Annotated in this window: 50 protein-coding genes and 3 pseudogenes (2 of these 53 cut by a window edge); 25 read left to right on the forward strand and 28 right to left on the reverse strand. The window is 63.2% G+C overall.

Annotated features, from left to right (window positions below):
- From GPJ75_RS13755 to GPJ75_RS13765, 3 genes are all read right to left on the reverse strand, one after another.
- Nucleotides 1–462 carry the beginning of a TRAP transporter large permease gene (locus GPJ75_RS13755; protein WP_163268903.1) on the reverse strand. Its footprint begins 855 nt before the window's first position, so only the first 462 of its 1317 coding nucleotides appear in the window; it begins with the start codon at nucleotides 460–462; its stop codon lies off the left edge, out of view.
- Entirely contained in the window at nucleotides 459–1037 is a 579-nt protein-coding gene (locus tag GPJ75_RS13760; RefSeq protein ID WP_163268904.1) for a TRAP transporter small permease subunit, read from the reverse strand. Before GPJ75_RS13760 ends, GPJ75_RS13755 begins: the two co-directional genes overlap by 4 nt.
- Nucleotides 1038–1114: 77 nt before the next feature.
- Nucleotides 1115–2119, reverse strand: coding sequence for a TRAP transporter substrate-binding protein (locus tag GPJ75_RS13765; protein WP_163268905.1), 1005 nt, complete (start codon nucleotides 2117–2119; stop codon nucleotides 1115–1117).
- A 135-nt stretch (nucleotides 2120–2254) separates the two neighbouring features.
- On the opposite strand from GPJ75_RS13765, the gene GPJ75_RS13770 reads away from it, so the two are divergent.
- Nucleotides 2255–2935, forward strand: coding sequence for a GntR family transcriptional regulator (locus tag GPJ75_RS13770; protein WP_163268906.1), 681 nt, complete (start codon nucleotides 2255–2257; stop codon nucleotides 2933–2935).
- A 63-nt stretch (nucleotides 2936–2998) separates the two neighbouring features.
- Here the strand turns inward: GPJ75_RS13770 and GPJ75_RS13775 are convergent, their stop codons facing one another.
- Together GPJ75_RS13775 and GPJ75_RS13780 are read right to left on the reverse strand one after the other, a co-directional pair.
- Nucleotides 2999–4459, reverse strand: a complete 1461-nt coding sequence (locus GPJ75_RS13775) for a RimK family protein (RefSeq protein WP_163268907.1) — start codon at nucleotides 4457–4459, stop codon at nucleotides 2999–3001.
- A gap of 20 nt (nucleotides 4460–4479) precedes the next feature.
- Nucleotides 4480–4938 carry a GNAT family N-acetyltransferase gene (locus GPJ75_RS13780; protein ID WP_163268908.1) on the reverse strand — a complete coding sequence of 153 codons (459 nt, stop codon included), beginning with the start codon at nucleotides 4936–4938 and terminating at the stop codon, nucleotides 4480–4482.
- 332 nt (nucleotides 4939–5270) lie between these two features.
- Between GPJ75_RS13780 and GPJ75_RS13785 the strand changes: the two genes are divergently transcribed.
- Complete coding sequence (locus GPJ75_RS13785; protein WP_163268909.1) at nucleotides 5271–6101, forward strand: alpha/beta fold hydrolase; 831 nt, start codon at nucleotides 5271–5273, stop codon at nucleotides 6099–6101.
- 103 nt (nucleotides 6102–6204) lie between these two features.
- Here GPJ75_RS13785 and GPJ75_RS13790 read toward each other — a convergent pair whose 3' ends face one another.
- Nucleotides 6205–7842 (reverse strand): right-handed parallel beta-helix repeat-containing protein, encoded by a 1638-nt coding sequence (locus GPJ75_RS13790; RefSeq protein WP_163268910.1) that lies wholly within the window; start codon nucleotides 7840–7842, stop codon nucleotides 6205–6207.
- A gap of 642 nt (nucleotides 7843–8484) precedes the next feature.
- On the opposite strand from GPJ75_RS13790, the pseudogene GPJ75_RS13795 reads away from it, so the two are divergent.
- A pseudogene (locus GPJ75_RS13795) lies at nucleotides 8485–8601 on the forward strand (BA14K family protein); the annotation flags it as partial.
- Nucleotides 8602–8732: 131 nt separating this feature from the next.
- Here the strand turns inward: GPJ75_RS13795 and GPJ75_RS27660 are convergent.
- Nucleotides 8733–9701, reverse strand: a pseudogene (locus GPJ75_RS27660) (LacI family DNA-binding transcriptional regulator).
- Between the two features lie 54 nt (nucleotides 9702–9755).
- On the opposite strand from GPJ75_RS27660, the gene GPJ75_RS13805 reads away from it, so the two are divergent.
- From GPJ75_RS13805 to GPJ75_RS13820, 4 genes are all read left to right on the forward strand, one after another.
- Nucleotides 9756–9899, forward strand: a complete 144-nt coding sequence (locus GPJ75_RS13805) for a hypothetical protein (protein WP_205602534.1) — start codon at nucleotides 9756–9758, stop codon at nucleotides 9897–9899.
- Nucleotides 9900–10150: 251 nt separating this feature from the next.
- A complete protein-coding gene (locus GPJ75_RS13810) occupies nucleotides 10151–10357 on the forward strand; it encodes a hypothetical protein (protein ID WP_163268736.1) in 207 nt (68 codons plus the stop codon).
- 369 nt (nucleotides 10358–10726) lie between these two features.
- A complete protein-coding gene (gene nirK / locus GPJ75_RS13815) occupies nucleotides 10727–11830 on the forward strand; it encodes a copper-containing nitrite reductase (RefSeq protein ID WP_163268911.1) in 1104 nt (367 codons plus the stop codon).
- Nucleotides 11831–11940: 110 nt separating this feature from the next.
- Nucleotides 11941–12204, forward strand: a complete 264-nt coding sequence (locus GPJ75_RS13820; protein WP_163268912.1) for a DUF6455 family protein — start codon at nucleotides 11941–11943, stop codon at nucleotides 12202–12204.
- Here the strand turns inward: GPJ75_RS13820 and GPJ75_RS13825 are convergent.
- Both GPJ75_RS13825 and GPJ75_RS13830 read right to left on the reverse strand, forming a co-directional pair.
- Nucleotides 12201–13373, reverse strand: a complete 1173-nt coding sequence (locus tag GPJ75_RS13825) for an NnrS family protein (protein ID WP_163268913.1) — start codon at nucleotides 13371–13373, stop codon at nucleotides 12201–12203. The genes GPJ75_RS13820 and GPJ75_RS13825 overlap by 4 nt on opposite strands.
- Nucleotides 13374–13459: 86 nt before the next feature.
- Nucleotides 13460–13900 (reverse strand): pseudoazurin, encoded by a 441-nt coding sequence (locus tag GPJ75_RS13830; RefSeq protein WP_163268914.1) that lies wholly within the window; start codon nucleotides 13898–13900, stop codon nucleotides 13460–13462.
- Between the two features lie 120 nt (nucleotides 13901–14020).
- Between GPJ75_RS13830 and GPJ75_RS13835 the strand changes: the two genes are divergently transcribed.
- Complete coding sequence (locus GPJ75_RS13835) at nucleotides 14021–14722, forward strand: Crp/Fnr family transcriptional regulator (protein WP_163268915.1); 702 nt, start codon at nucleotides 14021–14023, stop codon at nucleotides 14720–14722.
- Nucleotides 14723–14732: 10 nt separating this feature from the next.
- On the opposite strand, the gene GPJ75_RS13840 is transcribed toward GPJ75_RS13835, so the two are convergent.
- Complete coding sequence (locus GPJ75_RS13840; protein WP_246249052.1) at nucleotides 14733–14942, reverse strand: DUF1858 domain-containing protein; 210 nt, start codon at nucleotides 14940–14942, stop codon at nucleotides 14733–14735.
- A gap of 114 nt (nucleotides 14943–15056) precedes the next feature.
- Nucleotides 15057–16028 carry a GlxA family transcriptional regulator gene (locus GPJ75_RS13845; protein ID WP_163268917.1) on the reverse strand — a complete coding sequence of 324 codons (972 nt, stop codon included), beginning with the start codon at nucleotides 16026–16028 and terminating at the stop codon, nucleotides 15057–15059.
- 128 nt (nucleotides 16029–16156) lie between these two features.
- On the opposite strand from GPJ75_RS13845, the gene GPJ75_RS13850 reads away from it, so the two are divergent.
- The gene (locus tag GPJ75_RS13850; protein ID WP_163268918.1) at nucleotides 16157–17305 is read left to right on the forward strand and encodes a DJ-1/PfpI family protein; all 1149 of its coding nucleotides are present in this window, start codon (nucleotides 16157–16159) and stop codon (nucleotides 17303–17305) included.
- A 153-nt stretch (nucleotides 17306–17458) separates the two neighbouring features.
- On the opposite strand, the gene GPJ75_RS13855 is transcribed toward GPJ75_RS13850, so the two are convergent.
- Nucleotides 17459–18346 carry a winged helix-turn-helix transcriptional regulator gene (locus GPJ75_RS13855; protein WP_246249053.1) on the reverse strand — a complete coding sequence of 296 codons (888 nt, stop codon included), beginning with the start codon at nucleotides 18344–18346 and terminating at the stop codon, nucleotides 17459–17461.
- Here GPJ75_RS13855 and GPJ75_RS13860 point away from each other — a divergent pair.
- Nucleotides 18345–19154, forward strand: a complete 810-nt coding sequence (locus GPJ75_RS13860) for a class I SAM-dependent methyltransferase (protein WP_163268919.1) — start codon at nucleotides 18345–18347, stop codon at nucleotides 19152–19154. The genes GPJ75_RS13855 and GPJ75_RS13860 overlap by 2 nt on opposite strands.
- A 234-nt stretch (nucleotides 19155–19388) precedes the next feature.
- Here the strand turns inward: GPJ75_RS13860 and GPJ75_RS13865 are convergent, their stop codons facing one another.
- The 4 genes from GPJ75_RS13865 to GPJ75_RS13880 all read right to left on the reverse strand — a co-directional run bounded on the left by GPJ75_RS13865 (nucleotide 19389) and on the right by GPJ75_RS13880 (nucleotide 23423).
- Nucleotides 19389–20198, reverse strand: coding sequence for a methyltransferase domain-containing protein (locus GPJ75_RS13865; RefSeq protein ID WP_163268920.1), 810 nt, complete (start codon nucleotides 20196–20198; stop codon nucleotides 19389–19391).
- Between the two features lie 16 nt (nucleotides 20199–20214).
- Nucleotides 20215–20898, reverse strand: a complete 684-nt coding sequence (locus GPJ75_RS13870) for a hypothetical protein (protein WP_163268921.1) — start codon at nucleotides 20896–20898, stop codon at nucleotides 20215–20217.
- A gap of 201 nt (nucleotides 20899–21099) precedes the next feature.
- Complete coding sequence (locus tag GPJ75_RS27590; RefSeq protein ID WP_163268922.1) at nucleotides 21100–22749, reverse strand: helix-turn-helix transcriptional regulator; 1650 nt, start codon at nucleotides 22747–22749, stop codon at nucleotides 21100–21102.
- Nucleotides 22750–23081: 332 nt separating this feature from the next.
- Nucleotides 23082–23423: an SDR family oxidoreductase gene (locus GPJ75_RS13880; protein WP_163268923.1), complete on the reverse strand. Its 342-nt coding sequence runs from the start codon at nucleotides 23421–23423 to the stop codon at nucleotides 23082–23084.
- A gap of 87 nt (nucleotides 23424–23510) precedes the next feature.
- Here GPJ75_RS13880 and GPJ75_RS13885 point away from each other — a divergent pair, with 87 nt between their 5' ends.
- From GPJ75_RS13885 to GPJ75_RS13905, 5 genes are all read left to right on the forward strand, one after another.
- Entirely contained in the window at nucleotides 23511–26153 is a 2643-nt protein-coding gene (locus tag GPJ75_RS13885; protein WP_163268924.1) for a cation-translocating P-type ATPase, read from the forward strand.
- A gap of 258 nt (nucleotides 26154–26411) precedes the next feature.
- Nucleotides 26412–26948, forward strand: coding sequence for an Hsp20/alpha crystallin family protein (locus GPJ75_RS13890; protein WP_163268925.1), 537 nt, complete (start codon nucleotides 26412–26414; stop codon nucleotides 26946–26948).
- A gap of 209 nt (nucleotides 26949–27157) precedes the next feature.
- A complete protein-coding gene (locus GPJ75_RS13895) occupies nucleotides 27158–27598 on the forward strand; it encodes a pyridoxamine 5'-phosphate oxidase family protein (protein ID WP_163268926.1) in 441 nt (146 codons plus the stop codon).
- 314 nt (nucleotides 27599–27912) lie between these two features.
- Entirely contained in the window at nucleotides 27913–28614 is a 702-nt protein-coding gene (locus GPJ75_RS13900; RefSeq protein WP_163268927.1) for a CBS domain-containing protein, read from the forward strand.
- Nucleotides 28615–28621: 7 nt separating this feature from the next.
- Nucleotides 28622–29548, forward strand: coding sequence for a 1-phosphofructokinase family hexose kinase (locus GPJ75_RS13905; protein ID WP_163268928.1), 927 nt, complete (start codon nucleotides 28622–28624; stop codon nucleotides 29546–29548).
- A 63-nt stretch (nucleotides 29549–29611) separates the two neighbouring features.
- Here GPJ75_RS13905 and glk read toward each other — a convergent pair whose 3' ends face one another.
- From glk to GPJ75_RS13930, 5 genes are all read right to left on the reverse strand, one after another.
- On the reverse strand, nucleotides 29612–30583 hold the full coding sequence (gene glk / locus GPJ75_RS13910; RefSeq protein ID WP_163268929.1) for a glucokinase: 972 nt from the start codon (nucleotides 30581–30583) through the stop codon (nucleotides 29612–29614).
- A gap of 185 nt (nucleotides 30584–30768) precedes the next feature.
- On the reverse strand, nucleotides 30769–31896 hold the full coding sequence (locus GPJ75_RS13915; protein WP_163268930.1) for an ABC transporter ATP-binding protein: 1128 nt from the start codon (nucleotides 31894–31896) through the stop codon (nucleotides 30769–30771).
- 4 nt (nucleotides 31897–31900) lie between these two features.
- Entirely contained in the window at nucleotides 31901–32794 is an 894-nt protein-coding gene (locus GPJ75_RS13920; RefSeq protein WP_163268931.1) for a carbohydrate ABC transporter permease, read from the reverse strand.
- Nucleotides 32791–33666, reverse strand: a complete 876-nt coding sequence (locus GPJ75_RS13925; RefSeq protein ID WP_163268974.1) for a carbohydrate ABC transporter permease — start codon at nucleotides 33664–33666, stop codon at nucleotides 32791–32793. Before GPJ75_RS13925 ends, GPJ75_RS13920 begins: the two co-directional genes overlap by 4 nt.
- Nucleotides 33667–33758: 92 nt before the next feature.
- Complete coding sequence (locus GPJ75_RS13930; protein WP_163268932.1) at nucleotides 33759–35012, reverse strand: ABC transporter substrate-binding protein; 1254 nt, start codon at nucleotides 35010–35012, stop codon at nucleotides 33759–33761.
- Between the two features lie 315 nt (nucleotides 35013–35327).
- On the opposite strand from GPJ75_RS13930, the gene GPJ75_RS13935 reads away from it, so the two are divergent.
- From GPJ75_RS13935 to GPJ75_RS13950, 4 genes are all read left to right on the forward strand, one after another.
- A complete protein-coding gene (locus GPJ75_RS13935; protein WP_163268933.1) occupies nucleotides 35328–38006 on the forward strand; it encodes a bifunctional acetate--CoA ligase family protein/GNAT family N-acetyltransferase in 2679 nt (892 codons plus the stop codon).
- Between the two features lie 124 nt (nucleotides 38007–38130).
- Complete coding sequence (locus GPJ75_RS13940; protein ID WP_163268934.1) at nucleotides 38131–38520, forward strand: phasin family protein; 390 nt, start codon at nucleotides 38131–38133, stop codon at nucleotides 38518–38520.
- A gap of 89 nt (nucleotides 38521–38609) precedes the next feature.
- On the forward strand, nucleotides 38610–39053 hold the full coding sequence (trxC, locus tag GPJ75_RS13945) for a thioredoxin TrxC (RefSeq protein WP_163268935.1): 444 nt from the start codon (nucleotides 38610–38612) through the stop codon (nucleotides 39051–39053).
- Nucleotides 39054–39061: 8 nt separating this feature from the next.
- Nucleotides 39062–40306 carry an MgtC/SapB family protein gene (locus GPJ75_RS13950; protein WP_163268936.1) on the forward strand — a complete coding sequence of 415 codons (1245 nt, stop codon included), beginning with the start codon at nucleotides 39062–39064 and terminating at the stop codon, nucleotides 40304–40306.
- Nucleotides 40307–40309: 3 nt separating this feature from the next.
- Here the strand turns inward: GPJ75_RS13950 and GPJ75_RS13955 are convergent, their stop codons facing one another.
- Genes GPJ75_RS13955 through GPJ75_RS13970 form a run of 4 tightly spaced genes read right to left on the reverse strand, consistent with a single transcriptional unit; the run spans nucleotide 40310 to nucleotide 46102 of the window.
- A complete protein-coding gene (locus GPJ75_RS13955; protein ID WP_163268937.1) occupies nucleotides 40310–43582 on the reverse strand; it encodes an efflux RND transporter permease subunit in 3273 nt (1090 codons plus the stop codon).
- Nucleotides 43579–44568, reverse strand: coding sequence for an efflux RND transporter periplasmic adaptor subunit (locus GPJ75_RS13960; protein ID WP_163268938.1), 990 nt, complete (start codon nucleotides 44566–44568; stop codon nucleotides 43579–43581). Before GPJ75_RS13960 ends, GPJ75_RS13955 begins: the two co-directional genes overlap by 4 nt.
- An 11-nt stretch (nucleotides 44569–44579) precedes the next feature.
- Nucleotides 44580–44783, reverse strand: a complete 204-nt coding sequence (locus GPJ75_RS13965) for a YgaP family membrane protein (RefSeq protein WP_163268939.1) — start codon at nucleotides 44781–44783, stop codon at nucleotides 44580–44582.
- 26 nt (nucleotides 44784–44809) lie between these two features.
- On the reverse strand, nucleotides 44810–46102 hold the full coding sequence (locus GPJ75_RS13970; RefSeq protein ID WP_163268940.1) for an NAD(P)/FAD-dependent oxidoreductase: 1293 nt from the start codon (nucleotides 46100–46102) through the stop codon (nucleotides 44810–44812).
- Nucleotides 46103–46327: 225 nt separating this feature from the next.
- Here GPJ75_RS13970 and GPJ75_RS13975 point away from each other — a divergent pair, with 225 nt between their 5' ends.
- Both GPJ75_RS13975 and ppsA read left to right on the forward strand, forming a co-directional pair.
- Nucleotides 46328–46612: an ArsR/SmtB family transcription factor gene (locus GPJ75_RS13975; RefSeq protein ID WP_246249054.1), complete on the forward strand. Its 285-nt coding sequence runs from the start codon at nucleotides 46328–46330 to the stop codon at nucleotides 46610–46612.
- 228 nt (nucleotides 46613–46840) lie between these two features.
- The gene (ppsA, locus tag GPJ75_RS13980; RefSeq protein ID WP_163268975.1) at nucleotides 46841–49237 is read left to right on the forward strand and encodes a phosphoenolpyruvate synthase; all 2397 of its coding nucleotides are present in this window, start codon (nucleotides 46841–46843) and stop codon (nucleotides 49235–49237) included.
- A 113-nt stretch (nucleotides 49238–49350) separates the two neighbouring features.
- Here ppsA and GPJ75_RS27595 read toward each other — a convergent pair.
- Together GPJ75_RS27595 and GPJ75_RS13990 are read right to left on the reverse strand one after the other, a co-directional pair.
- Nucleotides 49351–49470, reverse strand: a pseudogene (locus GPJ75_RS27595) (DUF2267 domain-containing protein); the annotation flags it as partial.
- Between the two features lie 15 nt (nucleotides 49471–49485).
- Nucleotides 49486–50505 carry a 2-hydroxyacid dehydrogenase gene (locus tag GPJ75_RS13990; RefSeq protein WP_163268943.1) on the reverse strand — a complete coding sequence of 340 codons (1020 nt, stop codon included), beginning with the start codon at nucleotides 50503–50505 and terminating at the stop codon, nucleotides 49486–49488.
- A 161-nt stretch (nucleotides 50506–50666) separates the two neighbouring features.
- Between GPJ75_RS13990 and GPJ75_RS13995 the strand changes: the two genes are divergently transcribed.
- From GPJ75_RS13995 to GPJ75_RS14010, 4 genes are all read left to right on the forward strand, one after another.
- On the forward strand, nucleotides 50667–51131 hold the full coding sequence (locus tag GPJ75_RS13995) for a host attachment protein (protein ID WP_163268944.1): 465 nt from the start codon (nucleotides 50667–50669) through the stop codon (nucleotides 51129–51131).
- A gap of 181 nt (nucleotides 51132–51312) precedes the next feature.
- Entirely contained in the window at nucleotides 51313–52020 is a 708-nt protein-coding gene (locus GPJ75_RS14000; RefSeq protein WP_163268945.1) for an ABC transporter ATP-binding protein, read from the forward strand.
- Between the two features lie 4 nt (nucleotides 52021–52024).
- On the forward strand, nucleotides 52025–54388 hold the full coding sequence (locus GPJ75_RS14005; protein ID WP_163268946.1) for an ABC transporter permease: 2364 nt from the start codon (nucleotides 52025–52027) through the stop codon (nucleotides 54386–54388).
- Between the two features lie 4 nt (nucleotides 54389–54392).
- On the forward strand, nucleotides 54393–55589 hold the full coding sequence (locus tag GPJ75_RS14010) for an efflux RND transporter periplasmic adaptor subunit (protein WP_163268947.1): 1197 nt from the start codon (nucleotides 54393–54395) through the stop codon (nucleotides 55587–55589).
- A gap of 120 nt (nucleotides 55590–55709) precedes the next feature.
- Here the strand turns inward: GPJ75_RS14010 and GPJ75_RS14015 are convergent, their stop codons facing one another.
- Nucleotides 55710–56006: the final stretch of a universal stress protein gene (locus GPJ75_RS14015; RefSeq protein ID WP_163268948.1), read on the reverse strand. 540 nt of this gene lie beyond the right edge of the window; 297 of the gene's 837 nt are visible here — the last part of the coding sequence; its start codon lies beyond the right edge, outside the window; the stop codon is at nucleotides 55710–55712.

A 56006-nucleotide genomic window follows, 5' to 3' on the forward strand; every position in this document is an offset into this window, starting at 1 on the left:
GAGGATGCCAAGGGTACCGCCCGCGGCGATGGAGCCCGTTGCGACCGAGGTCGGATAGCCACGCCGCAGCATTTCGGGAATGCCCATCTTACCGATGGCGGCACAGGTGGCCGGCGACGAGCCTGTCATGCCCGAGAAGATGCCGCAGGCGCCGATATTGGAAAGGACCAGTCCGCCAGGCACGCGGTTCAGCCAGCGGTCGAGCGATGTGTAGAGATCGGCGCCCGCCGGCGACGATGCAACCGCAGCGCCCATAAGGACGAACATCGGTATCGCCACATAGGCAAGATTGGCGATGCCCGAAAACATCGTATCGCCAAGGATGTAAAAGATGCCGACACCGCTCTGCAGGAATAGGGCGAGGAAGGCGGCAAGTCCAAGTGCAAAGGCGATCGGCATGCCGGTGCCCAAAAGCACGAACAGGGCGGCGATGATTGTCAAGCCGGCGAAAGTCGGGCTCATCGTGTGTCTCCTCTCGCGACAGGCTCCGTGCTCACCAGACTTTCGGTACCCACCCCGACATGAGTGGTCCGAGGATCGACCGGCTCCTTCAGGCGACCCGAAAGCTGCGCCGCGATTTTCGCGACATATTGCAGGCAGAGCATGGCAAAGCTCAGCGGCAATGCCGACAGCGGTATCCAGAGCGGCGGCCCCCAGACGCTGGAATGACGCCAATTGCCGGCCCAGGCGTCGTGGAACTGGATCCAAGTCGCCGCGAGCATGATGACGCAGAAGGAAAGACCGAGCAGACTTGCAAGAAGGCGCAGCCGCCGGCGAACTCCGTCGCTGACGATCAGTTCGACAACATCGACGCCGACGTGGCCGCCTCTAAGCAACACGTATGGCGCACCGAGAAACATCGCCCCGGTGGCCGCGAAGACAACAAAGTCGTTTTGCCAGATCGTCGGCAACCGAAAGACATAACGCATCAAGATCATCTGGCAGACGACCACCATGGCCGAGATCATCAGTCCCGTCGCCAGCACTGCAAAAGCACGCGACAAGTGGCCGACGACCCGGATATAGACCTGCACCATTCGAGAATACCTTGTTGCGGGAGGAAGCCAGCCGGCGGTGCACGTTCCCATGCATGCCGCCGACCCCCCACCGATCCCTACTCTACAGCCAAGGCCTTCTCGATCAGTTTGTCGCCGCCCGGCACTTTCTCGGCGAAGTTCTTGTAGGCAGACCCCTTGGCCACCTCGAGCCAAGCATCGTAATCCGCCTTCGACATTTCGACCACTTCGACACCGGCATTCTCGTAGGTCTCGACCATCATCGTGTCGCCGTTCCTAATTTCTTCGTTGAAGAATGCCTCGGCCTTCTCGCCCGCGTCCAGGATAGCCTGCTGCTGCTCCGGTGTCAGCTTTTCGAACACGCTCTTGGACATCAGCACCGGCTCGTACATGAACCACAGGGCGTTGTCGCCCGGCGCCGTCAGGCACTTCACCTGCTCGAACAACCGATAGGATACGAAACTCGCCGAAGACGTGTTGGTGGCGTCGAGAACGTTGGTCTGCATGCCAGTATAGATTTCAGACGACGGCATCGAGGTGATCGACGCACCGGCAGCCGCAAGCATTTCCTCGAACGCTGGACCTGCCGCACGGATAACCTGCCCCTTCACGGTGTCCGGCGAGGTGATGCAGTTCTTCTTGGATGCGAAGGCGCCCGACAGCCACGCATCCGAAATCACGATGGCGCCCGCATCCTCGATGATCTGCTTGATGTCCTTCATGAAGTCGGAATCGTTCAGGCGCATGGCGCGGTCGAAATTGCCGACAAGGCCAGGCATCAGCGTCGCCGAAAATTCCGGATGCCGGCCCGATGCGTAGTCGAGTGGAAAGGATGTCAGGTCGAGCAGTCCACGGGTGATGGCGTTCCACTGGTCATTCGGCTTGTAAAGGGATGCGCCGGGGAAGACCTGTATCTCGAGACCGACATCGGCGGCAGCCACCTCGCGGGCGATCAGCTGCACCATCTCATCTCGTATGTCGCCCTTCCCACCCGGGAACTGGTGCGACGCCTTCAAAACTGTTTGCGCGCCAGCGGCGCCGGCGGCAACACAGCCAACAGCGATACAGGTCGCCAATTTCAGCATGCTTACGAGTTTCTGCATTTTGTCCTCCCTGGTATTGCGGCCCTCCCGCCGCATGAGCATTGCAGCTTGCCGATCTTGTGCTCAATGTCAATTTTTTTGTATACAAAAGAGATCATCATGTATTTTGGCGGGATCTTTCCTTTCGAGGACCAAATGGCTGGGAACACATTTCACAAACTGCGCGACGAAATCGAAAACGGCATCGTGACCGGGACTTTCGAGCCTGGAGAACGCCTCGATGAGGTACAACTCGCCGCCCGTTTCGGCGTGTCGCGCACGCCGATCCGCGAGGCGCTGATGCAGCTCAGCGCCATCGGCCTGGTCGAGATCAGGCCACGGCGTGGTGCGATTGTTGTCGATCCTGGCCCCGACAGGATTTTTGAAATGTTCGAGGTGATGGCCGAGCTTGAGAGCATGGCGGGCGCACTGGCAGCCCGTCGTCATACCGAGGAGGACAAGGCCGCTATCCTGGAGAGCCATTCGCGCTGTGAGCACTCGGCAGAACGCGAGGACACCGATTCCTACTACTATGACAACGAGGTGTTCCACTACGCGATCTACGCGGCCAGCCACAATGGCTTCCTCGCCGAGCAGTGTGTGGCCCTTCACAGACGCCTGCGCCCCTACCGGCGCCTGCAACTGCGCGTACGCAACCGCATGAAGGTCTCCTTCAGCGAGCATGCGGCTATCGTCGAAGCGATCCTGGCCGGCGACGCCGAGGCCGCGCGGTCCCGCCTGCGCGACCATGTCGCCGTGCAAGGCGACCGCTTCAGCGATCTGGTCTCAAACCTCAGCAGACGCGAGGCGACAGGCGCGGGCGGTCAGCGCCGATGAAAGGCCTCGGCATGGCGGCGATCGCCGACCCGTTCAGCGCCAAGCTCGCCGGCAGCGCGCCGGCTATCGTCCCGCCCGCTCCAGGCGGTCGATGAACCACTGCGTAAGGCGGATCCAGACCTCATCCTTCTCGCCGGTATCCTCGCAGCCATGGTCGAGATTCGGGTTGTCGTTCACCTCGATGACGTAGATGCCGTCGGCGGTCTCCTTCAGGTCGACACCATAGAGGCCGTCACCGATGCAACTTGCCGCCTTGACAGCGGTGTCGACGACGATCGCCGGTGCGTCCCGCAGGCTGACGGTACGGATACCGCCTTGGTCGGGCCGACCGCGACGATCGTGATTGACGATCTGCCAGTGCTTCTTCGCCATCAGATAGTGGACGGCGAAGAGTGGCTGGCCGCCGAGCACGCCGATACGCCAGTCGAAATCGGTGGGGACGAACTTCTGGGCGATCAGCAGGTCGGACTTTGCGAGCCATTGTGTAGCGAGCTCGGTTAGCTCGGCAAGGTTCGACGCCTTCTTCACACCCCGGGAGAAGGATCCGTCGGGAATCTTCAGGACCAGCGGGAAGCCAAGCGTCTGGGCCGCAACCTGCAGATCGCCTGGCCCGGCGATCATCACCGTCGGCGGCACCGGCACCTTGGTGGCCGACATCAATTCATGGAGATAGACCTTGTTGGTGCAGCGTATCATCGACAACGGGTCGTCGATCACCGGCATGCCTTCCTGCTGCGCACGGCGCGCGAAGCGATAGGTATGGTTGGAGATCGATGTGGTTTCGCGGATGAAGAGCGCATCGTAATTGGCTAATCTTGCAAGGTCCTTCCTCGAAATCGGCTCGACCTCGACACCCATCTTCTCAGCAATCCGCGACCAGTGCTTCAGCGAGGCGACCGAGGACGGCGGCAACTCTTCCTGCGGATCGATGAGAGTGGCGAAAGTGTAGCGTGCCGGCGTGCGCGCCTTGCTATCGCGCCATTCGCGGGCAGTGTATCTGCCCAGACAGGTGATGAAGTATGCCTTTTGATCGGCATCCATGCGGCCAAGCGGAAGAAAGCCAATCTTCTTGATGGAGTTCTGCTGGCCGTCATTGATGATCACTTCGAGGGCTGGCGCGCGGAACCAGTCGAAAAGGAGCCGCGCGAAGCGATCCCAAGCCTTGGAGGGGCCGATGCCGAAGAAGACCGTCACCGTACTTGGAAGCGTGCCGCCCAGCTCCTTGCGGCATTTGTTGAGCGCCTGCTCGAGCTCCGGCAACGCCGCTTCGTAGAGCTTGCGCTCCGACAGGTCGATCATCGTCTCAACGGTCGGGATCACCCGATGGCCGCGCGAACTCGCCAGCAGCGAAGCATAGTAGCCGCGGCTCTGATAAGCGTAGCTGTTGGACAGGTTGATGATCTTCGGCCGCTGGTTCCGAAAAAGAGTGGGATGGGAAAGATAGTCCCGGTTGGTAATGATCTTGTGAGGGGTTGCGACCTGATCAAGGTCGCTTTGTCTGCCGGTGAGAATGACCCAGCTCATAGTGCAGCCCCTGTCTCCTCTTATGTCGCACTTTCAAGGCGCTTTTCCATTCTGATCGCGGCCGCGCCATCGCCGTAATAGCCAGGCTTGCGGCCGAAATGATGATAGCCCCCCCTTTCATAGAGTCCGATGGCGCGAAGATTGTCCTCGCGGACCTCGAGGCGGAGGAAAAGACGGGCCTGCCCGCGCGCGGCCTTCTCGGCGGCGGCAAGCAGCGCCCGGCCGACGCCGGAACCGGCATAACATGGCGCCACGGCTAAGGAATAGAGACGTGCGATGCGGCTGCTCTTACGAAAAAGGACAAGGCAATATCCTGCAAGTGTGCCGCCACAATCGGCAACGATCATCTGCGCAGTTTCCCGCCTTATGCAGCCTAGCAAGGAGCGGCGGGAAAGGCGGTCATGCGTGAAGGCGCTCCGTTCAATCGCGTCGAGCTGATCGATATCGGAGGCACAGGCTAAGCGTAGTATTGGGGCCATTTCGGCTGCTTACCTCGGGCCAGAAGGCCGACCCCCCCTCGGCGGCGAGGGATGCTTGCGAGTCGCCTTCTGCCGCGCAAGCCGAATTGCGCTAACGCTCCTGAATTTAGGCCGAATTGTGGCGGCCAGCGCGAGCCCGAGTCGGTCCTTGGCGTTTCGTCAGAATTGGAGCCGCCAGCCAGGCTTGAAGACCACATGTATAATCGCGACCACGGGCCAAGCAGCCAACGCTCGTAGCTACACACGGGTCGGAAGTGGGCTTCGAAGGAACTATGTGGTGGTTATTGGGCTACAGCACCCGCATGAAATATCCCTAGGAAGGAGGATGTTCGATGTCGTGGAAACTGGATGAAACCGCGGAAACATCCGCAGGCACCGTAGCGGCCGGCCGATGTGGTAGCGGGCCAGCGCTCGTACTTGCCCATGGCTGGCCATGGTCTTCGTTTTCATGGCATCGAATGATCCCCGATCTTGCCAGGCGGTTTCATGTTCATTGGTACGATATGCCCGGATATGGGCAATCCGACAAACGCGCGGAGCAGCGCACCTCACTTGATGTGCAAGGTAATGTCTTCGCCGAGATGCTTGCACATTGGGGTCTCGAGCGACCCATGGTCCTCGCCCATGATATGGGTGGGGCGACGACGCTAAGGACGCATTTGCTGCATGGTTGCGACTTCGACCGGTATGTCCTGATGAACGTCGTCGCGATGCGCCCATGGGGATCGGAGTTCTTCGATCACGTCGGTCGCCACGTGGATGCCTTTCTGGGCCTACCGCCGCATATCCACCAGGCGGTCGTAGAGGCTTACATCAAGGGGGCGATCGTCAACGAGATCGATCCCGGAGACTTCGCGAAGCTTGTCGAGCCGTGGCTCTCCCAGGAGGGCCGGACAAGCTTTTATCGGCAATTCGCGCAAGCCGACGAAAAATACACCGCTGAAGTCGAGCCGGTATTCGGCGATATTCGGTGTCCGGTAAAGATAATCTGGGGTGAGGACGATCCATGGATCCCGCTGGAGCGCGGCAAAGCACTTCATGCGCTGATCCCCCAGGCATCGTTCGAAACACTGCCCGGCGTCGGCCACCTGCCCCAACTCGAAGCTCCGCGTCTCGTCTCGGAGCGGCTGAACGCAATTCTATCACGCGATGGCGAAGGCTGATCCTCCACCAGTTGCGAGAGCATGAGCCTGTCTGAAACGATGGAGGAGGCAGGCCTGCCGGCGAGGAACTGCTTCGTCGGATCAAAGGCCGCCCCAACGCCAGCTAGTTTGCGGTCCATCGCCACTCCGGCCCATTGATATCCAGGACATCGGGTTCCTCGACGACACTTCCTTCGTCGCCGCTGGCCGCCTTGAACGCATCGAAATCATCCTCCGACCTGCCATCGTTATAGAAATTCCGGTCAACCCAGAACCAGCGCGTGCGGTCACTGCCGCCGGAGGTGGAGTAGTGGTTATGCCCGATCGTCACGGAGCTCGGCTTGGCTGGAGAGAACCTGGTGATCACATAGCCTTTCGGGCCGGCAAGTAGGATGTTGCCCTCAAAGCGGATATCGCTCGCGTGGTGGCCGATCTGGAGTTCGCCCGAATGGATGCCTGGCACGTCCCGGCTGTTGTTCCGGAAAAGCGTATTGTGCACGATCGTGCACTTGTTCGCCCCGCCGGATTGGGCCTCGTCGTAGCCACCCACAAGGATGCCGGCGTCGCGGTTGAAGCGCACGAGGTTGTTGCGAACAATCACATTGCTGGTGTTCTTCCCGGGATGCTCGCTCAAGAGCCAGATGCCGCCGTCGTTGGCCTCGACCCTGTTGCGCTCGATGGTGATGTGGCGGCCGCCATCGACGTAGATGCCGACCGCAGCCGCCACCATGGTCAGCGCCTGATTTTCCGCGCTTGAGAGATTGTAGACGGCGTTCTCGGCGATCCAGCCCCGGCGCGCGCGATCATATTCAGCGCCGTCGATATAATAGCCGGTCGCGTCGATGCCGATGAAATTGCTGTCGCGTACGATATTGTTCGTGACCTGCCAGCCCTCGGCGTTGCCGCCGATGGTCAGCGCCTCGCTTCGGCCGGTCTTGAGGTTAAAAAGTTCGTTCCCGTCGACTATGATGTTGCGGAGGGGAAGCTCCGTTTGCCCGTAAACGGCAATGCCCAGCCCATTGGCATTACCCCTCGCGGGGATGTTGTTGGCTTCGATCTGATGGATCACATTGTCTCGTATCTCGATACGCTCGCCCGCTCCCTGTACGAGAACGCCGACCACGATGAATTCGCTGTTCGATTTGTAGTTGCGGATCTCGAAATCCTTCACGCGGACATAGCTGACGTCGGCAAGGGTAATCAGGCCGCGCATTCCAAAGGGCTGCCGAACTAGTCCGGTGCCGTCGATGATCGCGCTCTCTCCCGGTGCCTCCGCGAGTGTGATGTAGCCGCCTTTGGCTGAGCCCGAGCGCGTTATCGTTACCGCCTCGTTGTAGACGCCTCCATGCACCAGGATCGTGTCTCCCGGCTCAGCCTGGTCGACCGCGTGCTGGATGGTGCGCCATGGGGCGTCGGACGTTCCCTGGTCAGTGTCAGAACCGATGGTCGCCACGTGGTGGGTGTCGCCGGACCGGACGAAGGCCTCGTTGCAGACAGCCCAGCTTTCCGTGTCTCCAAAATCGTTTGCCGAAGCTGCCGTGACCGTGACGTTCACGGCCCTGTCCACATTTGCCGGCGCTATATAACGTCCCTGATCATCGATGATCCCGATCGCCGGCGCTCCGCCAGGGACTCCATCCACCATCCAGACAACGCCCGCACTGCCCGCGCCTGTCGCATGAAACTGATGGGCTTCATTGGACTTCAGGAACAGGCACTCCGATGCAAGCGCTGCAGGCGCCAGGAAAAGCAGCATCGCCATTGGAAGTATGCGCCGTGCCGCACGAACTGCGATTTGGAGCCCCGCATTCCTCGCACAAGATTCAGGATCACAAGCGGGCATGGGCGCTCCTTCACGCGGGTCGACAGCCAATTCCTTCATTCGCATCACACCTTCGTCCGTCTACCGCAAACCACGTTGATTGCATGGCTACCACCAGTTCATTCGCGGGGACAGGCTGCTTTGGCGCATGTGGTATGGTGGTTGACAGACACCTGCCGGATTCCATCGGCTCAGCAACCGGCAACGTCGGCAGATGAACCCGTGTCTGCCGTTCAGGTGGAAGAAGGCAACGGCTGCCCGGGAGCTTCTTTCTTTGGCCATCTTTATCGCAACCTATGCCGTGCCTGAGGCGTTGCAAATGATGTAAGGAAGATGACCATGAAGTTGCTTGGCGTGATGACGGCGTTGTCCGTAGCGACGACCGGACTTACAGGGATGGCTGCGGCTGATCCTTGGAAGGATGAAAGCGGCCATGGGCGTTGGAGCCGCTACGAGCACAGCGAGAAGTATTGGAAACCGCGTCGCCACTATCGCGAGCGGAGCGGCTCCCGCATCTACTTCGAAGTCCGCCCCGCCTACCGTTCTGCTCCCGCCTATCGTCCCGCTCCTGAATATCGCTCGGCAGGAGATGCTCACGTGGCGTGGTGCTACAGCCGCTATCGCTCCTACCGGGAGTGGGACAACAGCTTCCAGCCGTACAATGGCCCTCGCAGGCCGTGCTACTCGCCCTACAACTGAACTGGCATGGTGCGTCCTGCCGAAGGCGGCGCCGGTGTAGGCTTGAAGCGGGCACGCAGCACCTCGATCTTGGTCGGACGGCGGTATGCGATGTCACTGTGCGGCCAGCCCGCAGCGCAGTTGGATCAGCATCAAGCGGTTTCCATCGCATGCAGGCGACATGGGATGATCTCACTTCTCGAAGGACCCGAAAATCTCTCCTCCAATCGATCGATGAGCATGTGGCTTGCTCTTGCCGCGAGCACTGATGGCGCTACACCCACGCGTGTGAGACGCGGACGCACGTATTCCATCTGTGGGTGATCCCCGAAGACGGCAACCGCGATGTCGTCCGGCACTTTCAGGCCGCGATCATGCAATGCGGCAAATCCGCCTAATGCCATGAAATAATTTGAGAAAAATATAGCGCTTGGCAGGTTTGAACCGTGCCGGTCAAGCAACCAGCCCACCGCCTCGATGCCGGAGGGCGAGAGGTACGTGCCTTCGTAGCGGAGTTCGGGAACCATCGGCGCACCGTGATCGGCCAGCCCTTTCTCGAAACCGTCTGCCCGGGCCATGGCCTCCGCAAAAAAAGATGGGCCGGTGACGTGGGCCACGCGTCTGTGTCCCTAGCGGGCAAAGTGCTGCCCCATCAGGTAGCCGCCGCCAAAGTCGTCGGTCTTGACGCTGTCGACAGCGTGGTTCGGCAGATGGCCGATGAAGACGGCCGGAATGTCGAGCTGAAACAGAGCATCATGCATGCCGTGCAGAGCAAAATCCCCGACGATCAGGCCGTCAACGCGCTTGATGCGAAGCTGCCGCAAATATTCCTTGCTGTGCTCTTGGGAGTGACTGCCCGGCACGTCTACGTTGAAGATCAGCGTGTCGCGCCCGACCGCCTCGAGCTCGTACTGAGCGGTCTTGACCAATTCGGGATAGAATGGGTTCCGGATGTCCGGGATCAGCATGGCGACGAGGTTAGTCCAGCCCGTACGCAGGCTCTTTGCTTGCGGGTTCGGCACGTAGCCCAGCTCTTCGACCGCCTTCAGTACCCTTTCGCGCAGATGGACGGAGACGCGGTCCGCATGGTTGAGAACATGCGAGACCGTCGTCCGCGACACCCCCGCCCGCTGTGGATCCTCAAGGAGCTAGTCAAAGGCCTGCCGGCGATCGAGATGTTCGGTACCTCGAAATTCGTTCCGGTCAACGAGACCTATTGGACGAACTATCCTTCAGCCAACAACTACTATGAAGGCCCATGGTGGTGGTGGACGAACTTCAAATTTATCGCTGCCCGGCTTGAGCCGCAGGCCGAATAGCTTTCGATGGAACTTGGGGGGCACAAAACGGCGCCCTCCCCGCAGTCAGGCCATTGCGCGACGGAGCGGCAGTCCGTGTTCCACTCGCTAGCGGCCTCCTCGCCTCTCGGGGAACACGGCTAAGGGCAAGCGTCAGACCCAGAACGAGCATGGCCAACTGGATACACATATTGGCCAAACTGACGACATCAGCTAGTCACCGTTCCCGCCTATGATGCGGGAATTCGACATCCGTTGTTGGAGGCGACGCAATGGCACATGGGAGCGAACCCACGCTCGACGAGCTCTTAAGTGAGCCAATCATCCGCAAGGTCATGGCGGTCGACGGCTACACCCCTGACGATATCCGCACCCTGATGCGCCGTGCCGGTGCGCGGGAACCGTTCGTGAAAATCCCAAAGCCGTCCAACAGCGTGTCCGCTCCGCAACGGCGTCCTGCGATGCCGATCTCGACCTAACAAACCAGTCCGCAGTCAACAAGCCCCGTTCGACAACCCGCGGGCACTGGAATCCAACCGTCGGGGCAATGTCCCTTTGACGCTCTCCGCGACGACGAAGTGCCGGTTCTTCATGGCGTATTGAGCGTGGCCAGCGTGCAGGCATGGCCTTCAATGATGGCCGCTAATCCAAGCCCGTTTGCCGACCCCTGAACTTGATCCAGCGCAAATCGCGCCGAACGCGATACTTGGCGGCTTACGAAAAGTACTTTCTAGAAGTTTCCCCATGCCGAACGAAAGCAAGCGTATTTGCGCCAGAGCAAAGAATTCCCACGGCGACACGCATATCGTTCCTTCATCGATAACCGAACACGAGAAGGAAGACGAAAGATGTTCACGCGTCGCGAAGCACTGCTGGGCGTGGCTGCGACCGCCATGCTGAGCGCCCTGCCCCTGATGGCCGCGCCTGCGCTGGCTGACGCAGCAGATGCCCTTCCGCGCGAGAAGGTGGTACTGGTGCCTCCCCCCTTCGTGCACCCGCATGAACAGGTGGCGATCGGTGGACCGAAGATCGTCGAGTTCACCATGACGATCCAGGAAAAGGAGATCATGATCGACGACGAGGGCACCACATTCCAGGCCATGACCTTCGACGGCTCTGTGCCCGGACCGATGATGGTGGTGCACGAGGGCGACTATGTCGAGCTGACACTCGTCAACCCAGAGACGAACGGGCTGGCGCACAACATCGACTTTCATGCCGCCACGGGCGCCATGGGCGGCGGCGAGCTGACGCTCATCAACCCGGGCGAACAGGCGACACTCCGCTTCAAGGCGACGCGCACAGGCGTCTTCGTCTACCATTGCGCGCCCGGCGGCCCAATGACCCCCTGGCACGTGGTCTCCGGCATGAGCGGCACCATCATGGTGCTGCCGCGTGAGGGGCTCACGAACGAGAAGGGCGAACCGGTCCGCTACGACCGCATCTACTACATCGGCGAGAACGACTTCTACGTCCCGCGCAACGAGGACGGCACCTTCAAGACGTACGAATCCGCCGGCGATGCCTACGCCGACACCATAGAGGTCATGCGCGGCCTCGTGCCCACCCACGTGGTCTTCAACGGCGCCAAGGGCGCGCTCACCGGCGAAAATGCACTCACGGCAAAGGTCGGCGAGACGGTGATGTTCGTCCACGCGCAGGCAAATCGCGATAGCCGGCCCCACCTGATCGGCGGTCATGGCGACCATGTGTGGGAAGAAGGCAAGTTCGCCAACGCCCCCGCCAGGGATCTGGAGACCTGGTTCATCCGCGGCGGCTCGGCGGGTGCTGCGACCTATACATTCCTGCAGCCCGGCCTCTATGCCTACGTCAACCACAACCTCATCGAGGCGATTGAGTTGGGCGCCGCGGCACACATCATGGTCGAGGGCGAGTGGGACGACGACCTGATGAAGCAGGTCGATGCACCGCGGCCGATCATGACCAACTGAGCAACGAGCCGGCAATCAGTGACGGCCCGGCGCAAGACGCCGGGCCGCTCTTGTCCACCGAAGGGGCAGCACTGGAAGTCAGAGAACCGCACGGCATGGGAGAGAGAGCGATGGGAAATCTAGCGGACCGGATCGGCGCGAAGGCGCGCAACATGAGTGAGATGTTTGAGCAGTGTGGTGTGGCACCGACGGCGCTGGCGATGGACAGGCTGGGTTTTACCCTCGCCGCCGCTGCCCGCAGTTGCATGCTCTGCCCGGCGGAAAAGGAATGCCGGTTGTGGCTCGACCTGCAGGGGAGCGCGGGGCGGGCGGACCCGCCCTCCTTTTGCCCGAATGCCGGCCGTATCCATCGGGCACGGGAACTGGCACTCTAAATACGCGGCCGCAGCAGCGCACCGCCGTAGATGACGGCAAAGCCCAGGAAGGCAAGAGCCCAGGCGGACCCTGCCGCATGGATCCACACCATCTGCGGATCGAACGCAGCCAGGATCCGCAGCAGCGCTGCGATGAAGACAGCGGCGAATATGAACACCGCGCCACCGCCCGCCTCGACCGCGCGTCCCGTATGGCCCAGCGTCGCCCGCACCATCACCGACAGCGTCATTGCGCCTATGGCACCACCGCCCAACGCATGCATGCCGGCCCCGACCGGGACCGTGTCCGGCGCGAGGATCGCCAACGAAAGCAGCAAGAGACCAAGTGGAATGAACGCATAGGCGAGGTGGAGCACCAGGACAAGCGGATCGCGTACAGTGCGATCGCCCGCCCAGCGTGCTAGGCGCAACGCCTGCAGGGTCGCCGCAGCCGCCAGAAGCACCGCCGACAGGACAAGCTCCGGCGCGAGAGTCCAGCTAGCCAGCGCGAGGACGGAAACAGCAATCGAAACCGCATCATACCGGCCAAAGGGAGCCGGCAGCCGGCCTGGATTCTCCCGCACCAGCCACTTACGCGTGAAGGAGGGAATGATGCGGCCGCCGATAAGCATGATAAGCGCGATAGCCGCGGCGATCCCCAAGCGCCGACTAAGATCGGAAACGCCCTGAACATGCGCCTCGACATGAAAGAGCACGTTCGCCGATAGAAGCACCGCAAGCGGCACAAGCACCTTGAGGTTGCGCCAGTTCTGGCCGGCGACGATCTCGCGGGCGACCGCAAGGGCTACCGCCGCCAGAAAGGCGGAATCGACAAGCGCTGTGAGCCACCAGCCGAGTGAAGCCGACAAGAAGACCGCGAAACGGCCGGCAAGCCACAGGGCGACGAGCCCGAGGAGCGGCCCTCCCTGCACCGGCAGCCGGCCTGTCCAGTTGGGCACTGCCGTCAACAGGAAGCCGGCGATAATTGCCGAAAGGTAGCCGAACAGCATTTCGTGCACGTGCCAGTCCACCGGCAGGAAGAGTGTGCCCATTTCGAGCGCGCCGGCATAAAGCAGCACCCATATGAGAATGGAAAGGCCCGCATAGAGCGAGCCCAGGAGGAAGAATGGCCTGAAGCCGTAGGAAAGCACGGCGGGCCCATCGAGATCCCGAAGCCGGGGAATTGCCATCGTCTGCCCCATTGAAAAATGCGGCCGGGCAGCATCGTCTCGCACCCCCGGCCGCCGTCACGCCACCGCGAAGATGGCTCTGGAGTCTAGTTCGAAGCGACGACCTGACCGAACAGCTCAGCAAAGACCTTACCCGCCTTGCCGGGATGCTTCACCATTTCAGCCTCCGCGGTGTTGACGGGTTCACCGACCGTGATCAACGCCACCATGCCCATGCCATAGTGCGGGGCGCATTTGACGCCGTAGACGCCTTCGGTTTCCAGCGTCACGGTGAATTCCTCGTTGATCTTGCCCTTGAAGCCGTCAGCGTTCTCGGGGACCATGCCCTTGATCGTCTCGGCGTTATGCCCCTTGTCGACCGCGACAAAGCGCACGGTATCACCTGGCGCAGCGCGAACAATGTCGGGCACGAAGACCATGACGCCCTTCTCGCCCTTGTTGTGCATCTCGATAACATGCTCTTCGGCGATGGCAGCCCCGGCCGTGGCAAGGAGGACACAGGTGGCAGCCAGGATCATCTTTTTCATTTTGGTTCCTTTCTTGTCAAAATGAGTGTTGCATCTTGCCTATCGCCGATCGCAGGCGGAAAACTTGCGCTCGCGCAAAGTGAGATTGGAAAAATCGAGAACCGATCGCAGGAGGTTGATTTGCCGAAGCTGGACGCGTCGCTGATCGCCGGTCTGCCGCCGTTCGAGGGCCTGCAGCGGGATGAACTGGAAGAAGTGCTTGCCCCGGCCCGGTCGATCCGGTTCGCAGCCGGTACCGCGATCTTCGATCAGGAGGCCGAAGCGGAGTCTTTTTTCGTACTGCTCGACGGATATGTGCGTGTCGTGCGCACGACGCCGGAGGGGCAGCAGGTAATCGTGCGCTACATCTCCGAAGGCGAGATCTTCGGCATCGCGGCGGCCCTTGGTCGCACAACCTATCCAGCGACCGCCGTTGCGGCGATGGATTGCGTGGCGCTGGCCTGGCCGAGCGCACTCTGGCCGGAGCTTTCCTCGCGTTTTCCCTCGCTCGGTGCCAACACGTACAAGACCGTGGGCAGCCGGCTCCAGGACGCGCACACGCGCGTCGTCGAGATGTCGACCGAGCAGGTGGAGCAACGCGTGGCGCATGCGCTGTTGCGCTTGGTGAAGCAGACCGGTCGCAAGACTGAGGAGGGAATCGAAATCGACTTCCCCATCACCCGCCAGGATATCGCCGAGATGACGGGAGCGACGCTGCACACCGTCAGCCGTCTGCTGAGCGCCTGGGAGGAACAGAACATCGTGAAGAGCAGGCGCAAACATGTGACCGTGTGCAACCCCCACAGCCTGATGCTCAAGGCGGAAAGCCGCGACAAGACATAACTGCCGGTCCTCAAGCGCTGGCGATGACCGTCTGCAGCTCTTTCATGAAGGCATCCTCATCCACACCGTGCTCGCGGCAGGCGTCGGTAACGGCGTGGAACGCCGTAATCGGGCAACCCACGCAGAGCATGCGATGACGCAGGAAGACAGCCACGGCGGCCGGCCACACAGCCATGATCTCCTCGAGCGACATATCTGGATTAAGGCGCGGCTTGCGCACGTCTCGGCCTCCTTGCAACATAGGAACAAATATCGCGCCCACCGCGCGGCAGGTCGTTGTGCTTGCGCAAAGAAGTAGGCGCTGCGGGCGGTTCTGAGGCGGAACGGACCGCGCTTACAGCTCGGCGTGCATTTCGCGAAACAGCCTCGGTGCGACGCCAAAGCGGCGCTCGAAGGCTTCCGTGAGGCGCGCTGTCGGGAAAAGGCCGACCTGTGCCGCGACCGACTTCAGCGAGAGCCCCCGCGATAGAAGCATTCGCGCGGCATCGAGCCGGGCAATCTCTACGAAGCGGGCCGGCGTCTTGCCGGTAGCCGCCACAAACTTGCGATGAAAGGTGCGTTCGGTAAGGCCGGCGCGAGCGGCCAGCGAGGGCACGTCCAGTGGTGCGTCGAGGTTTGATTGTATCCAGCCAATCAGTTCGGCGAACGGACTGTCACCCTTCACCTGCGCCTGCAGGACCGGGCTGAACTGGGACTGATAGCCGGGACGCCGGGCATAAAGGACCAGCCGTTTCGCGACCTCCCCGGCGATCGTCGCATCGAGATCGTGCGCAATCATCGCCAGCGCCATGTCGATGCCGGTGGTCACCCCGGCGGACGTCCATAGCCGCCCGTCGACCACATAAAGGGCGTCTGGATCGACCCTAACCTTTGGAAAGGCTTTCGAGAGTGGTTTGCAGGAATCCCAGTGCGTCGCGATGCGGCGGCCATCGAGCAGCCCGAGTGCGGCCAGGAAGAAGCCGCCGGTGCAGACAGAGCCGAATCGTTCGGCCTTCCCAGCCAGTTGCGGGACAGCTGCCCGCAGGGCCGGATCGCCAAGCGCCAGCAGAAGTGGTTCCCGTTCCGCCCCCACAACCAGCACCGTCTGGGCCTCACCCGGCTGAAGCTCAATGACCGGACGCGTTTCCACCCCAACGCCGCTGCTGCTCTTAATGACGCCGCCCTGGGCCGATGAGAGATCAACCTTGTAAAAGGCAGGCCTTCCTTGCTGTTTCAAGGCACGATTGGCGCCGTTGAAGACCGATGCAGGCCCGGAAACGTCAAGCAGCTCGAAACCCGGATAGACGATGAAGGCGACATGATGCATTGGCAGAAATTACAACGATTTTGTCATTTCTGCCAGATACTCCCGCTGCTAAGGCTACGACCGTTCGCTGAAAGCGCCCACCAGCCGCTTCAAGGCATCTCCGTTTCACCTTCTGGAGCAATGCAGCCATGTTGAAATCCTATCTGATCTGGGGAGGTGTCGCTCTCCTCTTCATCTGCCTGGCAGGGTTTACCGGCTGGGTAATTGGCCTGCCCTCCGCGACGGCGGCGGCAGAGGCGCCGATTGTGCCGCAGGGAGAAACGGAGGCCATGATCGCTTCGCTCAAGCCAGCAAGGCGCGCGCGTCCACTGATCGCTGTCATCGGCATCAACGATGCCACGGAGACAACTGACTACCTCGTACCGACCGGCATCCTGCGACGTGCCGACGTGGCCGACGTGGTGATGCTCGCGACCGGATCGGGACCGGTGCAGCTCTATCCCGCGCTCAAGGTTCAACCTGACGCGACCATCGCGGAGTTCGATGCCAGGCATCCTGAGGGAGCCGACTACGTGATCGTGCCGGCCATGAGCCGCGACGACGACCCGGCAGCACTCATCTGGCTCAGAAGCCAGGCGGAAAAGGGCGCGAGGATCATCGGCATCTGCGCCGGAGCGAAGGTCGTCGGCGCCGCCGGGCTGCTCGACGGCAAGCGCGCGACCACCCACTGGTATTACCTGCATGACATGCTTGAGGGTAGCCCGACGATCAACTACATCGCGGACCGGCGCATGGTCTCAGACGCGGGCGTGGTGACGACGACCGGCATCACCGCGTCCATACCGATGATGCTGACGCTGATCGAGGCGATCGCCGGCCGGGCAAAGGCGGTGTCGGCCGCCCGAAACATCGGCCTCGAAGAATGGGATGCGCGACATGCGAGCGGCGCGTTCAAGCTCACCCGTCCGTTCGCGACGACAGTGCTTGCCAACCGGATGGCCTTCTGGAAGCGGGAGAAGCTCGGAATTTGGCTCGAACCGGGCATGGACGAGGTCTCGCTTGCCCTGGTGGCCGACGCCTGGTCGCGGACCTACCGGTCGAGTGCGACGACCGTTGCCGCCTCGCCGGACGCGGTGGAGACCCGCAACGGGGTGCGCGTCATCCCCGACCAGTCGGGCATGGACTGGCCCGAAGCCCGTCGCGTCTCGCACTTTCCCAACCAGCGGCCGGCCGATGCGCTCGACCAGGCGCTCGAGGCGATCACGGCGCGCTACGGAGACCGCACCGCCAACGTGGTCGCCATGCAGCTCGAATATCCGCGGCGGGTGGCGTGGTGACTGCCGGGCTGGATGGTCTGATTAAGCCGGATCTTCGCCTGTATGCTCCGTTCGAAGCAGAATCGGCACGACGCCAGAAGATGACCTCAGTTGCTGGACCGGACGGCGGCGCCATAAAGATGAGGTCGACCGCATGTACGCCCGCTCCGGTGCTTATATCTTCGGCAGGCGGACGTGTGACATCATCAATGGTTGGGGCGAATCGCACCCGGACGTTCTGCCAGTGCGCGGGTTCGGTTCACCTGCAAATCCTTCTCTCTGCGCGAACGGGCTGAGGAGCAACCACGAGGAGAATGCCCGCCGCAGGTCAGGGGCGCCTAAGAGTTCCAGAGTGCCGGCATTGATCGCGGCCGAGAGTCGCAGCTTGCCGATCCAAATCCACACCATCGTCTGCAGATCGGTGACAACGTAAAGGTCGACCTCGAAACCGGGATCCTTCGGGCACAGATCGACATTGGTCGCCTCGTTGACGAGCCACCAGAACTGCTTCGCCCGGGGCTGATCGGCAAACTCGAACTGAATGGTGATACGCGTTCCCCCGAAAACTGACGGATCAACGCGTCGACGGATCGCCCACATCAGCGCGGTAACATCCGGCTTGCGCGTGTCGATGTGGCCCAACACCCAGCGCTCACCCCACCGGCTCAACCGGTTGACAATCGGCGCAAGTTCCTGGCCAGCCTCTGTCAGATAGTAGAGATGACCGGAGCCGGAGGGCTCTCGTCGGACCAGACCTTCGCGCTCCAGCCGCTGCAGCCGCCGCGACAAGAGCGATGGCGACATCAACGGCACTCCGCGGCGGATCTCGTTGAACCGGGTTGCGCCGGAGAGGAGTTCCCGAATCACGAGGAACGTCCAGCGCTCGGCGAGTATCTCCGTGGCCTTGGCCAAGGGGCAGAGCTGACCGTAGTCCATGACGGCCTCCATGTCGGACAGATCATAGCAAAAAAACCGAATGCTGATCGATTCAATTTCTAGACTGGAGATATCTGCCGCCTCGCGCATGCTCTTCGAAGTGATCTTGAAAAGGGAGGATGCCATGACAGATTTTGTCCATCGTGAAGACAAGTGGAGCGCCGGTGATGCCTACGAGCCCTATGTCGGTCGCTGGAGCCGGCTTGTTGCAGCCGAATTCCTGGACTGGCTCGCCTTCCCCGCAGGTGCGCGCTGGCTCGATGTCGGCTGCGGGACCGGGGCGCTCAGCGAGACGATCCTCAATCGCGCAGCGCCGCATCAGGTCCTCGGGATTGACCCATCGGAGGCATTCCTTGATTTCGCCAGGAGCCGCCTGAGCGAGCCGCGCATCGCGTTCAAAATCGCAGACGCGCAGGCCCTCCCCGTCGAGGATGAGGCCTTCGATGTCGCCGTCGCCGGCCTCGTTCTCAACTTCGTCGCCGATCCGGCTAGGGCGCTCTTGGAAATGCGGCGGGTCGTGCGGCCGGGCGGAAGCCTCGCAGTCTACGTCTGGGACTATGCTGGCGAGATGCAACTGATGCGGCGCTTCTGGGAAGCCGCCGTGACGCTGGATCCCGCCGCGCGCGAACTCGACGAAGGGCGCAGGTTCCCGATCTGCAAGCCTGAGCCGCTACGTGCGCTGTTCGCCGAGGCTGGCCTTGACGACATCCAAGACCGCGCGATCGACGTGCCGACCGTATTCCGCGATTTCGACGACTACTGGTCGCCGTTCCTTGGCGGCCAGGGGCCGGCGCCTGGATATTGCGTTTCGCTCTCCGAGACCAAACGCCAATCGCTCCAGGAAAAGCTTCGCGCGGAGCTGCCGGCAGGACCTGACGGTAGCATCCGCCTCACGGCGCGGGCCTTTGCTGTTCGCGGCGTTCGGCCCGCATGAATTGCGTAATTGCGGGGGCGGCATCGAGTAATGATCGCGTTGCCGCCCTCGTCGGTCCCTCGCGGGGTATCTGGTCGACTGACCGCTTTGCACGCCGGAGACCAATATTGACGAGGTTTCTCGGGATGGCCGAGCCGTCATCGCCTGCCCGTTCACGGGCCATGCGATCGAGCGCCTGGCGAATGACTCCGCACTCACCTTCGCTCAACGCAAGGCTGCAAGCATCTCACACGTCTATTTCCGCGCGGCCGCCGTCGTCATGCCCACCTGAAGCGACATGGAGCCGTCCGCCATAAACTCTTGCCACTGCACGCAGATGTCCCGCTCAAGCACATCGCGCTTTGCTTGGCCGGCTTGAGCGACCGCTTCGGCGAGCGGCGTGCTGTGGATGTATTGCCACAGGAAATCGGCCGGCGCCGGGAGACGAAGGGTCCTGGGCTTTGCCTGAACATCGACTTCCCGGAAGCCGGCGTTACGCATGAGTTCGGTGAGTTCGTCGATATCGTGCATCGAGAACACGAGATCGCCGAACGACGCGGCTTCCGGGCCCAGGTGACGGGCCAATGCATCCGTCATGATCGCGAACATGGGCGGCTTGGGACCAGGCACGGTGACAAAGGCTCGTCCGCCCGTATCCAGAACCCGCCGCATCTCGCGCAGCGCGGCCAGCTTGTTTGGGACAAACTGCAGTCCCATCTGGCACAGCACGACATCGAACGCGTCGTCCGGAAGCGGCATCGACTCGGCGCTCGCCTCGTGCCAGTCGATCGGGATATTCGGCGGGGTCTGAGAACGGGCCACCGCCAGCATTCCGGGGTTCACGTCCAGGCCGGCAACCGTGCCGCCGGCACCGACGCGCTCCGCCGCGAGCCGCGTCACGACGCCGGTGCCGCACGCGACATCGAGCACACGCTCGCCCGGCTGAAGCCCTGCAACGCCGATCAGATCGTCGGCCACTGGCGCACCGATGGAAGGGACAAAAAAGCGCTGATAGTTCTCGGCAGGGGTTGCACCGTAGGACTTTCCGTAAACTTGCTGTGTCATCGATACCTCCTTTTCCTTAGGCGGCGGACGGTGTGTCCCGCCGGATGCCCGCCCGACCCACCTCGGCCCGCGCCAGTGACAGGCCGAACCAGACGAGCCACAGGCACATCACGATCGACCCCACAACCCAGATCGGAGCGCCGAAGGGCAGCCCAAGCCACATCGCCAGCGCCCAACCGGCAAATGAGGCGAGGCTGGCGATGGCGCCGATCGACGAAGCCCAAAAGGGCGTGGCGCCGCTGTCCGCGCGTGCCTCGTCGGCTGCGATCACGGCGAACGCCAAGGCCATCGCCGCGAAGCCGTTGGCGCTGCCTTCCGCGAACAACCGCCAAGTTTCGAAGACCGCCCGGTTCTCTCTCACCGCGGCGTGGTAAATCATGGTGGCTTCGGCTACAGCCGTGGTCACTGTCCAGAGCGCGCCGACCGGCAGCAGCCCCCACGCGGACAGCGTCCACCATTCCCGAGTGAGCCGCGAGCCGGCGGTCAACGCGATCAAGCCCGCGATGGCGAAGAAGGACAGGGCAGCAGCGGCAGCCCAGTGCACGACAGTCCACCGCAGGCTTCCATCAGCGATGTTCTGCATCTGCACGCTGCTGTCCGGAGCGATCGGACCGTGAAAGACGAGCGCGACCGCCAGTATGATCGCTGCCAGCGCGAGCCAAGAGCCCGCAACCCGCATCCCCGTATCGGCATGTGACATCGCTTCCTCCTTTCATTGTGGCCGGATGTTCGCAGCGCGATCACCCAGTCAGCCCTGCGGTCCGCGGTGAGCTGCACTGAGGCGCCGCACAACTATGGCTGACGGTGTAAGTTTAGGGCGGAAGGGAGGGCGGCGCTTCGGGCGAACCACCCATCAGCGCCGATAATGGCATGGGTGATTCCACCCATGCCAGAGGCACGCTCAGATCAGGCGGTGCTCGTAGGCCCAGGCGGTGGCGGCGGCGCGAGTGGGGACGTCAAGCTTACTGAAAATATTGCTGACGTGCCTGTCCACTGTCTTTCCGCTCAACTGCAGTTCGTTGGCGATTTCCTTGTTGGTCTTACCAGTAGCGATCAGGCGGAGGACTTGCAGTTCGCGGGCGGAGAGGCCGCAGGCTTCGTCCGACCGTATACCAAGCAGGGTATCGACACGAGAAACGTCCGGCGTGGCACCAAGCTGCTGGAACACTGTTCGGGCTGCCTGCAACTCCAGTGCCGCACCATCTTTGTCACCAAGGGCGCGGCACGCCAGGCCCATCATGACGCGTGCCCGCGCTGCCTCGTACGGTGCATCGACTTGCTGCCAACCCTCGATTGCCTGGCGCAGCCAAATCACCGCGGCCTGCGCTTTGCCTTCCGCCAGTTCCACCGCTCCCCGTGCGTGGGCAGCAAGCGCGCGCAGCAATTCGGTTCCATAGCCTTTCGCAGCATCCTCCAGTTCACGGCAGGCACGCCGTGCTTCTTCGATGTCGTCAGCCGCCAGCATGATCTCTACATGAGCGGGCAGCAGTCGCATGCGCCTCAGATGGTCGGTCGTCGCACCCATGACGCGCCGGATTGCAGCCGCAGCCGCATCAATATGCCTGTTGGCCAATCGCAACAGGGCAAGGCCCGGCTGCGGTTCGAAGCCGTATTGGCTCGCACTTCGATACGCTTGCTCGGCTGCGTCAAAGTCTCCGCGAAGACGGTGTGTTTCCGCCAACTGGTACCACGCCCCAGCCGCATCTTTCCGATTGTTCGACTGCGTCAAACGCTCCACGGCCTGCTGCGCCTCGTCAATCGCGTCCTGCCATGCGCCGCTGAGCCGTTTGATCTCGGCGCGATGCATCAGGCAGGTGCCGCTGAAACTGATCAGTTGGGGTTGTTCGGCGCACCATCGCCCCAGAGCGGAAGTCCATTCGCGTGCGCGGCCCAGAGCGTGGACTTGCTGACACGCTTCGATCACGCTGCAGTAGATCAAGCCGGTGAGGAGCGGCGACAATTCGCCAGCCGTGACCGAAACCATCGCCTCGTCGAGGAGCGCGAAGCCTTCGGTGGTCCGCCGCTGCCGCAACAGAACACGGCCCTGCAAGTGCCGTGCGCAGGCCACGAGATCGGCGTCCGCAAAGTGCTCGCCGATCTCGACCGCGCCTCTGGCCGCAGCATAGGCCGCCTCAAGATTACCCGCGGCAAGATGCTGTTCGACATTGGGCAGCATCAGGTAGCCCTGTTCGGCGCAATCCTGTGGCTCGCGTTCGAGCAGCCGGTGCGCCCGTCCGAACCAGCCGGCGGCCGGAGCCATCTCCCCACGAAAGACAAGCCGCAGGCCCAGCCAGAACGCGCAGCGGGCTGCGCGATGGCACTCGCCCGCGTCGAGATATGCATGATGGGTTTGCTCCAGCACCCGCAGGTACTCCTCGTCGCGCCCGGTCAAATAGGCCGACATCGCCAGCCGCTCGAGATCGTCCATTGCGAGCGGAGCCGCTTCGCCGGCACGCGAAAAGAACCGATAGGCATCTTCCCACGCCCTTTCCTCGTAGGCCTCGCGACCGAGCATAAGATAGTTGAATTGCTGCCGATCTGACCTGCCCATCCACCCTGGTCCCGGAGACGAACGGAAATCCCAGCCATCAATGGCTGCTTTGGAGCCAGAATACAGTATAGCATGCTCGAACATGAATGAGCGGAATGCACTACTTAAAGCGCTCTGAATGGGAACACCCACCCGCGAACTTCGGTTCTCTCAGATCTGACCTCACGGGATGTGGAGGGCCCAAAGGTGAGAAAGACGCCCGCTCCGGCAAAGCCCTGGGCCGGCCGGCCGGCCAGCCCGTTCCGCGAGCCATCCCTCATGTCCGCGATAGAATTGACGGAAGACGATGGAGCCGCGTTCTGACGGACCTTTCGTGACCCGAGGAAGGGCGGTTAGATGAGCCTCTGGCCGCCGTCGATGTGAATGGTCTCGCCGGTCCTGAAGTCACTTTCCATAGCGTAGATGTAGGCAGGGGCGAGGTCGGCGGGTGTCGCGATCTTTCCTGCCGGCAAGCGAGTGGCCATGCTCTCAAAGAAGCCGGACTTGGCTTCTCCGACGAGCTCATCGAACATTGGCGTGTCGACCCATCCGGGTGACACGACGTTTACACGCGTTGGAGCCAGTTCCAGCGACAGGGCGCTGGCCAGATAGCTGAATGAGCCGGCGATCGCGGACACGACCGAACCTCCGGGAACCGGCGGGCGATCCTTGTTGATCCCCGAAGTGAAGGTCATGGAACCTCTGTGATATCCATCGCCGCCGAACCACGCGGTTGCGCCAGGTCAAGGCTGTGGGGTGATAGCGGCGGTATTCCAGCCACCATGGATGCCAGCACCTCCCCGCACGCGCAACATGACGGCCTGAGCGAAGCCGAGGCGGCTGCCCGGCTCGCCCGCTTCGGCCCCAACACGCTTCCCCAGCCGCAGTCCCCGTCGCTCCTCGTCATATTCCTGCGGCAGTTCCTGAGCCCGCTGATCTATATCCTGCTGGCGGCGGCCCTCGTCTCGCTTGCTCTGAGCGAGGCAAGCGATGCGCTGTTCATCGGCGCCGTTCTCCTCGTCAACGGCATCATAGGCGCGACCCAGGAATATTCGGCCGGCCGTGCCGCAGCCGCTCTGCGCCGGTTCGAGGTGCCGCATGCGCGTGTCTTGCGCGAAGGAATCGTACGCCACATCGATGCGCGTGAGCTGGTACCGGGTGACGTCGTCTTCCTGGAGGCAGGGGAGCGGATTTCGGCTGATGTCGACCTTTTCGAGGCCATCGACCTGAAAGCGGACGAGTCGCTTCTGACGGGCGAATCGGCGACAGTGGCGAAAAGCACGACAGCAACGGACCCTCGCGCGGCACGCGCCTTTGCCGGAACCTTTGTCACGCGCGGGCGCGGGCGCGGCATCGTGATCGCGACCGGGCATGCGACCGAACTCGGCCTGATAGCCGCCGAGATAACCAGGCGGCCGATGACGCAGCCGCCGCTGATGATCCGTCTCGAACATTTCTCGCGCATGATCGCCGTAACCGTCGGCATATCGGTGATGTTGCTGATAGCCGTCGGGCTTCTGCGCGACATGCCCTTCTACACCCTGTTCCTGACGGCGGTGGGCTTGGCCGTAGCAGCCATCCCTGAAGGGTTGCCAGTCGCCATCTCCGTGGCGCTCGCCATCGGCATGCGGCGCATGGCGGCCTCCCATGTCATCGTGCGCAACATGCCCGCGGTGGAATCGCTCGGCTCCTGCACCATGATCGCCACCGACAAGACCGGTACACTAACGCTCAACGAACTCACCGTCACCGATGTCTGCCTTCCGGAGGGCTCAAGATTCATATTCGAAACGGGCGACGACCTCGAGGCCTGCGCAGTTCGCAACGCTCATCCAGTCGGCATCGACGCGCAGGCGCGTGTCGCAGCCCTCTTGAAGGCGGCGAGCCTGCCCAACGAGGCGCGGCTGTTGAAAGAAGAAAGCGGCTGGAGGGGCCTCGGCGACACGGTCGACGTGGCGCTGCTGGCCGCCGCCCGCAAGGCCGGCATCCGGCACGAGGATATCCAGGAGACCTACCCTCTGGTCGCGCGCATCCCGTATGAGCCCGACATTCGCTACGCGGCCTCCTTCCACCGCCGAGGCGGCGGCGTGCGCATTTTCGTCAAAGGTGCGCCGGAAACGCTGATCGCCATGGCCGCACGCATGGATGCCGGCGGCAAGCCGGTGCCGATCGACCACGCGACCTTGCTTGACCAGAAGGAAGAGATGGCGGCCCGCGGCCTGCGGGTACTTGCTTTTGCGGAGGGCACGATCGCAGCGGATGAGGACGGCAGATATGATCACAGCAACCTGATTGACCTGGTTTTCCTCGGCATGGCCGGCATGCAGGACCCGATCCGCCCGGAGGTGCCACAGGCGATCGCCGACTGCCGCGCCGCCGGCGTCGAGGTGGCGATGGTGACGGGTGACGACCCACGCACCGCCGCGGCAATCGCCGCGCAGGCGGGACTACGGTTCGACAAGACGCAGGTGGTGACGGGCGAGGATGTGCGCCGGGCGGAGGAGAAAGGCGAGGAAGAACTCGACCGCCTGACCCACCAGGCGCGCATCTATGCCCGCGTCGACCCGGCGCAAAAGCTTGCAATCGTCATGTCGCTGGCGCGCAGTGGCCATTTCGTGGCGGTGACCGGCGACGGCGTGAACGACGCCCCTGCCCTCACCCACGCTCATGTCGGCGTGGCCATGGGGCGCAAAGGCACCGATGTCGCCCGCGAAAGCGCCGACATCGTGCTTACCGACGACAACTTCGCCTCGATCGTCGCCGGCATCCGCGAAGGACGCGTTGCCTATGCCAATATCCGCAAGGTCGTCTTCATGCTGGTCTCGACCGGGGCGGCGGAGGTGGCGCTGTTTCTGCTGACCATTCCCTTCGGTCTGCCCATGCCGCTCTTGCCGGTGCATCTTCTGTGGCTCAACTTGGTCACCAACGGCATCCAGGACGTGGCGCTGGCGGCGGAGGGCGCGGAAGGCGACGAGCTCGCCTATCCCCCGCGCAGGCCCGGCGAGCCGATCTTCGACCGCGTCATGATCCGCCGCATCCTGCATTCGACCGCCGTGATGGGGCTCGGCGGCTTCGTGTTCTTCTGGTGGCTGCTGGAGACTGGCATGGATATCGACGCCGCGCGCAACCTGCTCCTGCTTCTCTTCGTGCTCTTCGAGAACTTCCAGACCTTCAACAGCCGATCCGAACACCACTCCATCTTCCGCAGGGGCTTTCTCGCGAACCGCTTCTTGATCCTCGGTGTGGTCGCCGCGCAGGCCCTGCATATCGCCGCGATGCACATGCCAGGCCTCGGTGATATGTTGCATCTCACCCCCGTCACGCTGACCGAATGGGCTTGGCTGCTTCTGGCCGCCTCCTCATTGCTTGCGGTGATGGAAATCGAGAAGTGGTGGGACAAACGCCGCCGCAAGCAGGTCCCGTAGCCTACCGCCGCTGCTCGGCGGCCCAAGAGTCGCGCTCCTTGATCCGCGTCAATGATGCCGACGGTGCAAAGAGCTTTGATTAGAGCCTCTTCGAGTGGAGCCGGCACTGCAAAGCTTCACTGTGAAAACCGGACAAGCGACAAACCGGCCGGTCACAATGCTCGAGGAGCAACCCGCATTCCCCGCTGCCCAGATATCGAGTGGGCCTGAGATGCGAGGAACCGGGCTGTATGACACCAACACAGAGGAGATGAAATCATGGCCGAGACCGCCACCAAACTGCCGATCAAGAACGAGAAGAAGTCCGCGCCGACTTCCGAGGCGCATTGGTCGCCTTTTGAGGCCCTTCATCGCGAGATCGACCATCTGTTCGACAATTTCCATCCCTCCGGCTGGCGGCGTTCGCCACGGCCTTCCCTATTCGATCTGGAGATCGAATGGCCGCGCCCGGTTACATGGGGGGTCGCGCCGGCGATGGATCTGGTCGAGAAGGACGGCGCCTATGAAATCAGCGCCGAACTGCCGGGTCTTGACGAGAAGAACATCGAGATCAAGCTGTCCAACGGCACATTGACGATCAAGGGCGAAAAGACGGAGGAGAAGGAAGAGCGCGAGAAGGAATACTACCTTTCGGAGCGCCGCTTCGGTTCCTTCCATCGCAGCTTCGGCGTTCCGAAAGGTGTCGACGCTGACAAGATCGACGCAAAATTCGCCAAGGGCGTCCTGACGGTGACCCTGCCGAAGTCGGCGGAAGCGAAGAAGAGCGAGAAAAAGATCAGCGTGAAAGCCGCGTGAGCGGCCCTGACGCGTCATAGACCGGATTCGAGGCAGGTGGCGAACGACCTGCCTCAGCGGCCTATATAGACCGGTCCAGACAAGCACCGGCAATACAATCGCAAGGTAGGAGCGGCGATGCTCCACGACCGACATGAAGCTGGTCGAGATCCAACGCTTCACCAAACGACGAGGCAGCCGTGCCCTGTCAGGGACAACGGGAAGCATCGATGATCATTCGCAATCTGACTGAGGCCGAATGCGCCGAGGCACTCACCGAAAACCGGCTCGGTCGCCTCGCCTGCGCCAGGGACGGGCAGCCTTATGTGGTGCCGGTCTACTACGCCTATGCGGACCGACATCTTTATGCGTTTTCGCTGCCAGGCAGGAAGATTGACTTCATGCGGGTCAATCCACTGGTCTCGGTGCTGGTCGAGTCGGCGCAGCAGGGCGGCTGGCGCAGCGTCGTTGTCGACGGGCGCTATGAAGAACTGCCCGACGAGATCGGCCACAAGCGCGAGCGCGACCATGCGTGGGCACTCTTGAGCAGACACGCTGACTGGTGGGAACCGGGCTCCCTCAAACCCATCCTGCCGGTCTCCATCCATGCGGAGGAGATATTCTTCCGCATTGCCATCGATCGGATGTCGGGACGGGAGGCGAAGGCGTAGCCGAGCGGCCCACCGGGCGACGAATTGACCGTCGATCGGTTTATTCGCACCGGCCATGAATGACGTCCGGTCGGAGCTGAGCCACATGATCAGCTCCGGCGTGCCCACGCGACCGATGGCATGTAGCGGGTCCATCATTTCGTGCGTGATCTTCGCGCGCTGGGCCGCACGGTCGTTGACCCGTGCCAATCCCGCCCTCGGTGATAGGGCGCATGCGACGCTGTGCCCGGCCGCCTGTTGAGGCAGATCAAGGCGGCACGGAACGAATCCGCCATTCATGTGATTGAAATCAAGGAAAGACTGGGAGCGGCACCATGAAGGCCAAGGACATTATGACGACGCACATCGTAACGATAAGCCCGCAACACAGCGTTCGGCATGCTGCCCAGATCATGCTCGACAATGGCATCAGCGGCCTGCCGGTGACCGACGATGAGGGCCATCTCGCAGGCATCATCACCGAAGGAGACCTGTTATGCCGGGCCGAGATCGGTGCCGACCATTTCCTTCTCCCCGATAATTCGCCCCCAGACGCGCACCAGCAGGCATATAGTTATGCCAAGAACCACAGCTGGAAGGTCGCCGATGTGATGACGGTGGACGTGGTCAGTATCGAAGAGGACACGCCCATAGGCCGCGTCGCGGCACTGATGGCCGAGCATCATGTAAAGCGGCTGCCGGTCATGAAAGACGGGGCTCTGGCAGGCATCGTCAGCCGCGCTGATCTCCTGCGCGCCATAGCGGTGGCGAAGCTCGAGGCGCCGGTGACAGGTGACGAAGCGATCCGCCGCAGCGTTCTTGCCCGGCTGGGCGAGGTGAACGAGCTCAACGGCGTCAGGCTGGGCGTGATCGTCTCGGACGGTATCGTGCACCTATGGGGTGACGTTGATTCCGAGGCCGCTCGCCGGGCGGCGAATGTGGTTGCGGAAGGCATCCGTGGTGTCGCCGGTGTTGTTGATCATCTGGGCGTCATCGCCACTGTCGACCGGCATGAGAACCTTGAAAGCCACGGGTAACGGACGCATGAGTCCCATCCTGACCATCGCCCTCAACCCCGCTATCGACCTGTCGAGCGAAGCGGAGGCGATCCATCACACGCGCAAGGTCCGCACGATCAACGAGCGATATGATCCCGGTGGCGGCGGGATCAATGTCGCCCGCGTGATCGACACGCTCGGCGGGGAGGCTGAGGCGCTCTTTGCCGCCGGAGGCGAGACGGGTGCAATGCTCGACCGGCTCTTGAAGCAGGAAGGCATCCGGCGCCGCCATGTTCCGATCGCCGGCCAGACGCGCATCAGCTTCATGGTCAGAGAGAAAAGCACCGGCCTCGAATACCGCTTCGTTCCGAAAGGGCCGGAAGTCAAGGGCGAGGAGCTCCGGCCCTGTCTTGACGCGGTCGCCGCGCACGAGGCTGGCTACGTTGTGGCCAGCGGCAGCCTGCCGGCCGGCGCGCCGGCGGACATTTACGTCAAAATGGCTGAGTTCACGCGCGGGCGCGGAGCAAGATTTGTTCTCGACAGTTCCGGCCACGGGCTGCGTGAGACACTGGAACGATCGCGTGTCTTTCTGGTGAAGCCGAGCATCGGAGAGCTTGAGCAACTGGTCGGCGGGAAGCTGGACGAGGACGGCGTGTGCCGCGCCGCCACCCGGCTTGTCGAACGCGGCGCGGCCGAGCTGGTGGCGGTGACAATGGGTATCGAGGGCGCCGTCCTGGCCAGCGCCGATGGCATCTTACGGTTGCCCGCCATCCATGTGCGCGAACGCTCGGCGGTCGGCGCTGGTGACAGTTTCCTGGCGGCGATGACCTTGGCTCTTTCCCGCGGCGGGGCAACGGAAGATGCGTTCCGCTACGGTATCGCCGCCGGGGCGGCGGCGGTCATGACACCCGGAACGGAACTGTGCCGGCGCGAAGATGTGGAAAGACTCTACCACTGCCTGAAGGGGCCGTAGCGGAATTGCAGCGAAACCCAGGGCACTCCCAGACCCACGCGATCCCCCATAGCACCGTGCCGGTCAGGCTGCCGGCATCACGTTTGACAGTGCCACAGCCGCGCCGCGCAGGCCCGCGTCCTGAGTCTTGATGACGTGAACCGGCAGCTTTTCCAGGAAGGAAGCCAGTCTCCCCTTGGAGGCGAACGCGGCACAGAACGCGTCTGTTGCGAGGAGATCCAGGACCCGTGGCGCGATACCGCCGCCCAGATACACGCCACCGCGAGCGCCATAAAGAAGGGCAACGTCACCGGCGAAGCGACCGAGCCACTTCACGAAATGTCCGAGCACTTCCCCGGCGAGCGGGTCCTCCCCTGCCAGTCCGAGTTCCACGATCTCGGCCACCGGCAACGGCCCGACATTCTGTCCTCGCGTGCATCCTAACGCTTCGTAGAGCCGGGCAAGTCCTGGACCCGAGATAAGCTGCTCGGCCGAAACATGCCCCCCACCCTCCCTGATCCGGGCGACGATTTCCAGCTCATCGGCATTTTCCACAGGAAACGACACATGTCCGCCCTCGGTAGGAACGGCGACCCAGCCGGACGGAGCCGGGACGAGCCCTGCAACGCCCAGCCCGGTCCCCGGTCCGAGTACGACCTTGGCTCCGCCTTCGGACGGCTTGCCTCCTCTGATCTCCTGCAGATCGTGTGTTGTCAAATAAGGCAAGGAAAGTGCCAGCGCCTCGAAGTCGTTGACGACGTGAAGATATTCCGCTCCGGTTACAGCCTTCAGTTCGGCTCGTGTGAAGGACCAAGGCAGGTTTGTAAGGCGCAATTCCTCACCCGCCACGGGGCCGGCGATCGCGATGCCCGCCATCAAAGGGCGGTGTGGAATGGAAGCCAAATAGGCCTTGACCGCGTCCTGCAGCGACGCGAACATATTGCAGCGGAATATGACGAAATGATCGATCGTCAGTTCATCAATGTCCGTGATGGCGAAACGAGCGTGGGTGCCGCCGATATCACCGACAAGGGCCTGGCGCGGATTTGCTTTCATTCTTTGCTCCCATATGAGCATCACCGCCCGAACGGCGCGTCAACTACTGCCGGCGGACGTCCTCCGCCTTCGAACATCTTTCAAGCATCTCGATGATCGATACCTTGATCTGCATCATATCGACGGTAACGGGTCCCTCATCATTGATCGCCGGCGCTGCCTGAATGGTGACACAGGCAAAACGGTCAAATTTTAAGGACCGTTGGATGAAGCCGTTTTCCTGTTTCCGGGTCGAACAGCTTCGCGCCGTCCATGTTGACCTCGAAGCGGTATCTGGTGTCGACGGGCGCCTTGTCCTCGGGATGAACGCGGGCAATTGCCTCGATGCCGCCCAGTGTGAAGACGAGCAGCGTATCCGGCCCGGTCGGCTCGACGACATCGATCATTCGCTCGAAGCCAAAGGTCGCCCTGCCAGGCCTCTGAGTGCCTTCGCGGCCGATCGTTTCCGGCCTCAGCCCCAGATAGAGCTCGCGGTCGAGATACGCTCTGGCGGAGCCCGCGAGCGCCACGGGTACTGGGAACTGGATGGTGCCTTCCTCATCCGTCACTTCCAGCCGAAGCCCGCTCTTTTCGACCACCCTCACCTTGAAAAGGTTCATCGACGGCGAGCCGATGAAGCTCGCGACGAAGAGATCGACGGGCTCCTCGTAGATCGCCTCTGGCGGGGCGAACTGGCGGATGGTGCCGTTGTCCATGACCGCGATCCGCGAAGCGAGCGACATGGCCTCGATCTGGTCGTGGGTAACGTAGATCACGGTCTTGCCGAGACGCTGGTGCAGCTTCTTGATCTCGGTGCGCATCTCCACGCGCAGCTTGGCGTCGAGATTGGAGAGCGGCTCGTCGAACAGGAAGACGTCCGGATTGCGCACCAGCGCGCGGCCCATGGCGACGCGCTGCCGCTGGCCGCCGGAGAGTTGGCCGGGCTTGCGGGTAAGCAGCGTCTCGATGTGCAGAAGCTCGGAAACCTCGGCCAGCGCCTTCTCGCGCGCCTCCTTCGGCACGTGGCGGGTGACCATGCCGAAGGTGATGTTGTCCTCGACCGACTTGGTCGGATAGAGCGCGTAGGACTGGAAGACCATTGCTATGTCGCGGTCCTTCGGCGCCACGTCGTTGACCTTGCGCTTGCCGATGAAGATGTCGCCGGTGGAAAGCGTCTCAAGGCCGGAGACGAGGTTGAGCAAAGTGGACTTGCCGCAGCCCGAGGGGCCCACCAGCACTACGAACTCGCCCTCCTCGATGTCGAGGTCGATGCCCTTGATCACCTCGTTGGCGCCAAAGCGCTTGCGCACTTTCCTCAACCGGATGTCGGACATTCAATCAACCTTTCACGGCACCGGCGGAAAGACCGCGGATGAAATACTTGCCGGCGAACACATAAACGATGAGGGTAGGAATGGCGGCGATGATGGCCGCCGACATATCGACATTGTATTCCTTAACGCCCGTCGAGGAGGCGACTAGGTTGTTGAGCGCAACGGTCACCGGGTTGGAGTCGCCCACGGTAAACGCGATGCCGAACAGGAAGTCGTTCCAGATCTGCGTGAACTGCCAGATGACGGTCACCACGATCGCCGGCGGCGACATCGGCAGGACGATGCGGAAAAAGATGCCGAAGAAGCCGGCGCCGTCCACCTTGGCCGCCTGCACGATGCCGTCTGACACGCTGATGAAGAAATTGCGGAAGAAGAGCGTGGTGAAGGCGAGCCCGTAGACGGTATGTACCAACACGAGGCCGGGCACTGTGCCGGCGAGGCCCATGGCACCCAGCGTGCGCGCCATGGGGAGCAGTACCACCTGGAAGGGGATGAAGGCCCCGAACAGCATCAGGCCGAAGATGATGGCGGCGCCGCGGAAACGCCATTTGGTCAGCGCATAGCCGTTGATGGCGCCGAGCATGGTCGACAGCACCACGGCCGGGATGACCATGGCGATAGAATTCCACACATAGGGCTTCAGCCCCTCGCATCGCACGCCGACGCAGGCCGAGTTCCAAGCGCGCAGGGTAGGCTCGAAGGTGATGTCTCTCGGAAGACTGAGAAGCGTGCCGGTGCGGATCTCCTCGAGCGGCTTGAGCGCCGTGACGACCATGACGATCAGCGGCATGAGATAGTAGAGTACGAACAGCCCGAGCACGGCGAAGAGGATGAGGCGCAGGGCGGTGGACGCCGCGTTCTTCGGCCGGACGATGCCGTGGACCTGACGCTCTCTCATTTCCGGCCTGCCCTGAGTTCGGAGTAGAGATAGGGTACGACCACCGCCATGACGGTGATCAGCATCATGACCGCGCTCGCCGCCGCCAGCCCCAGCTCGCTGCGCTGGAAGGCGTAGGAATACATGAAGGTGGCCGGCACGTCGGTAGCGATGCCCGGGCCGCCTGCCGTCAAAGCCACCACGAGGTCGTAGCTCTTGATGGCGAGGTGCATGAGCGTGATGAAGGCCGACAGAAAGACGGGCCGCAGCATCGGCAAGACGATGCCGACATAGGTGCGAATGGGCCCTGCCCCGTCAATGGCGGCCGCCTTGATGATCTCGTCGTCGATGGACCTCAGCCCAGCCAGGAACAGCGCCATCACGTAGCCGGAAGACTGCCAGACGCCGGCAATGACGATAGTGTAGATCGCCATGTCGCGATCGACCAGCCAGTCGAACTGGAAGCTCTCCCAGCCGATGTCGTGCATCAACTTCTCGATGCCGAGCGTGGGATTGAGGATCCACTTCCAGGCCGTACCCGTGACGATGAAGGAGAGCGCCATCGGGTAGAGATAGATGGTCCGGAGCACACCTTCGGCGCGGATGCGCTGGTCGAGCAGGATGGCGAGCAGGATGCCGATCGCCATGCAGATCGCCATGAAGAGGACGCCGAAGACGACCAGGTTCTGAAGCGCCACATACCAGCGCGGCGTCTCCCACAGGCGGATGTACTGGATGAGCCCAGCGAACTCATAGCGCGGCATGATGCCGGAGCGAGTAAAGGAGATGTAGATCGTCCAGGCGATGAAGCCGTAGACGAAGAACAGGCTCAGCGCGAAGGACGGTGCGACCACCAGTTTGGGCAGCCACAGATCGACGCGCCTAACGCGCATAAAGAGATTGGCCGGTGTGCGAGCCACTTTTCCCGCCCTCAGCAGAAAAGAACCGGGCCGCCGAAAAGAACGGCCCGGCATCAAATGCGCGGTCACATTGCGCGCTGAATGGCCGCAACCAGACGGTCGACGGCCTCTTGGGAGCTCATGTCGCTGTTGAAGTGCTCGGTCACGACATCTAGGAATTCGCCGCGAACCGAACGCGGCACGGCCATTTCATGGGCCATGCTGGGCACCAGGCTCGCGCTTGCCGTCGCCGCGGTCAGGTCCTCGTGAGACCTCTTCGCGCAGTCGTCGAACTTGTCGAGTGCAACGTCGATGCGCGCGGGGATCGACCCCTTGGCGAGGTTGAACGTCTCCTGGAAACCCGGCGACATGATCAGGCTCGCCAGAACCTTCTGGCCCTCGACCCGATCCGCGCCCAAAACCTTGAACATGACGAAGGAGTCGGAGTTGAGGATGAAGGCGTTGCCCGGTGCCGGTGCGCAAAGGAAGTCCTCGCCCGGAACCTTGCCGGCCGCCAGGAATTCGCCCTTGGCCCAGTCGCCCATGATCTGGAAAGCGGCCTCGCCGTTCATGACCATGGAGGTGGCGAGGTTCCAGTCGCGGCCGGAGAAGCCCGGATCGACATAACCGCGCAGGGTGCGCATCTGATCGAACACCTTGACCATGGTGTCGCTCTGGAGCGCCTCCATGTCGAGATCGACCAGCGCCTTCCGGTAGAAGTCGGCGCCACCGAGGCCCAGCGCCACCACCTCGAAGACGGTGGCGTCCTGCCAGGGCTGACCGCCGTGGGCGAGCGGCGTAATGCCGGCGGCCTTCAGTTTCTCCGCCGTGGCGTTGAATTCATCCCACGTGGTGGGTACGTCGGCATCCACCTTGGCGAGCACCTCCGGATTGGCCCACAGCCAGTCGACGCGGTGGATGTTGACGGGCGCGGCGACATATTTGCCGTCATATTTCATGATCTCGGCCAGCACCGGCGGCAGCACGCCGTCCCAGTCCTCGGCCTTCGCTACATCGTCAATGTCGGCGACAGCGCCCTCGTTGGCCCATTCCTGGATGCCGGGGCCCTTGAGCTGCACTGCCGTTGGCGGATTGCCAGCGACCACCCGGGCGCGCAGCGCCGTCATGGCGGCGTCGCCTCCGCCACCGGCGATCGGGGAATCGATCCACGTGCCGTCCTGTGCCTCGAAGGATTTTTTCAATTCGCCGACGGCCTTGGCCTCGCCGCCGGACGTCCACCAGTGCAGCACCTCCACCGTCCCGCCCGCATGCGCGGCTGTAGACGCCATTAACAGCCCGAGCCCGAAGGCCAGCGCCGTGCCTTTCCTGAATCTCGTCATCGTGACTTCCTCTCTGTCTCCGCCGAGGTTTACTCGGTCCGGCGAACAACATTTTCGGAGTTGAGAGGAAACGTGCCTTGATCTGAATCAGATGAAAAAAGGCATGGTCCTCGGAGACAGTCGGTCGTCGCCGCCAGCCACCCTTCCTGCCGGGCGCCGCTTCATGGAGGCTGTTAGGAACTTTGACTGCTGACGAAGGTAAGGTCGGTTCCACCTGCGAACCATTGACCGTGATCAAGGTCCGCGATTTGTCGCAACCCTAACTTGCCGGCTCAATGCGCCGGCACCAAGGGCAGTGCGAGGAGAGGCGAGCCCATGACGATCCGCAATCTTGAAAGAGCGGCCCATCCGAAATCCGTTGCGATATTCGGCGCCTCCCGACGCGAAGGCTCGGTCGGCCGCATTCTCATCGAAAACATCATCCAGGGCGGCTTCGAAGGCGCGATCTGGCCGATCAATCCGAAGTACCGCGAGATCTGCGGTCTTCCCTGCCATGCGCATACGCGCGACCTGCCCGCAGCACCCGACCTCGCCGTGATCGCCACTCCGCCTAGCACCGTTCCCGGCATCATCAGCGATCTCGGCGAGATGGGCGCACGCGCCGCCGTGGTGATCACTGCAGGGCTTACGCTTGAGAACGGGCTGAGACAGGCCATGCTCGACGCCGCCAAGCCCCATCTCTTCCGCATCATCGGCCCCAATACGGTGGGCGTGCTCATCCCACCACTGAAACTCAATGCCAGTTTTGCCCATCTCGCAGCGCCTACCGGCGGGATAGCGCTGCTTTCGCAATCAGGTGCCATCGCCACCTCGCTGATCGACTGGGCCGCGCAGGAAGGTGTTGGCTTCTCGCAGATCGTCTCGCTCGGCGACATGGCCGATGTCGATGTGGGGGACTGTCTCGACATGCTGGCGGGCGACGCGCATACGCGCGCGATCTTGCTCTATCTCGAGACGATCCCCAATCCGCGCAAGTTCATGTCGGCAGCGCGTGCCGCCGCCCGCGTCAAACCGGTGATCGCCATCAAGTCGGGCAGACACGAACAGGCGGCAAAGGCCGCCGCCACCCATACCGGCGCGCTGTCGGGCGCCGACGCGGTGGTGGACGCGGCGCTGCGGCGGGCCGGCATACTGCGCGTGAACGATCTAGGCGAGCTGTTCGACGCTGCCGAAATCGTGGCACGTTTCCGTCCGCTGTCTCGCGCCCGCGTCGGCATCGTTACCAATGGCGGCGGCGCCGGCGTACTCGCCGTCGACCGGCTCGTCGATTGCGGCGGCGAGCTTGCCGCCCTTTCCGAAGAGACAATCGAGCGGTTGGACAGGGACTTGCCGGCAAACTGGTCGCGCGCCAATCCCGTCGACATCATCGGCGATGCACCCGCCACGCGCTACCGCAACGCTGTCGAAGCGGTGGCCGCCGACACCGCGACGGACGCACTGCTCGTCATCAACTGCCCGACGGGCCTTGCCTCGCCGGCCGAGGCGGCGGTCGCCGTCTCGCAACTGGCCAAGGACGGCACTCTCGACGGCAAGCCGCTGCTTACCTGCTGGCTCGGCGAGAAGACCGCGCGCGAAGGGCGGGACATACTCCAGTCAAGCGGCATCGCGAGTTTCGAAACCCCTGGCGACGCGGCGCTTGCCGTTTCCTATCTCGATCAATGGTCCCGGGCGCAGGAGGCGCTGACACGCGTGCCGGCAAGCGATGGCGAGGACATCGAGCGCGACCGCGGAAAGGCGCTTGCAATATTCGAACAAGCAGCCGTCGAGGGCCGGCGCATGCTGACGGAGCCGGAGGCCAAGGCGGTGATCGAAGCCTACGGCATCCCCGTGCCGCAAACGGTCGTGGCGAAGTCACCGGCCGATGTGCGAAACGCCGCCGTGACACTGCTTGAGACCTCCAGCAAGGTGGTTGTCAAACTGCTCTCGAAGACGCTCAGCCATAAATCCGATGTAGGCGGCGTGACGCTCGGCATCACAAGCGCGGAAAAGGCACACAAGGCCGCTGCGGCGATCGAACAGAGGCTGCGCGAGAGCGGCCAATGGAGAGAGGACGACGGCTTCGTCGTGCAGCCGATGGTCGTGCGCAAGCATGCGCATGAGTTGATCCTCGGCATGAGCGGCGACCCGATCTTCGGGCCGGCTGTACTGTTCGGCGCCGGCGGCACGGCGGTCGAGGTGGTGGCCGACACTGCGATCGGTCTTCCCCCGCTCGACAGCGTCCTTGCCGGCGATCTGATGGACCGCACGCGCATTGGCAGGCTGCTCGCCGGCTATCGCGACCGTGCGCCGGCCGACCGGTCGGCGGTCATCCAGGCACTCAACGCACTCTCGCAACTCACCGTCGACTTCCCCTGCGTCGTTTCGATGGACATCAACCCGCTGCTCGCCGACAGTGAAGGCGTGATCGCGCTCGACGCGCGCATCGAGATCGAGCCCGCCGCACTCAAGCAGCAGGGGCCGAATCCAGCGCTCACCATTCGTCCCTACCCGGCCGGCTGGGAGAAGGAGCTTGCGCTTGGCGGGCGGAGATACCGCCTGCGGCCGATCAAGCCGGCGGATGTGGTGCTCTATCCCGCCTTCCTCGAAAAGGTGTCGCCGGAGGATATCCGGCTGCGCTTCCTGGCGCCACGCAAACATTTTCCCCACGAGATGCTGCTGCGGCTTACCCAACTCGACTACGAACGTGAGATGGCCTTCATCGCGCTTTCGGCCGAAGACGGCGCGCTTGCCGGCATCGGGCGGCTGTCGGCCGATCCCGACAAGGAGGCGGCCGAGTTCGCTCTTCTCGTGCGCACCGACCTTAAGGGCCATGGCCTCGGCTGGGCGCTTCTCAGCCAGCTCGTCGACTACGGGAAAGCCGAGGGCTTCTCGTGCATTGAAGGGATCGTGCTTGCCGAGAACGAAGGTATGCTGACCATGTGCCGCGAATTCGGCTTTGTCATCCGCCTCCATCCGGACGAGCCGGGCGCCATGCTGGCCACGCTGATGCTGTAGCGCTTGATCCTCTCCCGTTGACCAGGATCAAGTACATCGCGGCAGTGCGGGATATGGTTGATCGCTGTTAGCTGTGCAGCGCATGAACATACCTGAGCTACCGTACTCAATGAAAGGCGATCCGATGCCCAAGACCGCAAGAGACACGAGTGTAACCGCATTTCCGCAAGTGCCCGCCTTCGCCCCCTTCGATCTCCAGGCGGCACTTTCGGTAGCCCGCATCCAGGCACAGTCGTTCAAGGCGGCCATGCGCTATCCGATCGAGACGCTCGTCTTTCTCAAGCATCGCTACGAGCGGGACGTGAAATTAGCGGAAGACCTGGCCAATAGCCTGGAATTCGGGGACACGCTCGATGTCTGTTTCGACTTCTACCAGCAGGCGCTGGTCGACTATTCTGCCGAGGCCGGCAAGCTGGCGAAGATCGGCTCGAAACTGGCCTCGGAGGCGAGCGAGGAGATCTGCAAGGAAGCCGATACGATCACCGACAATATCGCTGCCCAGACTGCCGCATAGACCGGCAGCCTATGCATTCGCGGGCACAGTCGGTGCTGGATGCGAATAGGGTCTCCGTCTATCGTCCCGGGAAGAGGAGGAGCGTCGCGATGAGCGAGAATCTGGTCGTATGCAGCGAATGCGGCGGGGTGAACCGCCTGCCCTCTTCCCGCCCGGCGCTTGAAGCGAAGTGCGGCAAGTGTCAGGCAAGGCTTTTCACCGCGCATCCGCAGGATGCGAGCGGAGAGGTCTTCGAACGCCAGATCACCCGCAGTACCATCCCCGTGCTGGTCGATGTATGGGCGCCGTGGTGCGGACCATGCAGGATGATGGCGCCCGCCTATGAGGCAGCCGCGTCCGAGCTGGAGCCGAAGGTGCGGCTGATCAAGCTCAACTCCGATGTCGAGCAGACGGTGGCGGCAAAGCTCGGAATCCGCAGCATTCCCACGATGATCCTTTTCCACCGTGGACGGGAAGTGGCCCGCACGGCGGGCGCCATGTCCGCTGCCCAGATCGTGCGCTGGGTGCGCGACCGGCTGCCGCTGGCCGCCTGACCGGTTCGATGGATCCCCTGATCGCAAAGCTCGGGCTGGCACTTGCCATCGGCCTTCTGGTCGGGCTGGAACGGGGCTGGCGGGAGCGCGACGCGCCCGATCACAGCCGCACGGCGGGAATCCGCACTTTCGGGATTTCCGGTCTCCTGGGTGGCGTCTTCGCCGCGTTGTCTGCGGCTTTGGGCTCGAATGCCGTGCTCGTCGCCGGCTTCCTCGGCTTTGCACTCATCCTTGCATGGTACAAGTCCCGGGAAGCGATCCACGACGAGGACTACAGCGTCACGAGCGTCGTCGCCGGGCTCGGCGTCTTCGCCCTCGGTGCCCTCGCGGTTGCAGGCGATTATCGCGCAGCGGCGGCGGGAGGGGCAGCTCTTGCCGGGATCCTTGCCAGCCGTGAGGTGCTGCACGGGCTCTTGAGGCGGCTCACCTGGATCGAGCTGCGCTCCGCGCTCATCCTTGCGGTCATGACGGCGGTCGTCCTGCCACTCCTGCCCAACAGGACAATCGACCCCTGGGGCGGCCTGAACCCTTGGGAAATCTGGTTCTTCACCGTCCTCGTCGCAGCCATTTCCTTCCTCGGCTACATCGCCGTACGTCTCTTCGGCGAAGCCCGCGGTCTTCTCGTGAGCGCGCTGGCCGGCGCGGTTGTTTCCTCGACTGCGGTGACGGTCGCGCTGGCACGGACCTCCAAGAGGACCGACCGCCCGATGCCGCTTGCGGGCGCCGCCTCGCTTGCGGCGATGGTTTCCATCCTGCGCGTGTCGCTGGTCGTCATCCTGATCGAGCCGCGGGTCTTTCCCGCCATCGCCGCACCGGCGCTGGCGGCGGCACTGAGCTTCGGCGCCTGCGGCATGCTGCTGCTCAGGAGCGGCGGCAAGATGGGTGACACGCCGGCACGCAATCCGTTCGATCTCGCACCGCTCCTGCTGTTCGCCCTACTCTTTGCGGTGGTGGCGACCGCAGGTGCAGCGCTCTCTGACGTCTCCGGCGCCAGCGGTCTCGTTGCCACCTCCTCGCTTTCCGGGGCCCTCGACGTAGACGTGGCCGTGCTCAGCGCGATTCGCCTCGTGGGAGGACCGATCGACGCCACGGTGGCGGGACAGGCGGTGCTCGCGGCCCTGGCAACCAATGCCATTGCCCGCCTGGCGCTGGCAGCGGCAGTGGGACCGGTCCGCTTCTCCCTTGCCCTCGCTGGCTTCACGCTCCTGGCGCTGGTGGTGGGTTTTGGCGTCTATCGCGTCGTACCGGTATAGCTTTCAAGCCGTCTCCAGAAGCCTCCGGCGGGCAGCCGGGGTATCCTCGGCCGGGTTTTCGTCCTGCGGCTCGATCTCCCTTTCCCGCCCGCCTCTAAGCGCGACGTAGATCGCTGGGATAACGAGCACGGTGAGCGCGGTGGAGGAGGCGAGGCCGAAGAGGAGCGAGATGGCGAGACCCTGGAAGATTGGGTCGGCGAGGATGACGGCAGCACCGATCATGGCGGCGATCGCCGTGAGCAGAATCGGCTTGAAGCGGATGGCACCGGCTTCCAGGAGCACGTCCACCAGCGGCCGCTCCGGGCTGCGCACGTTGCGGATGAAGTCAACCAGCAGGATCGAGTTGCGCACGATGATGCCGGCGAGCGCGATAAAGCCGATCATGGAGGTGGCCGAGAACGGCGCGCCGAACAGCCAGTGCCCCAGCATGATGCCGATGAAGGTGAGCGGGATCGGCGTCAGGATGACGAGCGGCAGCTTGAAGGAGCCGAACTGGGCGACCACCAGGATGTAGATGCCGAGGATCGCCACCATGAAGGCCGCGCCCATGTCGCGGAAGGTGACCCAGGTCACCTCCCATTCGCCGTCCCACAAGAGCGTCGGATGCGACTCGTCGTCCGGCTGGCCGTGCAGCGCGATGACCGGTTTCGGCACCTCGTCCCAGTCGGCCTCCTCTATTACCTTACCCACGGCCATCATGCCGTAGACCGGCGCTTCGAAATCACCGGCAAGCTCCGCCGTCACCATCTCGGCCGCGCGACCGTTGTGGCGGAAGATCGGATAGGAGGCGGGCTCGCGGGTGACCGCCACCACGTCGCCGAGCTCGACGATGCCGCGCTCGCCGGGCAGCGCGTTTGCGGGAACCGGCGTAGCGAGCGCCCGCTCGCCGACGATCCGGTCGCCCTTGGAGAGCGCCACGCGGATGGGGATGGGCGGCCTGCCGCCGCCGCGGTGCGAATAGCCAACGGTCGAACCGGCATAGAGCCCGCGGATGGCGTCGTAGACATCGGCCTGTTCCACACGATGGTATTCGAGATTGTCCTGATCTATCGCCAGCCGCACGCGCTCGTGTTGCACGCCGTAGGAATCGTCCACGTCGACGATGAAGGGTACGCTCTCAAACGTCTCGCGCACCTTAGCCGCGACCGCCCGCCGCGTTTCGGGATCGGGTCCGTAGATCTCGGCGAGCAGCGTGCCCATGACCGGCGGGCCGGGCGGCGGCTCGACCACCTTGAGCACCGTACCGTTCGGTACGGGAAGGCCCGCCAGCCGCTCGCGTATTTCGAGCGCGATGTCATGGCTTTCCCGGTCGCGCTCGCCTTTCGGAAGCAGATTGACCTGGACGTCGCCCATTTCCGGCGAGGAGCGCAGATAGTAGTGCCGCACGAGGCCGTTGAAGTTGAACGGGGCGGCGGTGCCAGCGTAGGTCTGGAAGGAGACGACCTCAGGGATTGACGCCAGCCGCACCGCCACCTGCTGCAGCACGCGGTCGGTATCCTCCACCGAGGCACCCTCGGGCAGGTCGGCCACCACTTGCAGCTCCGCCTTGTTGTCGAAGGGAAGTAGCTTGACCGTCACGTCCTTCGTATAGAAGAGGCCGAGCGAGGCGAGCGTGGCCATACCGACGAGGACGAGGAAAGCCCAGGCCCTGAGGCGCGACTTCAGGATGGGCCGGGCAACGGCGACATAGGCTCTGCCCAGGCGCCCTCCGTGGCCGTCGTCATGGCTGTGGCCGGCGACCGGCGCCCGGCCGGCGAGCTTCAGCATCAGCCAGGGCGTCAGCATAACGGCGACGAAAAAGGAGAAGAGCATCGCGGCCGAGGCATTGGCCGGGATCGGGCTCATATAGGGGCCCATCAGACCGGAAACGAAGAGCATTGGTAGGAGCGCGGCCACGACGGTGAGTGTCGCAACGATGGTCGGGTTGCCCACCTCGGCCACGGCCAGTGTCGCGTCCAACGCACGCGAGCGGCCGGTGTTCATGCCCCAGTGCCGGGCGATGTTCTCGATCACCACGATGGCATCGTCCACCAGGATACCGATGGAGAAGATGAGCGCGAAGAGGCTCACGCGGTTGAGCGTGTAGCCCATCACGTTGGAGGCGAAGAGGGTGAGCAGGATGGTGGTCGGGATCACGACCGCCACAACCAGCGCCTCGCGCCAGCCGATGGCGAAGGCGACGAGGAGCACGATGGAAACCGTGGCGAGCCCGAGATGGAAGAGAAGCTCATTCGCCTTCTCATTGGCCGTCTCGCCATAGTCGCGCGTGATCGTCATCTCCACGTCGTCGGGAACGATCTGCCCGCGCACCTGCTCCAGCCGATGGATGATGGTCTCGGCGATGGTCACCGCGTTGGTGCCGGGCCGCTTGGCGATGGCAAGCGAGACGGCGGGAAGGCGCTCAAGCCCCCCCTCCGTCTTGCGTACCTCGGTGACGCGGGTCTCGTTCGGCTCGGTGGCAATCACGATGCTCGCCACGTCGCGCACATAGACGGGCCGGCCGTCGCGAGCGGTAAGGAGCAGGTTTCCGATCTGACCTTGGGTCTGGAGCGTCTGGCCGGCGAGCAGGGTGCGCTGCTTCCCGTCCTCGCGCACGAGGGCTGCCTGGAAGGAGCGGTTGGCGCCCTCCACCTTGGCCGCAAGCTGCCGCAGCGTGATGCCGTAGAGCGAGAGCTTTTCCGGGTCCGGCTCGACGCGGATTTCCTCCGGCTGCTCGCCAATGATATAGGTGAGGCCGATGTCGGGAAGCTTGGCCACCTCCACCTGCAATTCGCGTGCAAGGCGTGTCAGCCCGTTGGCCGTCCAGCGTTCGGCGGCCTCGGGCGTTGGCGTCAGCGTGACGACGACGATGGCGACGTCGTCGATGCCGCGGCCGACGATCAGCGGCTCAGGGATTCCGTAGGGGATACGGTCCATATTGGCGCGCAGCTTCTCGTGCACGCGCAGGATGGCGGCGTCCGCACTGGTGCCGACCAGGAAGCGGGCGGTGACGACCGCGCCGTCGTCCCTCGTCTGTGAATAGACGTGCTCGACACCGTCGATGCTCTTGACGATGGATTCCAGCGGCTCGGTAACAAGCTTGACGGCATCCTCCGCCTTCAGCCCATTGGCCTCCACATGGATGTCGACCATCGGCACGGAGATCTGCGGCTCCTCCTCGCGCGGCAGGGTGAGAAGCGCCACGAGGCCCAGCGCGAAGGCCGTGATGAGGAAGAGCGGCGTGAGTGGCGAGGCAATGAATGCACGCGTCAGCGCGCCAGCGATGCCGAGCTTCATGGGAGGATGACCTTGTCGCCGTCGTGCAGGCCGGTGAGGACTTCCACGCGCGGTCCGGCGCCGTCCAGGAAGCTCTCGCCGAGGATGACGGCGACCTCGATGGCGCCGCCAGCGCTCGAAAGCGCAACGTAATCGATACCGTGGCGGGTCGTCACCGCCTCGGGGGGAACGGCGACGACGCTGCGGTGGCCGACGGGGATGCGCACCAGTGTGCGCTCGTTGACGAAGTAGTCGCCCAGACCCTCGACCTCGACATCGGCGATGACGCGCCCTTCCGATATCTCGGGATAGATTTTGGCGACGCGGCCTTCCCGCTCCTGCTCGGCGGCATTGTCGAAGCCGCGCCGGCCGATAAGCACCGAGGCGCCCTCCTCAATGTCGGCGGCATATCGCTCAGGGAGGGAGAGGCGGAGGTAATACCTGCCGGTGGCGACGCGCGCGATCTCCTCGCCTTGAAGCACGACGGAGCCCTGCGTCACCGGCACGGTAAGCACGCGGCCGGTGGCCGGCGCCAGAACCTCGCCCTCGCGCGCCTGCTGCTCGACGACGGCTCGCGCCGCCTGCGCCGCCGTCAACTGGTTGGCCGTCACGTTGAACTGCGTCCTTGCCTCGTCCACGCGTCCCTGCGAAACGACGCCACGGGCCAAGAGCTGTTCGGCACGCTCCAGCTCCGTCCTGGCGTTGTCGAGTTGCGAGGTAATCTCCCTGATCCTGGCTTCGGCCGCATCGAGCTCAAGCGCGATCTTCTCGTCGACCACGATAGCGATCACCTGGCCCTCTTCGACCTCGCTGCCCTCGGTGACATGGACTGTGCGGATCGTGCCGCCGGTGCGGGCCCGCGCCGGCACGACAGTGCGGCTCTTCACCTGGGCGAACACCGCTTTCATCTCGGGAATGGTGGCCGTGCCCACCGTGAACTCGCCGGCAGCGGCGGCGCTGGCGAAAAGCGCAAGAACGGCAAGGGCCAGAGGGCTCAGTCGCAACATGGGTCGTCGTCCTACTTGAAGGTCGTGCCCGGCCTCACACCGAGCTTCTTGAAGACCATGGCGGCCGGGCAGAAACCGGTGACGGAGGCCTGCACCAGGTTGAGCCCAACGAAGACAGTCAGGAGATACCAGTAGGGCGAAGCGTAAAAGCCGAGCGCCAGCGAGATAAGCACCATGAAGCCGGCGAACATCATGACGGCACGGTCGAGGGTCATTGGTTTTCTCCAAGTTGAAGGGGCGTTCATTCGCCCGGTTCGAGGTGGATTTCCTTGAGCTTGTTGATGCCTAAAAGCTCAAGCGCGAGGTTCTCGTAGAAGGTCTCGGCATGGCCATGCCGGACCTTGTGTAGGAAGTATTTCTCGAAGCCGACCTTTGCTGCGTGCACCCACCTGCCCTGCGAAGACCAGTTGACGTTGCGCGGCGGAATCTGCGGCTTCGCAACGAAGGCGATGCCCTCATCGCCGAAATCGGCCAGGCACACCGCGTTCCATGACGCGACTGCCTTCGGCTCCTCCCCGCGGATGAGAGCGGCGATGTTGTTGGCCGTTGCCGTCACCATGGATTCGATCATGAAGCCGGTCTTTGGCACGCCGACGGGCAGCGGCGTCTTGCCGACCGGCGGAATGGCCACGCACACGCCGACGGCGAAGATGTTGGGATAAGTCGGGTTGCGCTGATACTGGTCGATGATGACGAAGCCGCGCGGATTGACCAGCCCCTCGATGCCGTAGACGGCCGGCACGCCGCGGAAGGCGGGCAGCATCATGGAATAGGCGAAGGGAAGCTCGTGCTTCGTCCGGGTCTCGCCGCTCTCGTCCACCTCCTCGACGAACATTCGGCCCGGCTCGACCTTGGCCACCTTTGCGTTGGCAATCCACTTGATGTGGCGTTCGCGCATGGCGCTCTCAAGTAAGCCCTTGGTGTCACCCACCCCGTCGAGGCCGAGATGACCGATATAGGGCTCCGGCGTGACGAAGGTGATCGGCACCTGGTCGCGCTTCTTTGCCTGCCTGAGCGCAGTATCCAGGATGAAGGCGAACTCGTAGGCCGGGCCGAAGCAGGAAGCACCCTGCACGGCGCCGACCACGACCGGTCCCGGGGCCTTCACGAGCGCATCGAAGGCCTTTTTCGCCTCAGCCGCGTGGTCGATATGGCAAACGGAGTGCGTGTGCCGGGCAGGCCCCAGCCCAGGCACCTCGTCGAAGGCGAGATCGGGGCCGGTGGCAACGATCAGGTAGTCGTAGTCGATGAAGGTGCCGTCGCCGAGCGCTATCCGGTTTTCCTCCGCGTGGACCCGCCTGGCGCCTTCCGGCCTTAAGCCGATGCCCCTGCGCTTGAAGACCGGCGCCAGATCGACACTGATCTCCTCGGGCTTGCGCCAGCCGACGGCCACCCAGGGGTTGGACGGGACGAAGGAATAGGTAGGACCGAGATTGACGACGGTGATCGTATCCGACGGCCGCATCTTCGCTTTCATCTCGTAGGCCATAATGACGCCGCCGAGGCCGGCACCGAGAACGACGATTTTTGACATGGCTTTTCCTCCTTCAGGGATTGCCACAAACGCTCATCTGCATGCCATACGCCGCGCTGCAGCACCTTGATCAGGCTCAATTCCCGTGATGGATGAGGAAAAGAGGATTCGCATGTGCACCGAAACAACCGCTTCCAACTCGCGGCACCACGCCGCCGGCGGCATCCGCCGTCATTGCATATAAAATTCAAATATTGTAAATTCAATACTATGAATGTAAGAGAGATGATCCCCGCCTCAAACGAGGCCGCCGACCTGATGCGCAGCCTGTCGCATCCCCAGAGGCTCCTGGTGCTATGCGCGCTGGGCGCGGAGGAGAAATCCGTCGCCCGGCTGCGCGCCGAACTAGACATCGCGCAGGTGCCCATGTCGCAGCAGTTGATGCGGCTGAGAGCTGACGGGCTCGTCGAGGCTCGGCGGGACGGCACCACCGTCTACTATCGCATAGCGCGCCCGGAAGTGTTGACGATTGTGGAAGCGCTGCACACGGCCTTCTGTGGACCACGATAAAGCGTTTTGGCCAACGGATGGCGCAACGCTCTCCGGATAAGGCTTTCATCGATAGAACGACGGCAGGCGCCTCCGGGAAATCCCGCATAATCGTTGCGCTTGCTGACGACGAGCGGCCGATTGACCCGGATCAAGGCGGCCCGCGGCCGCAACGGCAGACTGGCTTGCAAACCACAGGAGCACGCCATGGAAAGCGCTGTCCGTCAATCGACCGCAGTGAGCCAAAGGATGAAAGGTCCCGGCAAACCCCGTCCGGTTATCTGGTTCGAGGAAGTGGGGCGCGGCGACGTTAGCCGTGTCGGCGGCAAGAATGCTTCGCTTGGTGAAATGGTGCAGACGCTGGCGCCGAAGGGCATCCGCGTTCCCCCTGGCTTCGCCACCACGGCGGAAGCCTATTGGCACTACGTCGAGGCGAACGGACTCAAGGAGCGCATCGCCTATCTGCTTGCCGAGATGGCGTCGGGCAAGGCTCCGCTCGCCGAGACCGGCCAGGCGATCCGCTCCCTGCTTCTCAAGGGGGATTGGCCGGAGCGGACCGCATCAGCGATCATCGAAGCCTATCGCGAGCTTTGCGAGCGCGCGGGCAAAGCGGAAGTCGACGTGGCCGTGCGCTCCAGCGCCACGGCGGAGGACCTACCGGACGCAAGCTTCGCCGGACAGCAGGAGACGTTCCTCAACATAAGCGGCGAGAAGGCGCTGCTCGACGCCTGCCGGCGCTGCTATGCCTCGCTGTTCACCGACCGCGCCATCAGCTATCGCCAAGCGAAGGGATTCGACCACATGGGCGTCGCCCTATCCATCGGCGTGCAGCAGATGGTGCGGTCCGATCTCGGCGGCTCGGGTGTGATGTTCTCCATCGACACGGAGACCGGCTTCAAGGACGTGGTCGTCGTCGACGCCGCCTGGGGGCTTGGGGAGAATGTGGTTCAAGGAGCGGTCGACCCGGACGAATATCAGGTCTTCAAGCCACTGCTCGCCGAGCACACGGTCACGCCGATCATCGGCAAGACACGGGGCGAGAAAGCGCAGAAGATGGTCTATGCATCGGGCGACAGGCCGACGCGTAACGTGCCGACCTCGAAGGCCGAGCGCATGGCTTTCGTGCTGTCGGACCCGGAAATCCTCACGCTCGCCCGCTGGGCCGCAGCCATCGAGGCCCATTACGGCTGCCCGATGGACATGGAGTGGGCCAAAGACGGCGAGACGGGCGAGATATTCATCGTCCAGGCACGGCCGGAGACGGTGCAGTCGCAGCGCGCTGAAACCGCCTTCAAGTCATACACGATCACCGGGAAGGGAAGGACACTGGCCACGGGGCTTGCCATCGGCGATGCGGTGGTTTCCGGTCGCGTCTGCCTGATCGAGGATGCGCGCGACATCGACAGGTTCGTCGACGGTTCGATCCTCGTCACCGGCACGACGGATCCCGACTGGGTGCCGATCATGAAGCGGGCGGCGGCCATCGTCACCGACCATGGCGGGCGCACCTCGCACGCGGCGATCGTCAGCCGCGAACTCGGCCTGCCGGCGATCGTCGGCACGGGCGATGCCACGCTCGTGCTTCATTCCGAGCAGGAGGTCACCGTTTCCTGCGCGGAGGGAGACCAAGGCTTCATCTATGATGGCACGGCCAGCTTCGAGACGGAGACGGTCGACGTGACCGACCTGCCGGAGACGCGCACCGAGATCATGCTGAACCTCGCCAATCCCGCCGCGGCGCTGCGCTGGTGGCGTATCCCTGCCGACGGCGTGGGGCTTGCCCGCATGGAATTTGTGGTCTCCAATCACATTCGCGTCCACCCCATGGCGCTGGCGCGCTACGACCAACTGAATGACGAGGCGGCGAAGCGCGAGATCGCCGAGCTGACGGCGGGCTACGCGGACAAGACGGAGTATTTCGTCGACCGGCTCTCTCGCGGGCTTGCCCGCATCGCGGCAGCTCTTTATCCGAAGCCCGTCATCGTGCGCATGAGCGACTTCAAGACCAACGAGTATGCGGGCCTCATCGGTGGCGCGGAATTCGAGCCGGAGGAGGAAAATCCGATGCTCGGCTTCCGGGGAGCAGCGCGCTACTACTCGCCGCGCTACCGCGAGGGCTTCGCGCTGGAATGCCGGGCGATCAGGCGGCTGCGCGAGGAGATGGGATTTACCAACGTCGTCGTCATGATCCCCTTCTGCCGTTCCACCAGCGAGGCCGACCGGGTGCTCGAGGTCATGGCCGAGAACGGGCTGAAGCGCGGCGAGAACGCCCTTCAGGTCTTCGTCATGTGCGAGATACCTTCGAACGTCGTGCTGGCGGCGGAATTCGCCAAACGCTTCGACGGCTTTTCCATCGGCTCCAACGATCTCACACAGCTCACCCTTGGTGTGGACCGCGACTCCCGTGAGCTTGCCGAGTTGTTCGACGAGCAGGACGCGGCGGTGAAATGGATGATCGCCAACGTGATTGCCGAGGCGCGCAAGGCCGGCGCCAAGATTGGCCTGTGCGGCCAGGCGCCCAGCGATCATCCCGAATTTGCGGCGTTCCTCGTCGAATGCGGAATCGACTCCATCTCGGTAAGCCCCGACAGCTTCATCGCCGTGAAGAAGCAGGTGGCGGCGGCTGAAGCCGTCAGGAAGTGTTGATGCTGCCACCACGTCTGACGGAGAAGAGACCATACGCCCTTTCGCGCTGAAGGGCCGGAAGATCCCCCACGACACGGGCGGCGAATTCGTCCATCTACCGATCGGTGTAGGCTTGGCATATGCCAGCCTTCATAGTGGATGCCGCGCACGAGGATCGGAAGCGGTGCCCCGAGGTAGACGGCTTGCTCGACGGTTAAGCGGTCGCGCAGGGCATGAAGCACCACCCTGAGCGCGCTACCAGAACGCTGTCAGGAACTCTCCGCCCTCACGATCTTCTCGACCGATATCTCATGATCCGCGCAGCCACATTCACCGAATGCGGTGATGTTGCCGATTGTCGTCTGCGCGATGTTGGCAAGTGCCTCCTTCGTGAAGAAGGCTTGGTGGCCGGTAATCAGCACATTGGGGAATGTCAAAAGCCTTGCAAAGACATCATCCCGGATGAACCGATCGGAAAGGTCCTGAAAGAACAGATCCGCTTCCTCCTCGTAGACATCGAGACCGAGGCTGCCGATGATGCCTTCTTTCAGGCCGCGGATGACGGCCCGCGTCTCGATGACTGCGCCCCGACTGGTGTTGACCAGCATCATACCGGGCTTCAGGAGCGGCAAGGTCTCCGCGCGGATCATGTGATGGGTCTCGGGCGTGAGCGGGCAGTGCAGGCTTAGAATGTCGGACTGGGCGAAAACCTCCTCGCGCTCCACAAAGGTCACACCCAATCGCTCGCAGGCAGGGTTCGGCAGGGGGTCGTTTGCCAGCAGCCTGCAGCCAAAGCCGATGAGGATATGCGCCAGCACCTCGCCGATCCTGCCGGTGCCGACGATGCCGACCGTCTTGCCGTTGAGGTCGAAACCGAGGAGGCCGTCGAGCGCGAAATTGCCTTCGCGCACACGGTTGTAGGCGCGGTATATCTTACGGTTGAGCGCCAGGATAAGCGCCATCGTGTGCTCAGCGACGGCATGTGGCGAATAGGCGGGAACCCTTGCGACGCGGATGCCCAGATCGCGCGCCGCTTCAAGATCGACATTGTTGAAACCGGCACTTCTCAGCGCCACCAGCCTGGTGCCGAGTTCGTCGAGGGCCTCGAGCACGGGCTTGCCAAGGTCATCGTTGACGAAGGCGCACACTGCCTCCGCGCCTCGCGCCAGGGGCGCGGTTTCCACAGAGAGCCGCATGTCGAGGAACCACAGGTCGTGACCTGCGCCTTCATTTGCCGTGGAGAGAAACTGACGATCGTATGGTTTCGTGCTGAATACGGCCACCCTCATGGCTTTTCTCCCGCAGCGCCGCCTCGCGGTGTTCTTCTTCACACACCTGTATCGACACGGGCCCATCAGATTAAGCGTTCAGGCGACATGAACTTTGATGCGCGTCAAGGGCCAGGAGCACGATTCAGCCTATGAGGACTTGAAACCAGGGAGTGGCCGCGATGAAAAAGCCGAAGACATGGTTCCTCGTCGCCGACGGGACGCTGGCGCGCATCGTGCGCGATCTGGAGCAGGATCCCGAGACCGGGCCGCATCCCGAGGACATCGTCCTCGAGATGGAGCACAAGCCGCTTCGGCGCATCATGGCGGACCGGCCGGGACGCAGTTTCGCTTCGTACGGTGCGCGGCGCTCGGCGATGGAGTATCGTTCCGATCCGATCCGGGAGCGGCAGGTGCGGTTCGCGGCCATGCTGATCCGGCGGCTGGAGAAGCTTCGTATCGCCCACGCATTCGACAGGCTGGTGATCGTCGCGGAGCCGCAGATGCTGGGTATCCTCCGCGAAGCGCTCCCGCAAGCGCTCAAGGCTCTGGTTGTCGGCGAGGTGGACAAGGACTTGTCGAGGCTTCCACCGCGGGAGTTGTACAAGGCACTCGCCGATCTCGGCGCAACTGCCGGGATTCGCTGATCCAGCGGCGTGCAACGGAGGCGCGCCGCGCTCCGGGAGAGCCTTTTCCGTCGCTGCCGACGCATTTCAGCCGGTGTGCCGCTCTCGACATGGCCACTCCGCTGGCGGTTTGACGCGCATCAAGGCCAAGCCACCGCGTGGCGTTATGACTAGCGGGCAAACGCGAAAGGCCCGCGCTCACATGGACAAGCCGATCTTCTCCGTCCACTGCCTGACGAAGGTGTATCGCACCGGCGAGGTGGAGGTCTTTGCGCTGCGCGGCGTGGACCTCGATCTGGAAGAGGGTGAGATGGCCGTCCTTCTCGGACCCTCCGGCAGCGGCAAGTCGACGCTCCTCAACATTATGGGCGGGCTCGACCACGCGACGTCCGGCAAGGTGCACTTCCGTGACCAGGAATTGACAGGGTTCTCCGAACGGCAGCTCACACGCTTCCGGCGCGAGCATGTCGGCTTCGTCTTTCAGTTTTACAACCTGATCCCCAGTCTCACGGCGTGGGAGAATGTGGCGCTCGTCACAGAGATCTCCACCGACCCGATGGCGCCGGAGGAGGCGCTGGAGATGGTAGGCCTGAAGGACCGCATGACGCATTTCCCCGCCCAGCTCTCGGGCGGCGAGCAGCAGCGCGTGGCTATCGCTCGCGCCATCGCGAAGCGGCCGGAGGTGATGCTGTGCGACGAACCCACCGGCGCGCTCGATTCCAAGACTGGCATCCTCGTACTCGAAGCGCTCTGGCGCATCAACGAGGAACTGAAGACGACAACGGCAATCATCACTCATAACGCGGGCATAAGGGACATCGCCCACCGCGTCTTCACCTTCAAGGATGGCCGGATCGCCGAGGCGGAGGTGAACGACAGGCGGGCGCGGCCGGCCGAGGTGAGCTGGTAAGGCGATGTCTGTCCTCGACCGCAAGCTCCTCCGCGATCTTGCCCGCATGTGGGCACAGGTGCTCGCCATCGCCCTGGTCATGGCCTGTGGCGTTGCCACACTCGTGCTGGCCATCGGCGCCTACCGCTCGCTCGACGAGACACGCGCGGCCTTCTATGACCGCTACCGCTTCGCGACCGTCTTTTCGGGGCTGACGCGGGCGCCTCTTCAGCTCAAGACCCGGCTTTCATCGATCTCTGGCGTGAGCGGTATCGAGCTGCGCATTGTCAAGCCAGTCCTGCTGGACATCCCCGGCATGGTGGAGCCTGCGACCGGCATCGCCGTCTCGATCCCGGACTTCGGCGAGCCGGCGGTCAATCGCCTCTACCTTCGTTCCGGGCGCCTGCCTGAACCGGGTCGTACTAGCGAGATCGCGGTGACGGAGCCATTCGCGGCCGCTCATCGGATGGCACCTGGCAGCCGCTTCGACGCCATCATGAACGGGCGCAAGCGGACGCTGACCGTTACGGGCATCGTGCTGTCACCGGAATATATCTACGCCATCGGGCCGGGCGACCTGGTCCCCGACCAGCGGCGCTTCGGCGTCTTTTTCATGCCGCGCACGGCGCTCGCCGGCATCTTCGACATGACCGGCGCCTTCAACGACGTGGCGATCCGCACCCAGAGGAACGTCGACCTACGCGCGGTGATCGACGCTCTCGATACCCTGCTCAAGCCCTACGGGGGAACGGGTGCACACGACCGGGATGACCAGATCTCGCACATGTTCCTGGACAGCGAACTGGTCCAGCTCCGCGCCATGGCGATGGTCATTCCGCCGGTCTTCCTGTTCGTCTCAGCGTTCCTGGTCAACATGATCCTGACACGTCTCATCGCCCTTGAGCGCGAGCAGGTCGGGCTGATGAAAGCCGTCGGCTATGGCCCGATGGCGATCGCCTGGCACTACGCGAAACTGACGCTAATCGTGGCCTTGGTCGGCATCGCCATCGGCTCGGTCGCCGGCAACTGGCTGGGGCGTGGCATGACGGACCTTTATGCCCGCTTCTATTCGTTCCCCTTCCTGATCTTCCGGCAGAGCCTCGACCTTTACGCCATTGCCGCCACCGTCAGCGCGCTGGCAGCGTTGGCAGGCAGCGCCCGCGCCATCTGGAGCGTGGTGCGCCTTCCGCCGGCGGTAGCGATGCAGCCACCGGCGCCCACGCGCTATCGCAGCCTGCTTGGGGCGGGATCGCGCCTTTTGCGGGTGTTTTCGCAGCTCACGATCATGGCCCTCCGCCACCTGATCCGCTGGCCGGTGCGCACCCTTACAACCGCACTTGGAACGTCGCTTGCTGTGGCGCTCCTGATCACGGCCCTGTTCGCGTTCGATTCAACAGCCTTCATGGTCGACACCGTGTTCACGCGCTCCGAACGCCAGGATGCGACCCTGTCCTTCAGTACAGAACGCTCTCCTCGCGCATTGCAGGAAGTGGCCGCCATGCCCGGTGTGCTGCGCGCGGAGGGTTTTCGCGCAACGCCGGTCATCCTGCGCCATGGCCATCGTGAGCGCCGGCTCGTGATCCAGGGGCTTGTTCGGGAAGCGGACCTTTCCCGCGCGCTCGACAAGGCTCTCGATTCCGTTGAGCCACCATCTTCAGGGCTGATGATCTCGGAGTGGGTCGCCAACTTGCTCGACCTGCACATTGGCGACATTGCCGAGGTCGAACTGTTGGAAAGAGACCATCGGATGGCGGCGGTGCCGATAAGCAGCGTCGTCGAAAGCTTCATCGGGCTCGCCGTCTACATGCGCACTGACGCCCTCGACCGGATGATCGGCGACGGGCCGCGGCTCTCAGGGGTGCATGTGGCCATCGACCCCTCGCAGCTCTCCAAGCTTTACGAGACCATCAAGCGCACGCCGGCGGTTGCGGCGATCGCTTTGCAGGGGCTCTCACGCGAGCGTTTTCGAGAGACAATCGAGGAGAACATCACCATCATGACGACCGTCTACGCCGCACTTGCCGTCATCATCACCTTCGGCGTCGTCTACAACTCGGCACGCATCCAGTTTTCGGAGCGGGCACGGGAACTGGCAAGCCTGCGTGTTCTCGGTTTCACCAAGGGCGAGGTGTCGAGTGTTCTCCTGATCGAACTCGGCGCGATCGTCGCGCTGGCGCAGCCGCTTGGCTGGCTGTTCGGCTATTTCTTTTCCTGGACGGTGGTGGAGGGATTCTCGAGCGACCTTTTCCGCGTCCCGTTCATCATTGACCGCTCCACATTCGCCGCCTCCAGCCTCGTGGTGCTTGGCGTTGCGGCACTGTCGGCTCTGATCGTGCGCCGCCGTGTCGACAGGCTCGACCTCGTGCGTGTGCTCAAGACAAGGGAATAGTCCGATGAAATCCCTCTGGCTCAAACGCTCCTTGATGGCACTGGCGGCATTGGCGGCGGTCGCCGTCGTCGCCTGGTCCCTGCGCGAGCAACCGGCTCTCGTGGACGTCGCGGAGATAAGGCGAGCCCCCATGAAGGTGACGATCCGGGAAGAGGGCGTCACCCGCGTGCGCGAGGTTTACACGGTCTCCGCCCCTATCGCCGGGCACCTTTCTCGAACGGTGCTCAAGGAGGGCGACCGCGTGAAAGCGGGTGAGACCGTTGTGGCCAGTATCCACCCCCTCGACCCACCTCTCCTCGACCGGCGCACTGAAGCGGAATTGCTCGCCGCCCGCGATGCCGCACGGTCCGCCGTCGGCATTGCCGGGAGTGAGTTGCGAAAGGCCGAGACGGCCCTGCGATTGGCGGAGACGGAGCTTGAGCGCGCCCTCAAGCTGCATGGGCCGGGTATCATCTCCGAAAGCGCCTTGCAGAAGGTGACCAACGACGTCGAGTTGCAGAAGGCGGCCGTGGAGGCTGCCCAGGCAACGGTCCGGTTCCGCCGGGCGGAACTGGCGAGCGTGGAGGCACGGCTCCAACAGACCGACCTTCGCGATCCAAGGGGCGAGAGCTGCTGTGTCAACGTGCTTGCGCCAGTGGATGGCACAGTGCTTGGCGTGCTTGCCGAGAGTGAGCAGGCCGTGGCAGCCGGCGCGCAGATCGCCCAGATCGGCGATACGAGCGATCTCGAGGTGGTCGTCGACCTTTTATCGGCCGACGCCGTCCGCATCGCACCGGGAACCATCGCGCTCGTGCATGACTGGGGCGGCGATCGGCCCCTCGAGGCCACCGTCCGGCGTATCGATCCGGCCGCCTTCACCAAGGTTTCCGCGCTTGGCATCGAGGAGCAGCGCGTCAACACGGTTCTGGACCTCGAAGAAAGCGACGACCGCTTGGGACATGGTTATCGGGTGTTTGCGGAGATGACTGTCTGGAAGAGCGCAGACTGCCTGCAGGTGCCGATCAGCGCGCTTTTCCGCAACGGAGGTGACTGGAACGTGTTCACCGTCGAGGACGGCCGCCTGCGGCAAACGACGGTGGAGATCGGCCAGATGAACGACGAAGTGGCCGAGGTACTGGGCGGTGTCGAGGCTGGCGACGTCGTCGTCCTCCACCCTGCGGACACACTTGAGCAGGGTAGCTGGGTCGATCGTAGAGAGTGAAACGCGCGTGACCCAAACCCCACTGCGTCGATTGCTCGCGATACGGTCGTGCACATCCTTCTCACCCCAGTGATCAGATCTCCTCATGCAAGCTCGGATGGAAGAACAACCGGGGCTGCGCTATCGTGCCATAAGGACCGGCAGCGAGGACTGAGCGAGGATCGACTTCGTGACGCCACCGAAGATGCGCTCGCGGATGCGCGAATGGCCATAGGCGCCCATCACAAGGAGATCGGCCGCACAATCGACAGCGTGCCTCCGCAGGATTTCAGCGGTGGAATGACCTTGGCTCGATAGGCAGTCGACAGTCACCTTCGCACCGTGACGGGCAAGATAGGCCGCCGCATCGGCGCCCGGCTCCGCACCATGGCCGCTCTCGCTCTCAACCGGATCGACTGACACCAGCCGAACCTCCTC

The sequence above is a fragment of the Chelativorans alearensis genome, from assembly GCF_010993735.1.
In the GTDB taxonomy this organism is placed as follows: domain Bacteria; phylum Pseudomonadota; class Alphaproteobacteria; order Rhizobiales; family Rhizobiaceae; genus Chelativorans; species Chelativorans alearense.

What these genes read in the sequence shown, in the direction of transcription:
- GPJ75_RS13775 (WP_163268907.1), bottom strand. Translation starts at nt 4,459, where the DNA reads ATGAGCTGGGTCATTCTCACCGGCAGACAAAGCGACCTTGATCAGGTC.
- GPJ75_RS14010 (WP_163268947.1), top strand. Translation starts at nt 54,393, where the DNA reads ATGAAATCCCTCTGGCTCAAACGCTCCTTGATGGCACTGGCGGCATTG.
- GPJ75_RS13995 (WP_163268944.1), top strand. Translation starts at nt 50,667, where the DNA reads ATGAAAAAGCCGAAGACATGGTTCCTCGTCGCCGACGGGACGCTGGCG.
- GPJ75_RS13900 (WP_163268927.1), top strand. Translation starts at nt 27,913, where the DNA reads ATGAAGGCCAAGGACATTATGACGACGCACATCGTAACGATAAGCCCG.
- GPJ75_RS27590 (WP_163268922.1), bottom strand. Translation starts at nt 22,749, where the DNA reads ATGGGCAGGTCAGATCGGCAGCAATTCAACTATCTTATGCTCGGTCGC.
- GPJ75_RS13965 (WP_163268939.1), bottom strand. Translation starts at nt 44,783, where the DNA reads ATGACCCTCGACCGTGCCGTCATGATGTTCGCCGGCTTCATGGTGCTT.
- GPJ75_RS13770 (WP_163268906.1), top strand. Translation starts at nt 2,255, where the DNA reads ATGGCTGGGAACACATTTCACAAACTGCGCGACGAAATCGAAAACGGC.
- GPJ75_RS13780 (WP_163268908.1), bottom strand. Translation starts at nt 4,938, where the DNA reads ATGGCCCCAATACTACGCTTAGCCTGTGCCTCCGATATCGATCAGCTC.
- GPJ75_RS13905 (WP_163268928.1), top strand. Translation starts at nt 28,622, where the DNA reads ATGAGTCCCATCCTGACCATCGCCCTCAACCCCGCTATCGACCTGTCG.
- ppsA (WP_163268975.1), top strand. Translation starts at nt 46,841, where the DNA reads ATGAAAGGTCCCGGCAAACCCCGTCCGGTTATCTGGTTCGAGGAAGTG.
- GPJ75_RS13805 (WP_205602534.1), top strand. Translation starts at nt 9,756, where the DNA reads ATGTTCGGTACCTCGAAATTCGTTCCGGTCAACGAGACCTATTGGACG.
- GPJ75_RS13825 (WP_163268913.1), bottom strand. Translation starts at nt 13,373, where the DNA reads ATGGCAATTCCCCGGCTTCGGGATCTCGATGGGCCCGCCGTGCTTTCC.
- GPJ75_RS13765 (WP_163268905.1), bottom strand. Translation starts at nt 2,119, where the DNA reads ATGCAGAAACTCGTAAGCATGCTGAAATTGGCGACCTGTATCGCTGTT.
- GPJ75_RS13950 (WP_163268936.1), top strand. Translation starts at nt 39,062, where the DNA reads ATGGATCCCCTGATCGCAAAGCTCGGGCTGGCACTTGCCATCGGCCTT.
- GPJ75_RS13845 (WP_163268917.1), bottom strand. Translation starts at nt 16,028, where the DNA reads ATGCATCATGTCGCCTTCATCGTCTATCCGGGTTTCGAGCTGCTTGAC.
- GPJ75_RS13890 (WP_163268925.1), top strand. Translation starts at nt 26,412, where the DNA reads ATGGCCGAGACCGCCACCAAACTGCCGATCAAGAACGAGAAGAAGTCC.
- GPJ75_RS13855 (WP_246249053.1), bottom strand. Translation starts at nt 18,346, where the DNA reads ATGGCATCCTCCCTTTTCAAGATCACTTCGAAGAGCATGCGCGAGGCG.
- GPJ75_RS13760 (WP_163268904.1), bottom strand. Translation starts at nt 1,037, where the DNA reads ATGGTGCAGGTCTATATCCGGGTCGTCGGCCACTTGTCGCGTGCTTTT.
- GPJ75_RS13785 (WP_163268909.1), top strand. Translation starts at nt 5,271, where the DNA reads ATGTCGTGGAAACTGGATGAAACCGCGGAAACATCCGCAGGCACCGTA.
- glk (WP_163268929.1), bottom strand. Translation starts at nt 30,583, where the DNA reads ATGAAAGCAAATCCGCGCCAGGCCCTTGTCGGTGATATCGGCGGCACC.
- GPJ75_RS13885 (WP_163268924.1), top strand. Translation starts at nt 23,511, where the DNA reads ATGGATGCCAGCACCTCCCCGCACGCGCAACATGACGGCCTGAGCGAA.
- GPJ75_RS13970 (WP_163268940.1), bottom strand. Translation starts at nt 46,102, where the DNA reads ATGTCAAAAATCGTCGTTCTCGGTGCCGGCCTCGGCGGCGTCATTATG.
- GPJ75_RS13895 (WP_163268926.1), top strand. Translation starts at nt 27,158, where the DNA reads ATGATCATTCGCAATCTGACTGAGGCCGAATGCGCCGAGGCACTCACC.
- GPJ75_RS13860 (WP_163268919.1), top strand. Translation starts at nt 18,345, where the DNA reads ATGACAGATTTTGTCCATCGTGAAGACAAGTGGAGCGCCGGTGATGCC.
- GPJ75_RS13830 (WP_163268914.1), bottom strand. Translation starts at nt 13,900, where the DNA reads ATGAAAAAGATGATCCTGGCTGCCACCTGTGTCCTCCTTGCCACGGCC.
- GPJ75_RS14000 (WP_163268945.1), top strand. Translation starts at nt 51,313, where the DNA reads ATGGACAAGCCGATCTTCTCCGTCCACTGCCTGACGAAGGTGTATCGC.
- trxC (WP_163268935.1), top strand. Translation starts at nt 38,610, where the DNA reads ATGAGCGAGAATCTGGTCGTATGCAGCGAATGCGGCGGGGTGAACCGC.
- nirK (WP_163268911.1), top strand. Translation starts at nt 10,727, where the DNA reads ATGTTCACGCGTCGCGAAGCACTGCTGGGCGTGGCTGCGACCGCCATG.
- GPJ75_RS13940 (WP_163268934.1), top strand. Translation starts at nt 38,131, where the DNA reads ATGCCCAAGACCGCAAGAGACACGAGTGTAACCGCATTTCCGCAAGTG.
- GPJ75_RS13920 (WP_163268931.1), bottom strand. Translation starts at nt 32,794, where the DNA reads ATGAGAGAGCGTCAGGTCCACGGCATCGTCCGGCCGAAGAACGCGGCG.
- GPJ75_RS13930 (WP_163268932.1), bottom strand. Translation starts at nt 35,012, where the DNA reads ATGACGAGATTCAGGAAAGGCACGGCGCTGGCCTTCGGGCTCGGGCTG.
- GPJ75_RS13935 (WP_163268933.1), top strand. Translation starts at nt 35,328, where the DNA reads ATGACGATCCGCAATCTTGAAAGAGCGGCCCATCCGAAATCCGTTGCG.
- GPJ75_RS13850 (WP_163268918.1), top strand. Translation starts at nt 16,157, where the DNA reads ATGTTGAAATCCTATCTGATCTGGGGAGGTGTCGCTCTCCTCTTCATC.
- GPJ75_RS13915 (WP_163268930.1), bottom strand. Translation starts at nt 31,896, where the DNA reads ATGTCCGACATCCGGTTGAGGAAAGTGCGCAAGCGCTTTGGCGCCAAC.
- GPJ75_RS13870 (WP_163268921.1), bottom strand. Translation starts at nt 20,898, where the DNA reads ATGTCACATGCCGATACGGGGATGCGGGTTGCGGGCTCTTGGCTCGCG.
- GPJ75_RS13880 (WP_163268923.1), bottom strand. Translation starts at nt 23,423, where the DNA reads ATGACCTTCACTTCGGGGATCAACAAGGATCGCCCGCCGGTTCCCGGA.
- GPJ75_RS13990 (WP_163268943.1), bottom strand. Translation starts at nt 50,505, where the DNA reads ATGAGGGTGGCCGTATTCAGCACGAAACCATACGATCGTCAGTTTCTC.
- GPJ75_RS13960 (WP_163268938.1), bottom strand. Translation starts at nt 44,568, where the DNA reads ATGTTGCGACTGAGCCCTCTGGCCCTTGCCGTTCTTGCGCTTTTCGCC.
- GPJ75_RS13975 (WP_246249054.1), top strand. Translation starts at nt 46,328, where the DNA reads ATGATCCCCGCCTCAAACGAGGCCGCCGACCTGATGCGCAGCCTGTCG.
- GPJ75_RS13820 (WP_163268912.1), top strand. Translation starts at nt 11,941, where the DNA reads ATGGGAAATCTAGCGGACCGGATCGGCGCGAAGGCGCGCAACATGAGT.
- GPJ75_RS13810 (WP_163268736.1), top strand. Translation starts at nt 10,151, where the DNA reads ATGGCACATGGGAGCGAACCCACGCTCGACGAGCTCTTAAGTGAGCCA.
- GPJ75_RS14005 (WP_163268946.1), top strand. Translation starts at nt 52,025, where the DNA reads ATGTCTGTCCTCGACCGCAAGCTCCTCCGCGATCTTGCCCGCATGTGG.
- GPJ75_RS13925 (WP_163268974.1), bottom strand. Translation starts at nt 33,666, where the DNA reads ATGCGCGTTAGGCGCGTCGATCTGTGGCTGCCCAAACTGGTGGTCGCA.
- GPJ75_RS13865 (WP_163268920.1), bottom strand. Translation starts at nt 20,198, where the DNA reads ATGACACAGCAAGTTTACGGAAAGTCCTACGGTGCAACCCCTGCCGAG.
- GPJ75_RS13790 (WP_163268910.1), bottom strand. Translation starts at nt 7,842, where the DNA reads ATGGCGATGCTGCTTTTCCTGGCGCCTGCAGCGCTTGCATCGGAGTGC.
- GPJ75_RS13955 (WP_163268937.1), bottom strand. Translation starts at nt 43,582, where the DNA reads ATGAAGCTCGGCATCGCTGGCGCGCTGACGCGTGCATTCATTGCCTCG.